Source organism: Mariniflexile sp. AS56, from assembly GCF_030552475.1.
GTDB lineage: Bacteria > Bacteroidota > Bacteroidia > Flavobacteriales > Flavobacteriaceae > Mariniflexile.
This window is the reverse complement of the sequence record NZ_JAUPED010000001.1, coordinates 403699-461369: the sequence shown is the minus strand read 5'-3', so window position 1 is coordinate 461369 and position 57671 is coordinate 403699. Positions and strand designations below refer to the sequence as shown.

Sequence of the window (57671 nt, the reverse complement as noted above, 5' to 3'; positions counted from 1 at the left end):
GTAGCAGACATTATTGAAGCTAATTTAGAAGAGTTTGCACTGGTAGAAACCTGTGATAATGGGAAGCCAATTAGAGAAACGCTTAACGCAGATATTCCTTTAGCAGTAGACCATTGGCGTTATTTTGCAGCTTGTATACGTTCCGAAGAAGGTGGCGCGACAGAGCTAGACCAGAATACGTTATCCATGAATATTAAAGAGCCTCTTGGTGTTGTTGGGCAAATTATACCTTGGAATTTCCCGTTGTTAATGCTTTCCTGGAAAATGCCACCTGCTTTAGTAACAGGTAATTGTGTGGTTTTAAAACCTGCCGAACAAACACCATCATCGGCCACCTTATTAATGGAAAAAATAGCAGATGTTTTTCCTCCTGGTGTTGTAAATATAATTCATGGTTTTGGACCAGAAGCGGGTAAACCTCTAGCTTCAAGTTCTCGTGTCGATAAAGTTGCCTTTACGGGGGAAACAACTACGGGACAATTAATTATGCAATACGCATCAAAAAACCTGAATCCAGTAACTATGGAGTTAGGTGGTAAATCGCCTAATGTGTTTTTTAACTCGGTTATGGATGAAGATGATGCCTATTTAGATAAAGCTATAGAAGGCGCCGTATTGTTCGCATTCAATCAAGGTGAAGTATGTACTTGTCCTTCTAGGTTACTAGTGCAGGAAGATATCTATGATGCCTTTATGGAGCGTGTTGTGGCCAGGACTAAGGCAATTATTCAAGATAATCCTTATGATGTGAATACCATGGTAGGTGCACAAGCGTCTAATGATCAATATGAAAAAATTCAATCTTATTTTAAAATAGGGAAAGAAGAAGGTGCTAAAGTATTAACAGGAGGTGCTGCTAATAAATTGAGTGGTGATTTAGCTAATGGGTTTTATATTCAACCAACCATTTTAGAAGGTCATAATAAAATGAGGGTTTTTCAGGAAGAAATTTTCGGACCTGTTTTATGCGTTACCAAATTTAAAGATGAAGCGGAAGCCATCGAAATCGCGAATGATACACTGTATGGTTTGGGAGCTGGTGTGTGGACTCGAGATGCGCATCAATTATATCAAATTCCAAGAGCTATAAAAGCAGGACGTGTTTGGGTGAATTGCTACCATGCTTACCCTGCACATGCGCCTTTTGGTGGTTATAAAAAATCTGGATTTGGTAGAGAAAACCATGTGATGATGTTAAACTATTACCGCCAAACTAAAAACATGTTAATTTCTTATGACAAAAATAAATTAGGATTCTTTTAATAGCAATTTAATACTAATGGAAGGCTGGATGGTTTAAAAGTCCAGCCTTTTTTTAAATAGAGAAGCAGATGAAACGAGTTGAAATTACAGAAGCAGCAGCCAAAATAGTAAGGCAATTGCAAGAGGCGCACGGCGAATTAATTTTTCATCAAAGCGGTGGGTGTTGCGATGGCTCTTCGCCCATGATTTTTCCTGAAGGTGAATTGTATTTAGATGAAAGCGATATTTTATTAGGCACTATTGGAGATGTGAACTTTTATATGAACAAAGACCAGTTTGAATATTGGAGACATACCCATTTAACCGTTGATATAACAGAAGGGAGAGGAGCAAGTTTTTCTTTGGAAATCCCTCTGGGGCTCCGGTTTATTATTCATTCCAGATTATTTACGGAAGCTGAGGGTAAGGCGTTTAATAAGTTGTGATGTGGTAGTGATCAAGAGCTTACATCAAACCTCCTCATACCTATAACACGCCATTTCATGGTCGTTAACCATACCTGTTGCTTGCATGAAAGCGTATATAACGGTACTACCAACAAATTTAAATCCGCGTTTTTTTAGGTCTTTGCTTAAAGCATCACTTATAGCGGTGGTTGGCGGTGCTTCTTTGTAAATTTTAACCTTATTTTTGATGGGTTTGCCATCAACAAAATTCCAGATGTAAGTGCTGAAACTGCCAAATTCTTCTTGTATTTTCATGAACAATTGGGCATTGGTAATAGCGGACTGTACTTTTAATTTATTTCGAACAATACCAGCGTCTTGAAGTAAGGCGTCTATTTTAGTTTGCTTATAAGTGGCTATTTTTTTGTAATTAAAATCATCAAAAGCCGCTCTGAAATTTTCACGTTTACGCAAAATGGTAATCCAGCTTAAACCTGCTTGAAATGTTTCTAAAATTAAAAATTCAAAAAGGGTGGCATCGTCATAAACAGGAACACCCCATTCCTGGTCGTGATATGCTTCATATAAGGTATCGCCAACACACCAACCGCATTTGTGCTTTTCAGACATTATGTTTTATTTGTAAGGTTTAAAGTAAAAGTATGACAATTATCATCTAATATAAAACAAGTAGGTACTAATTTTGTGTCTATTCAATTAAAGGTAACAGCATGAATTCAATAATAGGAAACAGTTTAAAAAACGGAATTACTTATACAGCATACAGAGACTTGGTTAAGCAATTGGCTGATCAAGACTCTACAACAGGGAACGAGAAAACGGAGGCTTTAGCGGGATATACCAAACTTAATAATAAGCGAATGAACCGTTGGGATAAAACCGTAAAAGTATCGGAGTCCTCCCAAGCACTATTAGCTGAATTTGAAACGAAAGTGACCTGGTTGGTTATTACCGAAAGCTGGTGTGGCGATGCAGCACATGTAATGCCTGTATTGAATAAAGTAGCGGAATTAAACAATCATATTACCATGAAAATTGTACTTCGTGATGAAAACCCAGAACTCATGGATGCTTTTTTAACCAACGGAAGTCGCTCGATACCTAAAATTATTATGATTGATGATAGCACAAAACGTGTTCTGAATAGTTATGGACCAAGACCGAGTGAGGCTACAAATCTTGTAAATAATTATAAAGCAGAGCATGGTGCTTTAACTCCTGAATTTAAAGAGGAATTACAGCATTGGTATAACAGTAATAAAGGCCAGAATATTATTGAGGATGTTACCCAGGTGCTTTGTGAATTACAGCCTAGTGTTTGCCAATAAAGGTAAAGGTTATTGAGCCTATTTGTGTCTTTTTAGAAGGATCGGCACTAAAGTGGGAACTTTTAGCATACTCTAAGGCGTGTTCAATTAAACAGGCGTTTTTAGAATTTGAAGCGTTGTTTACATAGGTGTCTATCACACTGCCATTAGCATTCACGGTAATGTTTATAACTATTTTGCCGTCTTCCTCGCATAAATAAACGGGTATAGGAATGTATACTTTTTTTCTGTTAACCAATGAAAAGCTAATGGTGCTTTTGGTGTTAACACCCGTGTTTTGTTGCTGTTTTAGTAAATCGTTTACTTTGCTGTAGGATGATAGTTCTTCTTTGTTTACAGCCGGTTTTATAGGCTTGTTTGCGCCAAAGCTATTCGATTCATCAGCTTCCCCATCGTTTTCCTCGCTAGAAGATGGTACATAATCTTCGGGCGGAGCAATTTGCTTGTAGGCCTGTGCAAAATGTTTGGTTTTATCGGTTTCGTTAAAAGCGCTATTGGTTTCAGCCTTACTGCTGTTTTGTTTCTCTAAGGCCTCGATGATTTTCTGTTCTTCTTCGGTGGGTGCTTTTTCAGGTTCTATTTCGTAGTAGCTTTCAGTAACTGCCTCCTCGATGTTTTTTAAGTTGATATTAAAAACGGTTAATAGCACCGTTCCTGAGATAAGAACAGTAATTAATAAGGCTTTATGTTGATCTGTTAGGCGCAAATAGATTGTTTTATGTGAAATACATAACTATATACGACAAAATAACACAAAAAGTTTAAAGTAACATGAATTCCAAGAAAATAGATACACTCGATAAGCCTTCTAAGGTTCTATAGCCAAAACGTTTTCGAGTAAAATCTAAACCGAAATGTAGGGAGTTGCTGTTCATAAACACCTCTTGAATTCCTACGCCTAGTTTATACATGTTTCCTTTTTCAAACGATTTTCCCATGCCTAGAAGTGTGCCGTAACCACCACGTACAAATACATTGGTATCATCTACTATGATATTATGTTGAAGGTGTAAATAGGTGGGGAAGAAATGAAGACCTTCTTGTGAGTGGTAGTTGTATTCAAAATTAAGCCCAATCATGGTGCGTTGGTCAAATTGATAACCAATAGTATTGTTAACAAACAAGGCGCTGGGGTTAATAAGTGGCCCAGAATCATCATCTTGGTCTAAAGTATATGCTTTGTTTATAGATAGCGTAGTCGCTAAAGACACTTTATAGTAAATACCGTGTGTTTTTTCGTTTTCAATTTGTGAAAATGAAACAAGAGACATGGAAAATACGATACCAAACAGGAGGTAAATACGCTTCATAAACATTCGTTTTTATGAAGAAACAAACATCAACAATTATTCCGAAGCAATGTTTTTAATAAAAGTTTCTACAGTAACACCATGATCTACATGAAAATCGCCAATTTTGGTGCGTCTTAAAGCTGATAAGTGTCCACCAGATTGTAAGGCTTTACCAAAATCATTAGCCAACGAACGTATGTAAGTACCTTTGCTGCAAACTACTCTAAAGTCAATATTAGAACCATCAATATGGGTGATTTCAAATTCTGAAATATGTACGGTTCTTGGTTTAATTTCTACCTCTTCACCAGCGCGCGCAAATTCATATAAACGCTTTCCATCTTTTTTTATAGCTGAAAAAACAGGTGGATATTGCTGAATTTCGCCCGTAAATTGTGCCGTAGTTTCTTTAATTAAAGCCTCGGTAATATGGCTGGTTGGAAAGGTTTCATTTATTTCGGTTTCTAAATCGAATGAAGGGGTAGTGCCTCCTAAAACAATAGTACCTATGTATTCTTTTATTTGTGCTTGAAATGAATCGATTTCTTTGGTCATTTTACCGGTACAAATAACTAACAAGCCTGTAGCCAACGGATCTAAAGTGCCTGCATGACCTACTTTTATTTTTTTTATTTTAAAAGCCTGTCTAATTTCCCAGCGTAATTTGTTAACCACTTGAAACGACGTCCAGTGTAGCGGTTTGTCAATTAATAGTACTTGGCCAGATAGATAATCTTCAACGTTTAGCATTAAACAATGGTTAATTTATAGATGAAAAAATGAATGAATAATAATGCGATACCAAGTATAATACGGTAATAACCAAAAACTTTAAAACCTTTTTTACTTAAATAATCTATAAACGATTTTATGGCAATTAAAGCCACAATAAAGGCTAACACATTTCCAATAATAAGGTAGTTTATTTGTTCGCTACTCAGGGTGAAGCCTGCTTTATAATAATCATATAGTTTTTTAGCGGTGGCACCAAACATGGTTGGAACGGCTAAGAAGAATGAAAATTCCGCGGCTGTTTTTCTGTTTAGTTTTTGTGTCATTCCACCCACAATACTAGCGCCACTGCGCGAAGTTCCAGGAATCATGGCAAGGCATTGAAAAAAACCAATTTTTAACGCCGTGGCGTAACTTATTTTTGTGTGAGCGTCTGGGTTTGCGTCGTCGTGAACTTCGTTGGCTTTAAACCAATCGTCCACTTTTAACAATAGAATACCTCCTAGAATTAAGGTGATGGCAACAACTATGGGGCTTTCTAATAAGCTATCTATCACATCATTTAGAAGCAATCCTAAAACAACGGCTGGAATAAAAGCGACTAAGAGTTTGAAATAAAAGTCTAAACTTTGAAAAAAGCGTTTCCAATATAAAACCACTACAGATAGAATAGCGCCTAATTGAATCACAATGGTGAAAAGTTTTGTAAAATCGTCTCCTGCTATTTTCATAAAGGACGATGCAATAATCATATGCCCTGTAGATGAAATAGGTAAGTATTCTGTAATGCCCTCTATGATGGCTAAAATGACAGCTTCAATATAATTCATGGGGGCAAATGTATTAAAATATAAGCTATTATAAATTAAATTTTTGTCATGAATCAGGTTAAATTTTAAAGCTAGAAGCTCTAATGATGAGGTTTGTTTTTATTTCAATGGTTTTGTTTATTAAAACAGTATTTGGGGCATTTATTTCATCGACTAGAAAACTTACGGCTGTTTGCCCTATTCTATAACCAGGTTGGTCTATGGTGGTGAGCTGAGGTTCTATAATTGTAGAGTTTACATTGTTGCTAAAACCAACTACAGCAATGTCTTCAGGTATGCTTATGTTAAATTTATTAAGCGTTTTTATAGCTCCAATAGCTGCCGTATCAGTAATAGCGAAAATGGCATCGGGTTTTTCTTTTAAGCTTAGAAGTATGTTTGTGAGTCGTTTACCTTGTTCCATATTAATGTCATCACAACTTAATATAATTTTTTCATCTACCGGAATGTTGTGCTCTTTTAAGGCTCTTAAATAACCTTTATAACGTTTTTCAGAATTATATGAGAATTCAGACTCCTTTATAATGGCGATTCTTTTTTTACCAACATTAATAAGGTGTTCAACCGCATTGTAGGCAGCTTCTTCATCATTAATTACCACTTGGGTACAAGGTATTTTACTTGATACTTTATCGAATAAAATAAGCGGAATGGTATCTAATATTTTAAGAACATGATCTATATCGCGGGTCATTTTAGATAGGGATAACAAAATACCATCTACACCAAATTGAATCATGGTATTTAGCATTTCGGTTTGTTTAGCAATATCATTATTAGATTCTGAAATAATAACCTTGTAGCCCTTGGAGGCCGCTTCCTCGAGAATACCCCGAACAATAATAGTGGTATAATGATGGGTGACATTTGAAACCACCACACCTATAATGTTTGTTTTATGCGCACGAAAGCCTTTAGCGAAGATATTTGGAACATAGTTTAAGTCAGCCGCAAGTTTCTTAACGCGTTCTTTGGTTGCGTCGCTTATATCATGATGATCGTTTAAAGCTCTTGAAATGGTTGAGGTTGAAAGCTTTAGTTCTTTGGCTAGTTTTTTTAGAGTTGTGACCTCTTTTTTCATTTCTAATTATATTTAATTTAAATTGCAATCGTTCCCGCAAACGTTTGCATACAAATATGGTGTTTTTCCGGGTGTTTTAATGAAGGGTTCTTAGTTATTTAGCAATAAAATTAACTAATTCTAAATATAATGAAAAAAATCATTTTTACTCTAGTGTGTTTGTTTAGTGTTTCTGCAATGCTTGCGCAAACCGAAATTACGGGTACTGTAAAAGACAATTCTGGGGTGCCAGTTCCAGGGGCTAATATTTTAATTATGGGCAGTACATCTGGTGCCACGACAGATTTTGATGGAAATTTCAGTTTTTCTTCTAATTTAAATGGTGCTCAAAAAATTCAAGTATCTTATTTGGGGTACAGTACCTTCCAAAAAGCAATAACACTTACTGGTACAAAAATTACCATGCAAATTGTGTTGCAAGAAGGTGGGAATACTTTAGATGAAGTGGTACTAACTGCAACTTCTTCGACGCGTTCTCAAAAAGAGACGCCACTTTCCATCACTTCGTTTGGTGCTAAGGAATTATCAAAAACAAATACAAGTAGTCAAGCCGATATTTTGGTAAGCGTACCTGGTATTACTGCCGAAGGTGGTGGTGGTGAGGTGGCTTCCAATATTTTTGTAAGAGGTTTGCCTTCTGGCGGACAGTACCAATTCAACCCGTTACAAATTGATGGGATGCCTGTTTTAAGTACGTTTGGTTTAAACTCATCTGCACATGATGTTTATTTTAGAAACGATTTAGGTATTAAAAGTTTAGAGTTTGTACGTGGTGGTTCTTCTATATTATATGGTGTAGGTTCTGTAGCAGGTATTATTAACTATACAAGTGTAACAGGAACTTCAAACCCAAAAAATATTATTAGAACAGAAGTGGGTTCTAATTCAAGATATAAAGGGGAGTTTTTAACAAGTGGTCCATTAGGTGGCGAAAATTCGAATACCTTTTATGCTTTATCTGGATTTTATAGATACGATGATGGCCCAATAAAAACAGGGTTACCAACCGAAGGTTTTCAGTTAAGAGGTAATATTAAACAAGTAACCAAAAATGGTTCTATCACGATGTCGGGTCAATTTATCGATGATAATGTGCAATTCTTTCTACCTTACCCATTACAAGGTGGTTCTAGAGAACGTCCAAACGGCAATGATGGTGAAACAATATATACCTTGCAAACAGCTGCTGCTGCCGATATATCTTATAAAACACCGAATGGTATTTACACGTCTCCTATTGAAGATGGTGTAGCAACTAAAGGTGGGTATTTTTTAACCAACTTTAAGCATGATTTCTCTGAAGATTTAAAATTAGATGCAAAATTGAGATACTCAAAATACAAGCATCAATTTAACTTGTTTTTAGATGGTAGTGGTGTTTCTGGAGCGAAGGCCGTAGAAACTCAAGCGGAATATTTAGCTGCTAGAGGTTTAACGTCAGGGACTTTTACATCTCTTAACGGGCAACCATTAGCTTCAGATGCTTTATTATTTGAGAATAGAATTTTAGACAGAAGCAGACCGTTACAAGAGTTGGTAGCCGATATTAAAATGACTAAAATTTCAGATATTCACACCTTCACATTCGGTACATACATGTCTAGATCTGAGGCTGGCGATTTTAATGTAATTACAAACTATTTAGGGGAGTATAACAATAATCCAGATTTAGTAGAGCTTTCAGGTTATTCTATCAATGGGGTTACAAACCGAGGAACGGGTTACACTAATAAAAATATTAGTAGTAATAAAGTGGCTTTCTTTTTTACAGATGAAATTAAACTAGACCGTTGGAATTTAGATTTCGGTGTGCGTTATGAAAGAGCTTCTGGAGATATAGAAAGCGAAGGGTCTGAGTCTTATTTAGTAGATGATACCGGTATTGCTAATTTAGATAATGTAAGATGGGGTAATGGTACATGGACTAGAGGTCACGTATCTGCCAACGATTTTGCAGTCGCACTTGCAGCACTTTATAAAGTAAATGATGATTTAAGTGCTTACGGAAACTTTTCTAGAGGTTACTTTTTTCCAGAACTTAGAAGTGTGAAGTTTGATGGTTTAGGAAACCCTAACGAATACAATAGTGAAAAAATAGTTCAAGGTGAATTAGGTGTTAAATACGGTCAAGGTAATTTCTCTGGTACGGCAGCGCTTTACGGTGTTACCCTGAACGATCGTAGAAATGTAACATTTGTGAATGCGCCCGGTGGTGGCTTTGTGGAAGAAGTAGATATTCAAAACACAAAAACGTTTGGTATTGAAACCACTTGGAAATGGAAATTTGCTGAAAACTATGCGTTTTCAGGATCTCTATCTGTTCAAGATCATGAAATCACGAAGTCGGATAGTAATCCGGATTTTGAAGGGAACAACCTAGGAAGACAGCCTAAAGTGTTAGGAACTTTTGGATTGGATTATGATAACGCCGCTTTCGACGGAAACTTTGTTTATAACTACACAGGAAAGAAATTCACAAACGATTCTAATAGTATCGAGTTAGATGCTATCGGTATTGCCAACTTAAACTTAGGGTATACATTCCCAGTGGGTGAAGATGGCGAATCGTTACGCTTAGGGGCTCAAGTATATAATTTATTTAATTCGGCTGGTGTAACTGAAGGGTCTCCTAGACTTAACAATAACCAAACCGAAGAAGAGTATTTTGTTGGGCGACCAATATTGCCAACACGCGTATTCTTAAACGCTACATTTAATTTTTAAGTTTATTTGATTGTTTAGTTTGTTAACGCATCGCTCACTTTTGAGAGTGTGAGTGATGCGTTATATTTAAAAATATATAAGATGAAAGATTTACAAAATAAAGCGATAGAAGTACTAAATAATAACTGGAAAGATGGTTTTAGTGTGCCTTGTGCCAATTTATATCCGTTCCAATGGTTCTGGGATTCTGGCTTTATAGCCATTGGTTTTGCGCATTTTGATATGCCAAAAGCTGAAAAAGAAATAGAAACCTTATTAGATTCCCAATGGGATAATGGGTTTTTACCTCACATTATATTTCATACAGATACCGATACGTATTTTCCAGGACCCGATTTTCATCGTTCAGATTTAAGTGCACAGGCTTCAAAAAAATACAAATCAACAGGGATGACGCAACCCCCTGTTACCGGTTTTGTGCTGCAAGATATGTATCGAATAAGCACCGATAAAAAAGCGACTTTAAAATTTATAGAAAGCGTTATCGATAAGGTTTATTTTAACCACGAATACTTCTATACTAATAGAGATCCAAAAAACGAAGGCTTGGTGTATATATACCATAACTGGGAATCTGGTACCGATAATTCACCTATTTGGGATGATATTTGGGAGACAATGAATCCGCCAGAATATACATTCGAACGTCGTGATACAACACATGTTGATGCGTCTCAACGTCCTTCAAAAAGGGAGTACGATCATTATTTATATATTATCGATATTGCCAAAGAACATAATTATAAGGATGAAAAAATAGCCGAATTATCACCGTTCTTGGTGCAAGATCCGCTTTTTAATTCCATGCTTATTAAATCGAATCAAAGTTTAATAGATTTATACCAACTTATTGGAGGTCATGACGCTAAAGTTAGTCAACTTCAAAAGTGGCAAGATAAAGCGGTTAAAAGTTTTAATGATAAATTATTTGATAGTGAATTAGGTGTTTATGTTCATTATGATTTAAGAAATGAGAAGCCGTTAAGGTTTATTTCATCTTCATCGTTTTCACCTTTATTTGCAAACATTCCTAGTAAAGAACAAGCCGCATCGTTGGTGAACGTTATGATGGAGAAATTTGGGAATGACAATCAATATTTATGTGCGTCTTTCGACCCTACAAGCGATCGCTTCAATCCTAAAAAATATTGGCGTGGTCCTGTTTGGGTAAACCTTAATTGGGCACTTTATTACGGATTGAAAAATTATGGTTATATGGATATTGCGAAACGTGTAAAGGCAGATACTGTTGAAATTATTGAGAAAGCTGGATTTTATGAGTATTTTGATTCCCGTAAAGAAGTCTATAAAGATGGCAATGCAGGTTACGGCGGAAATGATTTTTCATGGAGTGCAGCATTATTAATAGATATGTTGCAAGACAACTAACAAACTAAAACTCATAAATTATGAATTGGCTAGACTATAGTATTGTTATACTTTATATTGCTTTCTTTTTAGGAATGGGGTTCTTCTTTAAGGACAATAAAGACTCTAAAGATTATTTTCTAGGTGGTAAAAGCTTAGGGTGGTTTCCATTAAGTCTTTCAACTATGGCTACCCAATTATCGGCTATAAGTTTTATTTCGGCACCCGCTTTTGTGGGGCTAAAATTAGGTGGTGGTATGAAGTGGCTTACCTTCGAGTTTGCTGTGCCTCTTGCCATGATTTTTATTATGATAGTAATCATTCCGCCTTTGTTTAAATCGGGGGTGGTTAGTATTTATGAGTTTGTTGAAAAACGTTTTAGTGTATCAACACGATTAATTTTAAGCGTGGTGTTTCAAATAAGTAGGGCTCTAGCAACTGGGGTAATGGTATATACCATTGCCATTATTTTGCAAGCTGTTTTAGATGTCGATTTTGTATATACCATATTAATTATCTGTATTATTACCATTGTTTATTCATGGCAAGGTGGTATGAAAGCTGTTGTGTGGGGAGATGCCATACAAATGATTGTGCTTTTCTTTGGCTTAATTATTTGCTTGTATTACGGGTGGACACTTTTACAAGAACACGGTGGTTTGGCCCAAGGTTTTGACCCAGAACGTTTAAAAGTGATCGATTATAATTTAGGAATTGGTGAAGGTAACGAGTATGGTGTTTGGCCTATGTTAATGGGTGGTTTGTTTTTGTATGCCTCCTATTATGGTTGCGACCAAACACAAGCACAACGTTTGTTATCAGCTAAAAACGAAAAAACCATCCGACAATTATTATTAGCAAATGGATTACTTCGTTTTCCAGTGGTTTTAATTTATTGCCTTATGGGGCTTGTAATAGGTGGTTTGGTTACCATGGCGCCAGATTTTTTACAAGAAATAGCAGATACAACGCAAAAGTATTTCCCCGAAGAGTTTGCGAAAACAGGAATAAAGGTCGATTTAATGTTGCCCGTTTTTATTATTAAATATTTACCTCACGGTTTAATAGGTATTTTAATGGTTGGTATTTTATCGGCAGCTATGTCTTCATTAAGTTCTACGGTTAATTCGTTATCGGCTGTAACCGTTGAAGATTTTTTCAACCGCGGAAAAGTAAAACTATCAAACAAGAAATACATGGTTATTTCAAAAGCTTCAGTCGTATTTTGGGGCGTTGTTTGTATTGCCAGTGCGTTTCTTTTTGGAGGCAGCAAAAGTGCTGTAATCGAAATTATAAACGCTATTAGCTCGGTGTTTTACGGTCCGGTTTTAGTTACTTTTATATTAGCGTTTTTCTCTAAAAAAGTGAATCATATTGGTATGAATGCTGGTATTATTGTGGCTGTGGTGGTTAATTTAGTGCTATCTAAAACCATGCAGCAAATATTTAATATAGATTTAGGGATTCACATTTTCTGGATTTGGTTAAACTTTACGGGTGTTATTATTTCTTTAGTGGTCGCTTATGTGGTAAGTGCATTTACGAAACAGGTAGAGATTAAAAGGATTTCCAATTTCAATGTGGCTATCAAAAAAGAAGATTTCATGATAAAAGAGGTGTACATTCTAGTCGCATTCTTCATTGTTATTTTAGTGTTTAGCTACTTTATACCTGTTATTTTTGGATAATTTATATAATACCGTTTCATATGAAATTGATACTAGCTCCAGATAAATTTAAAGGTTCGTTAACTGGTTTGCAATTTTGTGCAGCTGTAGAAGAAGGTGTGAAAAGCATCATGCCAGCTACGGAATTCACGACATTACCACTAGCAGATGGTGGCGATGGTACCATCGAAATTTTGGAATACCATTTAAACGGAACACGTGTTAGTGTTAAAGTAAACGATCCGTTATTCAGACAAATTGAAGCGTCCTATTTGTACATGGAAACGATACAAACGGCATTTATTGAAATGGCTGAAGCTTCGGGTATGTACCTCCTGAAAAAAGAAGAACGAAATTGTTTTAACACCACCACATTGGGAACAGGTGAACTTATTCTAGATGCTATTAATAAAGGAGCCAAAACCATTATTTTGGGTATTGGTGGTAGCGCGACCAACGATTGTGGAATGGGAATGGCAACCGCTTTAGGTTATAAATTTGAAGATGACCAAGGCAAGGAACTAGAGCCTATCGGAAAAAATTTATCAAAGATTAGAGTTATTAATAGCAGTTACGTCCATGATGCTTTAAAGTCTATTGAGTTTAAAGTGGCCTGCGACGTAACTAATCCTTTGTATGGAGACAATGGGGCTGCTTATGTTTATGGACCTCAAAAAGGCGCTTCAGAAGCCGAAATTGAAGCACTCGATAGTGGGCTGAAAAATATAGCAGCTGTTTTTAAAAAGCAGTTTAATAGCGATGTTCAAAACATACAAGGCGCGGGTGCTGCAGGCGGTATGGGAGCGGGGACATCGGTTTTTTTAAATGCGGAACTAAAATCGGGTATCGATTTAGTTAAAGAGTTAGTGGGTTTTGATGCTAAAATAGAAGGCGCCGATTTTATTATTACGGGTGAAGGCCAATTGGACTCACAAACACTTTCAGGAAAAACAATTAACGGCGTTATTACATCTGCAAAAAAGCAAAACATTTCGGCAGTCGCTTTTTGCGGAAGTGTATCACTTTCTGAAGTTGAAGCTAATAATTTTGGTATTTCTTATACCGATGCCGTAATCAACAAAGCTAAAAATTTAGAAGATGCGATGCAAAATAGCTATGCATATCTTGTAGATATGGCGGCTAAGTTTGCTCAAAGTATTAAAAAGTAATTACTTCTTATCAGGGTTTAGCAGGATGGCATAAATTTGAATACCAAAGCCAACAAGTACTAACATAGGGGCCAAACGAATTCTACGAAAACTAAAAATCTCTGGGTTAAAAACATTAGGATCGTCACTACCACCACCAGACATTAAAATAAAACCTAAGGCGATGCAAGCTAAACCTATAAACATAAATTTATAGTTTTTCTTTCCAAAGATAAAAACTGGTTTTGTAGCTTCTTTTTGTTTTTGTTCTCCCATGATTGTTAAAAAGTATTGGTGCAAATTAACGGATTTATTTGAATATGAATTGTTAAGATTCTAATAATTTTGTTTTTCAATAGCAATTAACCTCCGTGTTTCTTGAGTTTATCAGGATTTTGCCTCGTATCGAAAATAGTGATAATCTCTATTTCTTTTAATTCGGTTGAAACGCGATAGTGAAAAGTAGTTTATTTAGTAACAAGACATTTGTAAAGCCCTTTTGATACAGATGATTTTGGGTAACTGCCTGATTGCTTTTACTAATTCGATTTTTGCAGATTGAATATCCATAACCTTTTATTCTTTAAACAAAAGATACAAAAAATGAGTTTTTTTTTAAAAGCAAGCTAACATGACGTTAACCCCTAATAATACAAAGCATCCGTTTTTAAATTTAAGAAGCGTTGTGTGGCAATATGAGTGCTTATCCAAGTAATAATAATACCTAAAGCAAATACAATAGCGAAAAGTAGAATTACCAAAATAGGGGTGTTAAGCAGGCCTAATTCCGGGAAGGTTCTATTGATGTAATAAAGCACAATTGCCATGCCAATTAAAGCGATTACGGCACCAACAATACCTAAACGAATGCTTCTCCAAACAAACGGGCGACGGATAAATGACTTCGTAGCTCCTACCATTTGCATGGTTTTAATTGTAAAACGTTTGGAGTAAACGGCTAGTCGTATCGAGCTGTTTATAAGTAAAACAGCAATAAGCGTAAAGATACCACTGATAACCAATACCCAAAAAGTTATTTTTTTAACGTTTTCGTTCATGAGGTTTACCAAATCGTTATCGTAGGTTACTTCGTCAACAAAGTTTTTTGAAGTTGCTTCTTCTGATATTTTTTCAAGATGTTCTGAGGTCACAAAATCGGCCTTTAAGTGCACGTCAATGGAGTTCTGCAAAGGGTTGTAGCCTACAAAATCCATAAAATCTTCACCGTTTTCAGCTTTTAAAAATTCAGCAGCTTCTTCTTTTGAAACGTATTCAATAGTTTTTACATAATCGGCCATCGCTAAACTCTTTTCAAGTTGTTTAATTTCAACTTCTTTAGCAGTATCTTTTAGGTAAATGGTAACCACTACTTGTTCTTTAAAATGGTCGGATACTTTTTTAGCATTCAAAACCAACATGCCTAATAAACCTAGTAAAAATAACACCAGTGCAATACTTAATACTACAGAAAAGTATGAAGAAATTAGTCGGCGTTTTTGGTCTTTTTCAAAAGATGAACTCATAAAGTATCGGATTAACGGTGTAAAAATAGTAAAGAATTCTATTGTACTTAGTATTACAACGTTTAAAGTTTCAACATTGTTTTATTTAAATTTATTATAGATCATTTTTTTTCTGGTATACTAATAATATATACACCAGCTGCTACAAGTAAACAACTTAATATTTTAACCAAATTAATATCTTGAGCATATTCACTTTGCATAAAAACAAAGGCGAGTATACTTACTAATAAAAAGCTTACTACGGGTTGTAAATAAATATAACTACTGGTTACAGAGGGCGCTAAGTGGTTAAGTGCATAAATATTAAATAGGTAAGCGAAAAAGGTGGTAAATAAAACCACATAGCCAATAGTTAAATAAGTGCTGGTGGTAAAGGCTTCAAAATCGGTATTTAAAAAGTCTGAAATACCAAAAGGAAACACATAAATAAAGCCAAATAGAAAAATCCAACTAATCACGGTTATGGCTTGGTATTTCTTCATTAACGTTTTTGCCAAAACAAGATACAAACCAAAACTACAGGCGTTCAATAAAACAAATAAGTTTCCTAAAAACGAACTGGTACCAACGGCTTTACTACCATAAAGTATTAAAAAGATAGCGCCAATACCACCCAGAGTAATCCCTAATACGCGATTTCTTGTAATACGTTCTTTTAAAATAAAGAAGCTAAAAATTAAAACTAAAACCGGTGTGGCTGTTTGAATGATGGACGCATCTATGGGTGATGTTAAGTTGATACCATGAAAAAACAGTAGTTGGTTGGCGGCAGCGCCAAAAAAACCACAAAGAGCTAGAACTAAAAAGTCTTTTTTTTCAACTTTCTCTTTAACAAATAAAAATTTCAGAGTCCAAAAAAGGAGTACGCAACAGGTAAGTCTTATAAAAACAAAAGCAGTCGGGCCAATTTTATTTGGCATAATGCCTTTTGCAATAATATAGTTGGCGCCGTATATTATATTGGCGCCTAATAATGCCAAATGGGCTTTGGTAGTATCTTTTATCAAACCAAAATAATGTTTAAGCGGCGAAATTACAAATTGCATTTCTAACAAAACCTTAAATAGCTGTTATATTTAGTGATATATAAAGCTAAAGGCTTTTAGTTTTCTTTAGAAAGCGTAAATTTGCGCTTTTAAAAGCAGAAATACAGACAGATGATATACAATTTCAACGATATAGAAGCCAAATGGCAAAAATATTGGGCAGAGAACCAAACGTTTAAAGCCGAGAATAATTCAGAAAAACCTAAATTTTATGTGCTAGATATGTTCCCGTATCCAAGTGGTGCAGGTTTACACGTAGGGCATCCGTTGGGTTATATCGCGTCTGATATTTATGCACGTTACAAACGCCATCAAGGGTTTAATGTATTGCACCCGCAAGGGTATGATAGTTTTGGTTTACCAGCAGAACAATATGCTATTCAAACAGGGCAGCATCCTGCTATTACTACGGAAACGAATATTGCAACCTACCGCCGTCAATTAGATCAAATTGGTTTTTCATTCGATTGGTCCCGTGAAGTGCGTACTTCAGACCCAAGTTATTATAAATGGACGCAGTGGATTTTCATTCAATTGTTCAATTCATGGTATAATAAAGATGCAGATAAAGCGGAAGCTATTTCAGCATTAGAAAACATTTTTACTTCAGAAGGAAATGCAAAAGTAAATGCTGTTTGTGATGATGCTATTGAAACGTTTTCTGCCGAAGATTGGAATGCTTTTGATTCAAAACAACAACAACAAATATTATTAAAATATAGATTAACCTATTTAGCAGAAACCGAAGTAAACTGGTGTCCTGCTTTAGGAACTGTGTTGGCAAACGATGAAATTGTAAACGGCGTGTCAGAACGTGGTGGCCACCCAGTAATGCGTAAAAAAATGACCCAATGGAGTATGCGTATTTCAGCGTATGCAGAACGTTTACTTCAAGGTTTGAATAAAATAGATTGGACCGATTCTTTAAAGGAAAGTCAACGTAACTGGATTGGGAAATCGGTAGGAGCAAGCGTGACATTTCCCGTCATTGCGAGCGAAGCGAAGCAATCGCACGTTATAGACGTTTTTACTACAAGACCCGATACCATTTTTGGTGTGTCTTTCATGACGCTAGCGCCAGAACACGAATTAGTATCTCAAATTACAACCCCAGAACAAAAGGAAGCGGTTGATGCTTATATTTTAGCAACCGCCAAACGTAGCGAACGCGATAGAATGGCCGATGTTAAAACCATTTCTGGAGCTTTTACAGGTGCCTATGCAGAACATCCGTTTACCAAAGAGCCTATTCCGGTTTGGATTGGCGATTATGTGTTAGCGGGCTACGGAACAGGTGCAGTGATGTCCGTTCCATGTGGTGACCAACGTGATTACGATTTTGCAAACCATTTCAATATTTCGATTCCGAATATTTTTGAAGGCGTTGATATTTCAGAAGAAGCCTATGCTTCAAAAGACAATGTTATTATTGGAAACAGCGACTTTCTAAATGGGTTGTCGTATAAAGAAGCCACTATAAAAGCGATTGAAGCTTTAGAAAAATTAGGCCAAGGTGAAGGAAAAACCAATTACCGTTTACGCGATGCTGTTTTTAGTCGTCAACGTTATTGGGGTGAGCCATTCCCGGTGTATTATGTGAATGGGATGCCGCAAATGATTGAAGCACAACATTTGCCAATTCGTTTGCCAGAAGTTGAAAAATATTTACCAACCGAAACCGGCGAGCCACCTTTAGGAAACGCCACTGTTTGGGCATGGGACCGTCTCAAAGCGGAAGTAGTCTCTAATGTCTTAATTGACCATATTAATGTATTTCCTTTAGAGTTGAATACCATGCCAGGATGGGCAGGAAGTTCTTGGTATTTTAACCGCTACATGGATTCTACAAACACTGAAGAATTTGCGAGTAAAGAAGCGATGAATTACTGGAAAGATGTCGATTTATACATTGGCGGAAGCGAGCATGCCACAGGGCATTTATTGTATTCTCGTTTTTGGCAAAAATTCTTGTTTGATAAAGGTGAAGTGCCTGTGGATGAGTTTGCTAAAAAACTGATTAACCAAGGAATGATTTTGGGGACTAGTGCTTTTGTGAAAAGGGTCGATATTGAAGATTATACAGGAAATCCAATATTTGTTTCATCAAATTATTCATTTAATTGGGATAAGGAAAGTAAAGAAAAAGAAATTTCAGAATATAATATAGAACGTTTGAAGTCTGTTTTTGAGGTGGTAGGTGACGAAAATGTAATAATTAATGGTATTTCAAATATCCACGCAGATGTTTCATTTGTAAACTCTTCTGATGAATTAGATATTGAAGCTTTCAAAAATTGGAGAGAAGAATACAAAAATGCTGAGTTTATTACTGAAGAAGATGGAACGTTTCAAGTGAAACGCGAAGTCGAAAAAATGTCCAAATCAAAATACAACGTAGTCAATCCAGACCAAATTTGTGTTGATTATGGTGCAGATAGTTTACGACTATACGAAATGTTTTTAGGCCCATTAGAACAATACAAACCTTGGAATACCGCAGGTATTACAGGAGTTCACGGGTTCCTTAAAAAACTATGGAAGTTGTATGTTGGAGAAGATGCCTTAAATGTAAATGATGCAGAACCTACTAAAGATAGCTTAAAAACACTTCATAAAACCATTAAAAAAGTACAAGAAGATATCGAGAATTTCTCGTTCAACACGTCGGTGTCTACTTTCATGATTGCGGTGAATGAATTAACAGCTCAAAAATGTACATCTAAAGAAATTTTAGAGCCTTTATTGGTGTTGTTGTCACCGTATGCACCACATATCGCAGAAGAGTTGTGGAGTCAATTAGGTAATAATACATCTATTTCAACAGCTTCATTCCCAGAGTTTGATGCAAGTCATTTAGTGGAAAGTAGTAAAAATTATCCAATTTCCTTCAACGGAAAAATGCGTTTTACTCTAGAATTGCCACTCGATATGAGTAAAGATGATATTGAAAAAACAGTGATGGCACACGAAAAAACACAAGAACAATTGGCAGGTAGAACCCCTAAAAAAGTGATTATCGTGCCTGGTAAAATTGTGAACATTGTAGGATAACATCATTTCGAGTAACAAAGCAATCTGTCAAAATTAAACTTTAATAAGAAGCATGTTGCTTTGTTCACTATAATGTTTATTCATTATAAGTTCAAAATAAAAATTTTAGTATTTCTGTTTTAAAAAGCAGATCCCAAATTACAGTGTCCCAAAATGAATTATACAGAAATTATTGGTTTCGCAGCGGCCACATTAACCACTGCAGCCTTTTTACCTCAAGTTTATAAAACTTGGAAAACCAAAGACGTTTCAGGGTTGTCTTTGCCCATGCTTGTTATGTTTTTTGTGGGCGTATTTTTATGGTTAATTTATGGTATTTATATTCAAAGTCCTTCAATGATTTCTGCAAATACCATAACCATTGTTTCTGCTTTTCTTTTAGTGTTTTTTAAAATGAAATACGAGAAAAAGTAAATTCCAATAGCGCTTCATTTATATTTTTATAAAAGTTTTATTTTCTTGCGTTATAGCCCCTATTAAATCGATGTAATTTATTTGATTCATAGCAAAACGTTAAATTTGCTGATAATTTTTCATGTAAAATGCTTGTTTTGGATTTTTTCTCAATCATTTGTTTTAATATTGCATATGTTTTCAGACTAACTTAAAATAATATATTTATGAAAATTGGTGTTCCTATAGAAATTAAAAATAATGAAAATAGAGTAGGTATGACGCCTTCTGGGGTGTTTGAGCTTACTAAAAGAGATCATGCAGTTTTTGTGCAAAAAAATGCTGGTTTTAATAGTGGTTTTTTAGATGAAGATTATGTAGGTGCTGGTGCAACTATTCTTGATACTATTGAGGAAGTTTACAGTATCGCCGAAATGATTGTGAAGGTGAAAGAACCTATTGAAGAAGAGTATGCTCTAATAAAAGAAGATCAAGTTGTTTTTACTTATTTTCATTTTGCATCAAGCGAAGCGCTTACCAATGCGATGATTAAAAGTAAATCTATTTGTATTGCTTATGAAACTGTTGAGGATGCCGATGGTACCTTGCCGTTATTAATCCCAATGTCTGAAGTTGCTGGTAGAATGTCTGTACAGCAAGGTGCAAAATATCTTGAAAAACCTATTATGGGTCGTGGTATTTTACTTGGTGGTGTTCCTGGAGTGCCTCCCGCTAAAGTGTTAATTTTAGGTGCTGGTGTTGTTGGATATCAAGCAGCAAAAATGGCAGCAGGTTTAGGAGCTAGCGTACATATTTTGGATATTAACATGAAAGCGCTACGTTACGTGAGTGATTCTATGCCAAATAACGTGGTTAGTGAATTTTCAAGTGAATATAATATTAGAAAGCATATTAAAGATTCCGATTTAATTATTGGTGGTGTTCTTATAAAAGGAGCAAAAGCCCCTAAATTAATTACAAGAGACATGCTTAAGGACATGCGTCCTGGAACCGTTATGGTTGATGTCGCTGTAGATCAAGGCGGTTGTTTTGAAACTACAAGACCAACAACACACCAAGACCCTACTTATATTATTGATGAAGTAGTGCATTACAGTGTTGCTAATATGCCAGGTGCAGTGCCTTATACGTCTACTATGGCGTTAACCAATGTGACCTTGCCGTATGTTGTGAAACTGGCAAATCAAGGTTGGGAGCAAGCGTGTGAAAATAGTCCGTCTTTAGCGAAGGGCTTAAATATTGTAAAAGGAGATATTGTTTATAAAGAAATAGCGGAAGCTTTTGATTTAGAATTTGCGGAAGCATAACAATACAATTTAAATACATAATAAAAGCCTCAAGAAATGTTCTTGGGGCTTTTTAGTTTTATAAATGAACTGACATAATATCACTTATACTAATTTGGCGTTATTTTTGTTATATTTAAGTAGTAATTTAAAATTTAAAACAATGATTGGATATTATATATTATTAGGAGCCATTGCACTTGTAAGTTGGTTGGTTAGTAGAACTTTGAAGAAGAAGTTTGAAAAGTACTCGAAAGTACAATTACGTAATGGAATGAGTGGTGCCGAAATTGCTGAAAAAATGTTGGCAGATCACGGTATTACCAATGTTGAGGTAATTTCAACACCTGGACAATTAACAGACCATTATAACCCGAAAAATAAAACGGTTAATTTAAGTGAGTCGGTTTATAACCAACGTAACGCAGCTGCGGCAGCGGTCGCTGCACACGAATGTGGACATGCCGTACAACATGCGCAGGCTTATGAATGGTTGAAAATGCGTTCAGCTTTGGTGCCTATTGTTAGTGTAACTTCAGGGATGTCACAATGGGTCGTTATTGGTGGTTTGATGCTTGGTGCTGCTGCAGGACTTGGTATTGGTTATTATGTAGCCGTTGCAGGTTTGGTGATGATGGGCTTTGCAACCTTATTTAGCTTTATCACATTACCTGTAGAATATGATGCGAGTAATCGTGCTTTGGCTTGGTTAAAAAATAAAAACATGGTCTCTCAACAAGAATATGCAGGTTCTGAGGATGCGCTTAAATGGGCAGCAAGAACCTATTTGGTTGCAGCTATTGGTGCATTAGCCTCATTAATTTATTGGGCGCTTCAAGTATTTGGTGGGTCTAGAGACTAAAAGTAATAGATTAATTTTAGAACCGAATTTTCAACTTTTATGTGGGAATTCGGTTCTTTTTTTTATCTTTAATTTAGAAACTTTTACTAATATGTATTTATGGAAAACATAGTTGAAAACAAGTTAATGGTAAGCCAACTTTCAGAAGTCGATAAAGTGGCTTTTTATAAAAAAACCTATTCGCATGTGGCGGGAGGTGTTTTGGTATTTATTCTTTTTGAATATTTATTGCTGCAAAGCGAAACTGTTGTGAGTTTCGCCATGTCGATGACGCAAGGGTGGCGTTGGTTAATTATGCTGGGTGGTTTTATGTTTATTACCAATTACGCTGAAAAAATGACGTTGAAAACACCCGATAAAAACAAACAATACTTAGCTTTTGGTGTTTATATTCTGGCGGAAGCCTTCATTTTTGTGCCGCTTATTTATATTGCTGCTTTTTATATGGATTCTGGTCCAGAAATATTAAATCAAGCAGCGATTGTAACTTTGGCATTATTCACGGGCTTATCTGCCATCGTTTTTGTGACTAAAAAAGACTTTTCCTTTTTAAAAGCAGGTTTAACCGTTGGGTTTTTTATAGCTATTGGGTTAATTTTAGCAGGATCTTTATTTGGTTTCAATTTAGGGCTTTGGTTCTCGGTAGGAATGTGTGTGTTGGCAGCAGGTGCAATTCTGTATCAAACTTCAAACTTGGTGAATAATTATTCAGACGATCAGTATATTCCAGCTGCATTGGGCTTATTTGCCTCTTTAATGCTGCTTTTTTGGTATGTGCTTAGTATTTTTATGTCTAGAGATTAAGACCTATTAAAATATAAAATAAAAGCTCTGACCTGTTTCAGGGCTTTTTTGTTTCTTTACTTTTTCAATATAAATTAATAATGAACAATCCGTTAGCATATTACGAAAAGCATTTAGAAATCTACAAAGTAGAAGCGCAGAAGTTGTATAAAAAAATGACTGCTCTAAGCGTGTACCGCTTGTTGGTTTTTGTGTTTACAGGCTTGGGTATCTATGCTTTATTTGATAATTGGCAATTGGCTGTGAGTATAGGTGTTTTTGGGGTGGTTGTTTTCTTGTATTTATTGTCAAAATACAACGATATTAAGGCTGATAGAAAGTTTAAAGAAGCCTTGGTTGCTATTAACGAAGATGAAATTAAAATAGCATCGGGCCATTTTCATGATCGTGATACAGGCATGCAATTTCAAGACGCGAACCATTTTTATAGTTTAGATATCGATTTATTCGGACGCGGTTCTTTTTATCAATTTATAAATAGAACCACCACCAAAGAAGGAGGGCGAGAGCTTGCTGATGCTTTGAAAGCTAATAATATTGATGCAATTGTTTTAAGACAAGAGGCTATAAACGAGTTAAACGAAAAACCTGAATGGCGCCAATTTTATTCGGCGACATCTAGTTTGGTTTCAGTAGAAACACCGGCTAAACAGATTATTAGTTGGTTGCAAAATTATCAGTTATTCTTACCAAAAGCGGCAAAATGGCTTCCTTTGGTGTTTACAATCATTTCAGTTCTTATTATAGGACTTGGTTTTTTTGGAGCGATATCGCCTAGTTTTATTGGGTATTGGTTGCTTATAGGTTTGGGTGTTTCGGGTGTGTATGTGAAGAAGGTAAACGTATTATCTTCAAATAGCGATAAGGTTAAAGAGACCTTCCGCCAATACGCTTCACTTTTAGATTTGATTGAGAAAGGGACCTTTTCTTCAGAACTATTAAAACAGAAGCAACATCAAATTCAGCAGGAAGGAAAAAAAGCCTCTGTGATTTTTAAAGACCTTTCTAAAACCTTAGATGCTTTAGATAATCGAAACAACTTAATAGGCGCTATTTTTGGAAACGGATTTTTTCTTTCTGATATAAAAAATAGCTACCACATCGAGCAATGGATCACACATCATGGCAACAAAGTAACCGATTGGTTTGAAGTCGTGTCGTTTTTTGATGCCTACAATTCTTTAGGGAATTTCGTATTTAATCATTCAGATTTTGTGTTTCCGAAGATTGAAAAACAAGGTGCTGTTATAAAAGCGGAAGGTTTAGGTCATCCCTTATTAAATAAAAGGAAGCGCGTAGACAGTGATTTAACTATAGAAAATGAACAATTTTTTATAGTAACAGGCGCGAATATGGCTGGGAAAAGTACGTTTTTAAGAACAGTGTCTTTACATATTGTTATGGCCAATGTGGGTTTACCAGTTTGTGCAAAGTTTAGTAGTTATACACCGGTAAAACTAATCACAAGTATGCGTACTACAGACTCGTTAACCGATGATAGTTCGTACTTCTTTTCAGAATTAACACGCTTAAAATATATTGTTGATGCGATTGTGGAGGAACCATATTTTATTATTTTAGATGAAATCTTAAAAGGAACCAATAGCACAGATAAAGCGATTGGCTCTAGAAAGTTTGTCGAAAAACTGGTTGCTTCAAACGCTACGGGTATTATTGCTACACACGATTTAAGTTTGTGTGAAATTGAAAAGGAACTAGACGACGTGAAAAACTATTATTTTGATGCTGAAATTATTAATGACGAGCTTCATTTTGATTATACTTTGAAACATGGTATTTGTAAAAATATGAATGCCTCTTTTTTATTGAAGAAGATGAATATTGTGTAATTTAGAAGACGGAAGGCCGTTGGCGGAAGCGCTTAATATTCAACTCTCAAAAAATAACACCTAACACAAATGCAACACCAATCTAAACTTCCAAACGTTGGGACTACCATTTTTTCGGTAATGAGTGCCTTGGCAACCAAGCACAAGGCTATTAATTTATCGCAGGGTTTTCCGAATTTTAAAAGTGATCAAAAACTAATTGATTTGGTAAGCAGTGCGATGAATTCGGGCTATAATCACTATGCGCCCATGCTCGGGAATTTAGAACTTCGTGAAGCTATTGCTAAAAAAATGGAGTCGCTGTACCATTCAAGTTACCATCCGGAAACTGAAATTACAGTAACAGCAGGAGCAACTCAGGCTATTTTCACCATCATTTCAACTTTTATAAAACACAACGACGAGGTTATTATTTTTAAACCAGCCTATGATAGTTATGAGCCGAGTGTAGAATTAAATGATGGAAAGGTAATCCCCGTTCAGTTAAAAGCTACTAATAATTTTAAAGTGAATTGGGCGGAAGTGAAGGCACTCATTAATAGTCAAACTAAAATGATTGTTATCAATTCACCACATAACCCAACAGGTTCGGTGTTTTCAAAAGGCGATATGCTTCAACTGGAAAATTTAACCAGAAATACCAATATCATCGTATTGAGTGATGAAGTTTATGAACATATGATTTTTGATGGCGAAACCCACGAAAGCGCTTGCTTGTTTCCCGATTTAAAATCCAGAAGTTTTGTGGTAGCTTCTTTTTGCAAAACTTTTCATAACACAGGTTGGCGGGTGGGCTATTGTTGTGCGCCCAAAGAATTAATGCAGGAATTTTTAAAAGTGCATCAATTTAACGTGTTTTGCATCCATCATCCTACCCAAAAAGGCATTGCAGATTATATGCAAGAACCTAAACACTATCTAGAATTATCAGATTTTTATCAAAAGAAACGGAATTTATTTTTAAATTTAATCAAAGATTCTAGGTTTAAATTTACACCATCAAAAGGCACTTATTTTCAGGTGTTAGATTATTCAGAAATAACACAAGAATACGATGTTGATTTTGCAAAACGCTTAACCACAGCCTTTGGCGTTGCTTCCATCCCGTTATCCGTATTTAATAGTGATAACCTAGATAATAAAGTGCTTCGTTTTTGTTTTGCCAAAACAGACGACACTTTAAAGCAAGCAGCCATTATTTTAAATAACATTTAAGTGACTTTTTTAGGGTTTAGTCGTCTAATTAATAAAGAACAGTTTAAATTAAACATTATGAAATTAGTAGCAGTATTAGTATTATTTTTAGGATTCGTAATAAGCACTCAAGCACAGGAAGTTAGCTTTAAAGGAGTTGCGTATAAAATAAAAGGAAAAACCATTTTACAAGATGGGGCAGATGTAACATCTACACTTTCCGTGGAAGAGCAATCGGGTGTATGGGAGGCTATGAATAAACAAAAAGCTTTAGATGACGAGCGTGAAGAGGCAGAAAAAGCTATAAAAAAAGCAGAGAACGAACAAAAAAAAGCGGAAAAGAAGCAGAAAAAAGCCGAAAAAGAGTTGAAAGCGAGAGAAAAGGCACAATCTAAATTTGAAGACGCGAATGATGATTATAAAGATGCTTTGTCAAAATATGAGAAGCTGAAAAATAAGGGTAAATTATCGCCTAACGATGAAGCTAAATGGTTGGAAAAGATCCAAGATTTAAAAGAAGATATTGCTAAAGCGAAACGAAAGCTTTAGAACCCCCTAAAAAAATAAATCATGAAATTTATAAAAGCATTAATTTTAGTATTGTTAGTAAGTGTTTCTGGATGTTCAAGTTCAGAAACCGTTATTAAAGACGGAAAAGTCTATACCATAAAAGGAGACAAAATTTTAAATAATGGCGTTGATATTTCTAAAACAATCACTTCTGAAGAGAAGAATGCCATAGAAAGTGTTTTGAAGCAAAGACAAGCGGCTAAAAAGGCTGCAGATGAAAAAGCGGAAGCCCTTGAAGCAAAACAAGAAGAATTAGAAAGAGTTCAAGAAAAAGCGGAAGCAGAGCAAAAGGTTTTAGAGAAACAGCAAGAAGCGCTACAAGATAAACTTGAAGCAAAGGAAAATGCAAGAGCCGACTTTTTAAAAGCAAATGAAAAGCTTAAAAAAGCTAAGGACGAATATAAAGAGCTTCATGAAAAAGGAGAACTTTCACCTCGAGATGAAGAAAAATGGGCTGAAAAGTTAAAAGAACTTCAAACTGAAAAAGATAAAACAGAACAACTATTTAATAAATTATAATTGCAAGACCAACTTAAAGTAGCCTTAGTACAGACTGATTTGGTTTGGGAAAACCCCAAAAAAAATCGTGAAAATTTTACGGAAAAAATTGCTAGCATTTTAAATGATGTGGATGTGATTGTGCTACCCGAAATGTTTGCAACAGCCTTTACAATGAATGCGGAAAAGGTTGCTGAAACTATGGAAGGTGAAACGGTTGGGTGGATGAAAACTCAGGCGGCAATATCTGGGGCCGCCATTGTTGGAAGTCTCATAATTTTAGACGCTGGTAAATATTATAATAGGTTGCTTTTTGTGGAACCTTCGGGTGTGATTACGGTTTACGATAAAAGACACACGTTTACCTTGGCGGGTGAAGATAAGGTGTTTGCTTCGGGTAATGAAAAAGTAATATTAACCTATAAAGGCTGGAAAATTTGCCCTTTAGTGTGTTATGATTTACGTTTTCCTGTTTGGGCAAGAAACGTAGAAGAATACGATGTGTTACTGTATGTGGCCAATTGGCCTAAACCTCGAGTTTTCGCGTGGGATGCTTTGCTTAAAGCGCGTGCTATAGAAAACATGTGTTATACCATTGGTGTGAATAGAGTAGGGCTAGATGGCCTTCAAAATGAATATTGTGGAAACTCGGCAGTGTATGATGTGTTGGGCAATACAATAAGTACTATAAAACCAAATAAAGAGCAGGTTGAAGTTGTCACACTAGACCGCAACCATATTAGTTATTACCGTAATAAGCTTAAGTTTCTAGACGATAAAGACGGGTTTAGTCTGACGTAAACTCCAACGTTTCTGGGTATCCCCAATCGGCACGCACTTCTATTTCTTTAAAATGACTAACGCGCTCGGGTTGTATTTTTTTAAGATAGCTACCAGTGTCATAGATTCCATTACTATTAGCATCATGGATCACTCTAATAAAATAGGTGCTCGGTTGTAAGTTTAAAAAGTCGACTATTTCGGGTTTGGTTATATATTTTTCTGCTTTTACTTCGCCTTTTTCAGTAGTGAGTTGAATAATTAGTGGGTAGTTGGCATTTACCAAGGTGAAACGTACAAAACCAAAATCGGAGGCTTTTCTGGTTGTTAAATTATATCTTAACGTGTCATTCTTACTGTCGAAAAAATCGGTGAAAGCTTCAGGTAAAACAAACATTTTGTAACTGTTTTCATCAGTCTTTTTAAAGTTGAATGCGTAGGTGTTGTTTATAGAATCAAATTCTGTAGTAAAATCAACTTTTACAGAATCTTTATCTATAAGATTAACCTTAGAAGCCTCAAAATGAACAAACGGAATATTAGCTGTAATTTTAAAAGGTTGTCCAGTACCAATAGTTCCAGACGGGTTTCCTTTAATAATTAACGAGTCTTTTTTCTGCTTTCTGAGTTTTACCGTATAATCTTTATCAAAATTGGTATGCGTTATGTTTAAAAGCAGTGAGTCGGCTTCAAATTTAGGCTTATACCAATAATAAAGAGTGTCTGTTTTTTCATCTTTGGTTATGCGGTAATCAAAATCTGCAGGAATTTCAGACTTCATATTCACCTTCATTTTTTTATAATCACCCTCAAAACCAATGGCTATTTTTTGTGTAGCAGCTATTTGTGGTCGGTTTGGTTTAAAATCAAGCGTTTCTTGAAATAATTTAAGGGTGTAAGTTGTGTCGGCTGGAACCGTGATAAAGCTTTTGTGAAAGGCTATTTGGTCGGTTTTTTGCTGAAACTTATTATCACCATTACCATCCTTCAAGGCCATAAGCATGTAGGTGCCGGCTTTAATGTTTTCAATAGAAAAAGTCGTCACACTATCCAGGGTGTTGGTAATGTATTTAGGTGCTTTTTTATAAATAATAGAATCTGTAAACGTAGAATCCACTTCGTAAAGTGCTACGTTTACAAAGGTTTCAGGTTTTCTTTTTAAGGCATCAAGAATGTTTCCTTTTACACTTAAAGAATCAATGTAGCTCCCTGTAGAAAATACATATCTGTAAAACGGATAGGGATTTCCTTCATTATTATCGGTAATACTGTTTCCAAAATTAAACGCGTAGGTTGTGTTTGGTTGTAGCGTATCAAAAATTTTAATGATAATTTGTTTGCTTGCACCACCAAGAGGAGTTATTTCTGGTTGGGTTGTCATGGGTGGCGAAATAATAAGTTGTTTTTGTATGTCTTTAATTTTTACATACTCATCAAAATATATTTTAATAACCTTCCCCTTAAAATTAGTGTTGTAATTTTCAGGAAGTTCGTTTAAAATCTTCGGAGGCATTTCGTCTTTTGGTCCACCGTCAGGTGTTCCTCTGTTGGCACAGTTTACAAAAACAAGGCCTAAAAAAATCATTAAAATAAAACTTGAAAGGGTTTTGTTCATCGCCAATTTAAATTTTGTACAAACCTACATAATTTTAAAGATATAACGGTTAACTCTTTAGGCTATTGCTATGGTGGCAATACTTATTTTTATGTTTTTTGCATGACTCAATACGCTTATGCAAGCTTCTAAAGTGGCGCCAGTTGTAATAATATCGTCGACTAGAAGGATGTGTTTGTTTTCAAGCGCCTCCAGGTTTTTTATTGCAAACAATTCGTTGGTGTTGTTCCAACGTGCCAATCTGTTTTTAATGGTTTGCGAACTGGTGTTGGTTACTTTTATCAACATGTCATCAGTATATGTGGCTTCCAAGCTCTTAGCAATTTGTTGCCCGAACTTCTCGACCTGATTATAACCACGTTTTGTTAACTTCTTTTTGTGTAAAGGCACAGGAATCACTACATCTACCGTTTTGTAACTATCAATGGTGTTTAATTCGCCACCAAGCCAATTTCCCAAGGAGTAGCCAATAGTTTCATAGCCTTTATACTTTAACCCATGAATAAGTTGCTGTACGAGTCCTTTTTTTTCAAACCTAAAAAGCGCGGTGGCATTTTCAATGGTTGCTCGCCCGTATAAAACTTTCTTAACGGCATCATCACCATCAAAATGAAAGTTGGTTACAGGTAAGTCATGCCTGCAACTCACACAAATAGTGTCTTCATTATCATGTAATAGATGAAGGCAGGCGTAGCAGACCTTAGGGAATAATAAATCGACCAAGGGTTTAAGCATAAATTCCAGTTCTAATAATTTGGGCGTTACCACAAGGGTCGGGCTTTCCGCACTCGCTTTCTTGCTCCTACCGTCGCAAAAAGAGCTCAAACAGATGCTTCAATCCCTAACGCACTTAAAAATAAGCAAATTCATATTTAATTTTTAATAAAGAACGCTTTTAGTTTGTTGCGGTTTTTTATTTTTGCACCATGGCAAATAACGAAGATCAATTTAAAAAAGTAATCTCTCATGCAAAGGAGTATGGTTACGTGTTTCAAAGTAGTGAAATCTACGATGGATTAAGTGCAGTTTACGACTACGCTCAAAACGGTGCAGAACTAAAGAAAAACATACGCGACTACTGGTGGAAAGCCATGGTGCAGATGAATGATAATATAGTAGGTATTGATGCAGCAATTTTTATGCATCCAACTACTTGGAAAGCTTCTGGGCACGTTGATGCGTTTAACGACCCGTTAATTGATAATAAAGATTCGAAAAAGCGTTACAGAGCCGATGTTTTAATTGAAGACTATTGTGCTAAAATTGAAGCTAAAATTGACAAAGAAGTTGATAAAGCAGCGAAACGTTTTGGAGATTCTTTCAATAAAGAAGAATTTGTAACTACAAACAAGCGTGTTGTAGATTATCAAGAAAAAATAAATGCAACGCTTTCGCGTATGGCAAAATCTTTAGAAAATGAAGATTTGGCTGATGTTAAAGCATTAATTGAAGAGTTGGAAATTGCCGACCCATTAACAGGAAGTAGAAACTGGACCGATGTGAAGCAGTTTAACTTAATGTTTGGAACCAAACTAGGTGCCTCAGCAGAGAGCGCGATGGATTTGTACTTACGTCCTGAAACAGCACAAGGTATTTTTGTTAACTTTTTAAATGTTCAAAAAACAGGACGTTTAAAAATTCCTTTCGGAATTGCACAAACCGGTAAAGCGTTTAGAAACGAAATTGTGGCGAGACAATTTATTTTTAGAATGCGTGAGTTTGAACAAATGGAAATGCAATTTTTTATCAAACCAGGTACTCAAAAGGAATGGTTTGAGCACTGGAAAGAAGCTAGAATGAAATGGCATTTATCATTAGGAATGGGAACGGATAATTACCGTTTTCATGACCATGAAAAATTAGCGCATTATGCAGATGCCGCGACTGATATTGAATTTAAATTCCCATTTGGATTTAAAGAGTTAGAAGGTATTCACTCACGTACCGATTTCGATTTATCTCAACATGAAAAATTCTCTGGTAAAAAACTTCAGTATTTTGATCATGAAGAGAATGCTAGCTACACGCCTTATGTTTTAGAAACATCTATTGGTTTAGATCGTATGTTTTTAGCTATTTTCTCTAATTCATTAGTAGAAGAAGCATTAGAAAACGGAACAACTAGAACTGTATTAAAATTACCGAGTGTATTATCGCCTATAAAAGCAGCGGTGTTGCCGTTGGTTAAGAAAGATGGTTTACCAGAAATAGCAAAACAAATTGTAAACGATTTGAAATGGGATTTCAATGTAGATTATGATGAAAAGGATGCTGTGGGTCGCCGTTACAGAAGGCAAGATGCCAACGGAACGCCATTTTGTATCACTGTAGATCATGACACTATAGAAAATAACACAGTAACCATTCGTCATAGAGATTCTATGGAGCAAGAACGTGTTAAAATTGAAGATTTAAGAGCTATTATTAAGCAAGAAGTCGATGTACGTACTTGGTTAATGAAAATGTAAAACTCCAGCCAAGGCCGGATTCTTAATTAAATAAAAAAAACCCAAACATAGCTGTTTGGGTTTTTTTATATAGGAAGGATGAGTTTTTAAAATCTAAAACCTAATGCAATACCGCCTCTTCCTGCAATTTCAATATCGCTTTGTTCCAGCATATCTCTACCAAGGCCTAAATATATTTCTGCAATAAAACCTCGTGCTGTAACAAACTTAGCGCCTGCGGAAATACCAATGGCTAAATCGGTGTATTTTTCATCGTAATAGGTGCTTGTATTGTAGTCATAATAGTCGTCTTTTCCTGAATGCAACATAGCAAATCCTTCAACAAAAAAACCTTGAGCATACTTTTTCGAAAAGAAATGTCTGTAATAAGGCGTTAGTGAGAATGTTCTATATTCATCTAAATCGTCATTATTATCTTTGTCTGAATTAAAACTGATTAAGGTGCCTATTCCAATTGAAGATTCTTCGTTTAAAATATATTCGTAGCCAACATCAAGCCATTTAAAAACAATAAGGTTTGTCATGTTTATTTTAACTTCATTACCAGGTTGTGTCGTGGCACTGTCACTTGATTCTTGTGAAAACATGGTTGATGATGTTAAGAAGCTAATAAGCAGAAATAATAAGGTGTTTTTCATGAAGTTTTTGGTTAGATACTAATTTGTCTGTCAATTTGCTGGTCTAAAGATATAAGGGATTCCGTTCTTAAAACGCCATTAATAGTTTGAATTTTATTATTAAGTAATTGCATTAAATGGGTATTGTCATGCGATAAAAGTTTGATAAACATATTATAAGTTCCAGTAGTGTAATGGCATTCTAAAACTTCAGGAATGCGTTTTAATGCTTTTACAACATCTTGATTATTTATGCCTTTATCTAAATAGATGCCTATAAATGCGAGGGTGGTATATCCCAATACTTTTGGGTTTAAAATGAATTTGGAACCATCCAAAAGTTTAGATTTCTCTAGTTTTTTTAAACGTTGATGAATAGCTGCGCCCGAAATACCTACGTTTCGAGCAATTTCTAAAATGGGTGTACGGGCATCTGTAGTGAGTGCGCGTAGTATTTTTTTATCGATACCGTCTATGGTAATCGTTTTGTTTTTGGATTTCATTAATTATGATTTCATTCTAAAACTTAAATGTAGTAATATGATTTTAATTTGAAACTATAATAATGTTAACTATTGTTCCGTAGTTTTAAAAAATCACGATTGTTTTAGTGTGTCCTGAAATTTTAATTATTTAAAGAATTATAACCTAAATAAGGCACTTCTTTCTCTTTAAATTGAATGCCAAAAGTTTCTAATTCCTTTAAAATAGGCGTGTAAACTTCTTTTGTTATAGGTATTTGTACTCCGGGCGTTTTTATTTTGCCGTTTAAAATGGCAAGGGTTGCTATAGCTACAGGCAAGCCAACGGTTTTTGCCATGGCAGTATAGGTTTGGTCGTCGCCAAGAACCACCATATTGCTGTCTATTTGGTATGTTTTTCCATCTTTTTCGTAGCCAAATTTATGATACATCACGATCATGTCTTTGTCTGTTTTATCGAGTGTCCAGCTATCCATAAGTATTTTTTGAAGTATTTGTGCTGGCGTTGCTTTTTTTAAGCCTACGGGTTTTTGGGCATTAAAAATATCGAGTTCAATAAGTTTTTCCCAAACAATATCATCTTGGTCAATTTTTAGTTGATATCTCAATTTGAGTTCTACGGAATCGGACGGACTGTAAGGTAAAAAGGCATTTACAAAATCGCGGTAGCTCATGTTTTCACTATCATCTATTGTGTAGCTGTCATCAGTCATACCTAAATTGACAAAAATATTCCAAGCACGAGAAAAGCCAACACGCCTAATAGTACCACGATATAATGTTCTTATAGAATCTAAACCATAAACACTTTGGTATTTTAAGGAATCTCTGTTCGCGTAAATTTCGAATTGTCCAAAAGCCTCAACCTCTAAAAATTCTGTACGCCTAAATAACCGGTGGTATGGAATGTATTTATAAGTACCTTCTTGAAGAAATTTGGCAGCGCCACCTTGACCTGCAATAACCACGTTTCTTGGGTTCCATGTAAATTTATAATTCCAGAGGTTGTTGTCGCTTTCTGGGGCTATTAAACCGCCTGTAAACGATTCAAACAAAATAACCTTACCGCCATCATCGCGAATTCGGTTTAAAACCTGCATAGCACTCATATGGTCGATGCCTGGGTCTACGCCAATTTCATTCATAAAAATAAGGTTTCTTGCTTTAGCCTCAGCATCTAACGCTTGCATTTCTGAGCTTATGTATGATGCTGTTACCATACTTTTTCCGAATAGAATACAATCTTTAGCAACTTGAATATGTAAACTAACAGGGAGCATCGAAATAACAATGTCTGCATTTTTTATAGCCTTTTTTCTATCAATTTCATTAAAAATATCCAGTATAATCGTTTCGGCATTTTCGTGGTTGCCAATAAGTTTTTTAGCGGTATCTGTATGTATATCGCCCACGGTGATGAATAGCTTCTCTGAAGCCGATTTGTCTAGTAAATATTTTAATAGGTAGGAGGTAGATTTTCCTGAACCAATAACCAAAATCTTTCGCATAGTAATATTTGTTAAGTAATTTTGTAATCTCTAATTTAATGAACTCTAATAGCACTTATCTTTAAATAACATTATATGAACAAGACAATATTAATCACCGCTTCTATTTTAGGAATAACAGGCATTGTTTTAGGTGCGTTTGGTGCCCATGGTTTAAAACAATTAATTTCTGTAGAAGCACAACAAACTTTTGAAACGGGTGTGCGTTACCAAATGTATCATGCTATTTTATTGTTGTTTGTAGGTAACACGGTGCTTATAAGGTATAAAAACAAAAAGAAAATTTATTACCTAACCTTATTAGGTGTCTTGTTGTTTTCGGGTTCTATTTATGCCTTAGCTACAAATGCTTTAACTACCTTCGATTTTAAATTAATTGGGATTATAACTCCTATTGGTGGTTTGCTATTGATCTTGTCTTGGATATTATTATTTATTAATTTCTTAAAAATGAAAGTCTAAAATAAGAAAAATTTAAAAATAATGTATTAATTTTGCATAATACATAATTTATATTTTTGATATGATAAACAGTGACCAGATTACGAAGACGATTTCGTTGGATAAATATGGAATTAAAAATGCAAAAGTTAACTATCAATTATCCCCAAAAAAACTTCATGATATTGCTATTGAAACGGGTCAAGGTGTCGAGTCATCTTCTGGCGCTTTAGCAGTCAATACAGGTGAATTTACAGGGCGCTCTCCAAAAGACCGATTTATTGTAGAAGACGCTATCACAAAAGATAAAGTTTGGTGGGGTGACATTAACATTCCGTTTGATGCCGCTAAGTTTGATGCTTTATATGATAAGGTGACTGCTTATTTATCGAACAAAGAAATTTTTGTTAGAGATTGTTATGCGTGCGCAGATGCCGATTATAAATTGAATATTCGGGTAGTAAATGAATATCCGTGGAGCAATCAGTTTGCTTATAATATGTTTTTACGTCCAACCGACGAGGAGTTGAAAACTTTTGAATCGGAATGGACCGTGGTTAATGCGCCAGGTTTTATGGCAGATCCAAAGGTTGATGGTACACGTCAACACAATTTCGCGATTTTAAATTTCACTAAAAAAATAGCACTTATTGGTGGTACTGGTTATACCGGTGAGATTAAAAAAGGTATTTTTTCTGCTTTGAATTTTATTCTTCCAGTTTATAAAAACACCTTGCCTATGCATTGCAGTGCCAATGTGGGGAAAGATGGTGATACTGCTATTTTCTTTGGTTTGTCAGGAACAGGAAAAACAACACTTTCTACAGACCCGAATAGAAGTTTAATAGGTGATGATGAGCATGGTTGGACAGCGGAAAATTCTGTGTTTAACTTTGAAGGAGGCTGTTATGCGAAAGTTATCAATCTTTCAAGAGATAATGAACCTGAAATTTATGATGCCATAAAAAAAGGAGCGATTCTTGAAAATGTGGTTTTAGATGAAAACGGTGCTGTTAAGTTTGAAGACACCTCTATTACACAAAATACACGAGTTAGTTACCCCATTAATCATATTGAAAATATACAAGTACCTTCAACAGGAAAGAATCCTAAAAATATTTTCTTTTTAACGGCAGATGCTTTTGGTGTGTTGCCTCCAATTTCTAAATTAACACCAAGTCAAGCCGCATATCATTTTATTTCAGGTTATACTGCTAAGGTGGCAGGAACGGAAGCTGGTGTTTTAGAACCAACGCCTAATTTTTCAGCCTGTTTTGGTGCGCCTTTTATGCCTTTACATCCTACTAAATATGCCGAAATGCTTAGTAAGAAAATGAAAGATTCTGGTGTAAATGTATGGTTAGTAAATACGGGATGGACCGGAGGACCTTACGGTGTGGGAACACGTATGAAATTAAAGTATACCCGTGCCATGATTAATGCCGTTTTAAATGGTGATTTAGGTTTGTATAATTATGATAACTACCACATACATTCGGTGTTTGGTGTGGCACAACCTAGAGAATGCCCTGGTGTACCAACCAGTGTTTTAAGTCCAAGGTCAACTTGGAATGATGACGAAGCTTATTATACAACCGCTTTTAAACTTACGAATGCCTTTCGTGAAAATTTTAAGAAGTTTGAAGCCTCTGCAAGTGAAGAGATTAGACGTGGCGGCCCGCAGCGGTACGCATTTTAATATTAAAACAAAAAGGGATGATTTTTTAAAATCATCCCTTTTTTATTAGATTGTAATAAAGTTTATTTCCCTTTATTAATTTTTTCAATATATTTATCTAGAGCCATCGTCATAGATGGTGTTTCTGGTGTTGGTGCAGCAATATCTACACGCAAACCTCTTTCTTCAACAGCTTTAATGGTGGTATTACCAAATACGGCAATACGAGTATCTTTTTGTTGAAAATCTGGAAAGTTATGAAATAACGAATCGATACCAGAAGGGCTAAAGAATACTAAAATATCATAAACAACATCTGCTAAATCAGAAAGGTCGCTAATAACTGTTTTGTAAAAAATAGCTTGTTTCCAATCTACACCTAATGCATTTAAAGTATCAGGCACTTCGTCTTTTACTTTATCAGTATTTGGTAGTAAAAACTTCTCGTCTTTATATTTCTTAATTAAAGGCATCAGTTCAGAAAAACTACGTTTTCCAACATAAATTTTTCGTTTTCTGTAAACTACATATTTTTGAAGGTAAAAAGCAACAGCTTCAGACTGGCAAAAATACTTCATAGAATCGGGCACTTTAAAGCGCATTTCTTCTGCAACTCTAAAGAAATGATCGATGGCATTTCTACTTGTTAAAATAATAGCAGTGTAATTGTTTAAGTCAACTTTTTGTTGTCTAATTTCTTTAGCAGAAACTCCTTCAACGTGAATGAATGGCCTAAAATCTATTTTTACTTTTTGTTTTTCAATTAAATCAAAATAAGGCGAGTTTTCTATTTTAGGTTCTGGTTGAGATACTAAAATTGTTTTCACTTTCATAGGCGCAAGTAGTTAATTCTTCTAATTCGAAATGATTACCTTGTACAATATGATACAGGGTGCGATTTCAAGTGCGCAAAGATATAAAATAAAATAAAAAAAGTTGTATTTTATTAAACTTTGATGTGCTTTAAAAGAAGTAAATAGCCCTATTAAGATCACAAAAAGCAATAATATAACAATTACGTAAAAAAAGGTTAATGTAGGTTGGAAACTAAACAGTAAAAAGGCGTTAATTGGTATGAGTACTAAGCCTAAATAATTTTTATAACTTATTTTTTGAAAAAGATACTGGTCTATCATGGTATCCATTTCAAAAAGGCTTCCAATAAGACGTTCAATAAACACTTTTATTAAAATAAATACGCAAGTCCCAAAAGAGATCCTAAACATAGTGTCTGGCGACAAGATATTGCTGTCTGTAAAAAATTTGTAGCTTATAAAAGCAAAAAGCGATACAGAAATGATGAGGTTTGTGAATAGTAACGCATCAAATTTGTCGAAAAATTTCTGTTCCCGTGCGTAAATTTTAAGATATTTTGAGTTTCCTAAAACCGTAATAAAATCGTTAAATCGTTTGGGAGCGGTTAATTTTGCTGTAGCAATAATGGCTAGCCCTATTACAAGCATGATGGTGTAAAAATCGTTTGATATTATATCCCTAAGCATACTGTAAAATTATTACAAATATTTTAGAAGATGGTTTAATTATTAAGGAATATTTAAAATAAATAAAGCGCTAATAATGTACATTTGCTAAAAATTAATTCATTTTCATTAAAATAAAAGAATGACTGATACAATTGTTATCATTCCTACATACAATGAAATAGAAAATATAGAGGCTATAATTAAAGCGGTATTTTCTCAATCGGAATCTATACATGTTCTTGTTGTTGATGATAACTCGCCAGATTTAACGGGTTTAAAGGTAACGGAACTCCAAAAAGAGTTTCCAAACCGGTTGTTTTTAGAGGTGAGAAAATTAAAATCTGGATTGGGTACGGCCTATATTCATGGATTTAAATGGTGCTTAAAAAAACAGTATCAATATATTTTTGAAATGGATGCCGATTTTTCGCATAATCCGAATGATTTAGTGAAGCTACATGAGGCATGCCATGTTCAGGGATCCGATTTAGCCATTGGGTCGCGTTATGTAACAGGTGTTAATGTGGTAAACTGGCCTATGAGTCGGGTACTTATGTCGTATTTTGCATCGCGATACGTGCGTGTAATTACGGGTATGAGAATACATGATACAACCGCTGGTTTTGTGTGTTATAAGCGTAAGGTGTTAGAAACTATAAATTTAGATAAGATTAAATTTATTGGTTATGCCTTTCAAATTGAAATGAAATTTAAAGCCTATTTAAAAGGTTTTGAAATTAAAGAAGTGCCTGTAATTTTTACAGATAGAACATTAGGACAATCAAAATTAAGTTCTGGAATAATCTCTGAAGCTATATTCGGAGTAATCTCCATGAAAATAAAGAGTTTTTTCAAGAAATAAATAGTGGCAAAAAAATAAACCAATGAAACCAAAGAAAATACTAATTAAGAACGCTCATATAGTTAATGATGGAGCTGTTTTTAATGGCGATATACTAATTGAAGGCGAGTTTATTAAAGAAATTAGCGATTCTATAAGTGCAAAATCTTCCGATGTGCATGTTATTGATGCAGAAGGAAAATATTTGTTACCAGGAGTTATTGATGACCAAGTGCATTTTAGAGAGCCTGGTTTAACCCAAAAAGCGACTATTGAAACCGAAAGTAGAGCAGCAATTGCTGGAGGAATTACGTCGTTTATTGAAATGCCAAATACAAACCCGCAAACTACAACTATCGAGAAATTAGAAGAAAAGTTTGAGATTGCTGCTAAAACATCTTCAGCCAACTACTCATTTATGTTTGGTGGAACAAACGATAATTTAGATGAAGTTTTAAAAGTAGATGCGAATAAGGTAGCGGGTTTAAAATTATTTTTAGGGTCTTCAACCGGAAATATGTTAGTTGATGACACAAAAGTGTTAGAGAAAATTTTTAAAAGCACCAAGTTGCTTATTTCTGTACACTGTGAAGATGAAGAGACTATAAGAAAGAATTTTCAAGAACATTTAGATACATATGGTGATGATATTCCTATGAAGTATCACCCCGTTATTAGAAGTGAGGAAGCTTGTTATTTGTCATCTTCAAGAGCTATTAAATTAGCTGAAAAAACTGGGGCAAGATTGCATGTATTTCATCTGTCAACAGGAAAAGAAACCAAGTTGTTTAGCAATAAAATCCCTTTAAAGGATAAGAAAATAACGGCTGAAGTTTGTATCCATCACTTATGGTTTTCAGATAAGGATTACGATAAAAAAGGAACCCTTATTAAATGGAACCCTGCTGTTAAAACAGAACAAGACCGCGAGCAATTGTGGGAAGCTTTGTTAGACGACCGTATTGATGTTATTGCAACAGACCATGCGCCACACACAGCACAAGAAAAAAATAATATTTACACGAAAGCACCATCGGGAGGACCTTTAGTACAGCACGCGCTGCCTGCTATGTTGGAAATGCACCATAGAGGTAAAATTTCAATAGAAAAAATAGTAGAAAAAATGTGTCACAATCCTGCTATTTTATTTCAGGTTGAAAAGCGTGGGTATATAAAGGAAGGTTATTTCGCCGATTTAGTTTTGGTAGATTTAAACAACCCATGGACCGTAAATAAAGATAATATTTTATACAAATGTGGCTGGTCCCCGTTTGAAGGTACTACCTTTAAATCAAGAATTACTCATACCTTTGTGAACGGTAGTTTGGTATATCAAAATTCTAAATTTAACGATGTAAAAGCTGCTAAAAGATTAACTTTTAATAGATGATTATAAAACGATTCATACCTTGTTTTTGCCTTGTTTTACTTGTTGTAGCATGTAATAGTTTTGGAGCGCCTAATAAGCCGAGTAATTTAATCTCCAAAAAAAACATGGTTAACATTTTGATAGATGCCAGACTATTGGGGTCTGCGACTTATTTTAATAAGCAAAAAATGCAAGCACGGGGTGTTGAATTGGATAAGTATGTTTTTGAAAAATATGGGATAGACAGTTTGCAATTTGCTTTAAGTAATGCCTATTATGCTTATCATATTAAAGAATACGAAGAGATTTATACATCTATAACAGATAGTTTAGAAAAACTGAAAGCAGTTTTAAAGGAGCAGAAATTAAAAGAAGAGGAGGAGAAAAAAATAACCGATTCTATAAATGCTTTAAAACCTAAAGACTCCCTAGATATTGTTATAAAAAAGGATACGTTGACAGACGTTTTTTTGAAAAAGAAAATTAAAAGAGAGCAGAAAGGTTTAATTAGTCCTGTTTCAGATATGAATCTCCAATCTGAAAAATTGAATGTTCAATAGCTGTAAAATTATAATTTAAAGCCGTTTTAACTTTCTCACTACTATAATAGGTCTTAGACATTAAAGAATTGGTGAGGTGTTTTGTTAACACCCTTCTTTTTCCAGTTAGTTTGTGCTTTAACCAATCTAACTTCCATCCTAAATTTAATAAAAAAGGACTCGCAAGTTTTTTTGGCGGCGCTGCTTTTACAGAAAGCGCTAAGGTTTCTAAAAATTGTTTGTACGTCCAGTTTTCAGCAACGAGTACAAAGCGTTCATTTGTAATATTACTATGCATTAACTGTGTCATTGCGGCAACTACGTCGTTAATGGCAACAAGCGCAATGGTACCTGCGGTGTAATATTTTAAGCCTTTATGTGCTTTTTTAAATAAATTACCTGTACCAAATCGCCAAATACCTGCGCCTAGAATTACACCAGGATTCACAATTACAGCATTTAAACCTTCTTGCGTACCGCGCCAAACTTCCATTTCGGCACCGTATTTAGTAATGGCATAAACATTATTATCATCTTCAGGGTTCCAAGTGGTTTCTTCAGTTATCGTTTCGTTATTAAGTGTATTCCCTAAGGTTGCGATAGAACTAACATGACAAAGCTTTTTTACGTGCGTAGAAATGCAAAGGTTTACAATATTGGCCGTACCTTCAATGTTTGTTTTTCTTAAAAGCTGGTATTTGTCTGGTTCAAAAGTTACAAATGCAGCACAATGGTACACGTGGGTAATGTCTTTGAATGCTTCAGATAAAGCAGGAATATCCAAAATATCAGCTTGTACCCATTCAATAGTTTCAAAAAGAGATGTGTAGTTGGGTGTGTAGGTAGCAAAAACATTTTTTACTTGCTCTAATTTACGTTCACTTCTATAAATAGCCCGAACTTTTTCGTTATTACTTACAAGCTTGTAAAGCAAATGCGAACCTACTAAACCGGTGCTTCCTGTTACTAAAATCATGCGACTAAAATAGTAAAAAATTAGTCGTAGTCTCAGTTTCCAGTCCCAGTTTTCATATGTAAATTTTAAAAAATGTCCTTGAACTTTGAAGTCATGTGTCTTTGTTGTCTTTTAACTTTAAAACTTTCAACTTTAAAACCATGGAATTGTACATTGATTTTTATCTTTGCCGTAGTTTATAAAAATTGAAAAAATAATGATTAAGAATTTTGTTGAAGAATTAACTTGGCGAGGAATGATACAGGATAGCATGCCAGGAACCGAAGAACACTTGATGGAAGCTATGCGTTTGGCGTATGTAGGTATTGACCCAACAGCGGATTCGTTGCATATTGGCCATTTAGTTGGTGTTATGGGGCTTAAACATTTTCAATTGGCAGGACATAAGCCTGTAGCTCTTGTAGGAGGTGCAACAGGAATGATTGGAGATCCTTCAGGGAAATCATCTGAAAGAAACTTGCTTGATGAAAAAACATTGAGGCATAACCAAGATGCGCTTAAAGAGCAATTATCCCGTTTTTTAGATTTTGATAGTGACGCTGATAATGCTGCTATTATTGTGAATAATTACGATTGGATGAAAAACTTTTCGTTTTTAGAGTTTATTCGTGATGTTGGTAAACATATTACGGTAAATTATATGATGGCTAAAGATTCGGTTAAAAAACGTTTGTCATCAGAATCTTCAGTAGGAATGAGTTTTACTGAATTTACATACCAATTAGTACAAGGTTATGATTTTTTACATCTTTACAGAGATAAGCAATGTACATTGCAAATGGGAGGAAGTGACCAGTGGGGTAACATCACCACGGGAACCGAATTAGTTCGTCGTATTGAATCTGGAAAAGGATATGCCCTAACATGGCCATTAATTACAAAAGCAGATGGTACCAAGTTTGGTAAAACTGAAGGAGGTAATATCTGGTTAGATACTGAAAGAACGTCTCCTTATAAATTTTACCAGTATTGGTTAAATACAAGTGATGTTGATGCTGAAAAATACATTAAAATATTTACCTTTCTGACTCGGGAAGAAATAGAAGGTTTAATTGTAGAGCATAACGTCGCGCCACATTTACGTGTATTACAAAAGCGTTTAGCAGAAGAAATAACCACAATGGTGCATTCTAAAGACGATTTAGATAATGCCATTAAAGCGAGTGAAATTCTTTTTGGAAATTCAACGGGCGATGATTTAAAGAAACTTAACGAGCAAACGTTCTTAGATGTTTTTGATGGTGTGCCTTTAACAGAAATAGCCCGTGCAGATATTGATTCTGGGTTGGATATTATTGCGGCTCTGGCAGAAAAGGGTGGTTTCTTAAAGTCGAATGGTGAAGCGCGCCGTGCGTTAAAAGAAAATTCGATTTCAGTAAATAAAGAAAAAGTGAAAGATGATTTTTCTATTACTTCTGCAGACTTAATTAATAATAAGTTTGTGCTATTGCAACGTGGTAAAAAGAATTATTTCATTTTAAGAATAGTATAAAAGCAAAAAAAAGCCTGATTTTTAAATCAGGCTTTTTTAGTTAACCAACTAAACTAAAAGTGTCATCTTTCTTTTTCATAGATAATACAGTAGTCGTCGTTCTGTTCTTTAACTTACATGGTTCGTGATTTATTTTTTAAATTTTATTTGTTCCCATTTAGCATCGGCCTGTTTTCTTAATTGTTCTGGGTTCTCCTCTTTCCATAATTTTAAGGTGTTTGTGCCCCAAGAATTATAAAACAAGTATAGTTTTCCGTTTTTCACCTCAAAAGTTTCAGGGTCTATGTTTACTTTAGAGCCTTTTGCTCCAACCGCATAGGCACAGTAACCACCGTATTGAGGAATGTATTTTTCAGGGTTTTTATTAAATGAATTTAAATTTTCTTTGGAGGCGAATTTATAGTTGACACCATCAAATTTTGAAACAAACTCTTTAGAACCTTCTAGTGCTTGGTTGTTAAAGTAGGCAACCACATCATAACCATCAACAGCAAAACCTTTTTTGGTGTTATAATCCATAGTTTGTGAGAAACATACAGAGGCGTAAAGTAGAAATACAGGAATAAGACTTTTCATAAAGTTATTTTTATAATAAGTCGGAAGGTTGTGAATTACTTACAACACCATAAGGTTGCATCCGCGTATATCAGAATTATCAAAGCGTCCAATAATTTCAAAAGATCCATTTTCATGTATTCTTCCTAAGTCTTGAGTCGCAATAAAGGAGCATGAGTTTATATTTGCTAAGTCTATCACATTAATACCTCCAGCTTTACCTTTGGGTTGAATGCTTAAAGCATCTTCCGTATCTCGGGTTAAAAGGCGCATCCAATTTGGGGTGTTAAAAACACCATGACCTTTGGAGTAAGCTTGACTTAACAGCTCCGTCATGCCATATTCGCTATGAATCGCGTCTACACCAAAACCGTCTTTTAGTTGTTGGTGAAGTTCTTCTCGAATCAATTCTTTTCTTCGGCCTTTCATACCACCAGTTTCCATGATAATGGTGTGTTTTAGCTTAAAAGTGTAGGTCTCAACCAGATCAAGCAAGGCGAAAGAAACGCCAATTAGTAATACTTTTTTTCCTTCAGCATCTAATCGTATTAATTTATCTTTTAATTCAGAAAGGTTGTTTAAGTAGAAGCCACTATCTGGGTGTTTTGATTGTTTAATAAAAGCATCGGCCATATAAATCAAAGAAGATCCTTCACGCTCTAAATAAGACGGTAACAAGGCTAAAACCACATAATCTTCAATAGAACCATAGAAATAGTTAAACCCTTTATCAAAGCTGTCTTCATACACTTCTAAATTGGTGACTTGGTGTTTACTGGTGATGCTTCCGGTTGTCCCAGAACTGGTAAATGTGGTTTGAATAGGGGCTTTTGAACTTAAAACATCGTGTGTTTTAAAAAATTGAATGGGTAAAAAAGGAATGTCTTGAATTGTTTTTACATCACTTGGGTGTTTGTACAATAAGTCGCAAAACGATCTATAAACACGGTTGTTTTCAAACTGATGTTTAAAGATCTTTAATGCTAAAGCATTAAATTCTTCTTCCGTTTGTATATTGAAAATGGCGTTCGTGTTTATCATACAGCAAAAGTATATAAAATAAAAAAGCGCTACCAAATGGTAACGCTTTAAAATTTATAAATTGTGTGATATTATTTAATCACTAATTTTCGAGTCTCTTTGTAATTGCCTTCTGTAATTCTTAGTACATAAACGCCCTTGCTTAAGTCTGAGATGTTTAGCTCTTTTCCGGTTAAAACCGTACTAAAAACTAATTTTCCTAAAACATCATAAAAATCAATTTTCTTGTTTAAATTAAGTTTAGATGTAATATATATGAATGTTTTACCGTTACTAACAGGGTTAGGGTAAATGGAAAGGTCTTCTATATTTTGTTGTATAGAACTGACGTTAGCAGTGCTTTGGCTAAACCCCAGTTGGGTTCCAAAGAAGGCTAAAGCGAAAAATAAAGTTAAAATGTAGTTTTTTCTCATAGGTTAAGTTGCATATAGTAAAGGTACTAAATTACTACAAAATTGATGCCAAAAAAGTGTTAAAGATATGTGTGTTTTAACGAAAGTTTAAATTACTGTAACCTCTTTGTTACCTTAATGTTATTAATGATACATTACCTATAAAGTCTTGTTATTAGTTTTATCTTTACTTCAAGAAACAGTTTTTATTTGTTTTAAAAATGAAAAAGAAAGACATTAAAATATTATTAGTAGATGATGAACCAGATATTTTAGAAATAGTTGGTTATAATTTATCAAATGAAGGGTATCAAGTTATTACTGCTGAAAATGGTAGTGAAGGCGTTAAAAAAGCTAAAAAGGAGCTCCCTAATTTAATTATTTTAGATGTGATGATGCCTGAAATGGACGGTATTGAAGCATGTGAACTTATCAGAAAAAACCCAGATTTACAAAATACACTTATTGTGTTTTTAACGGCGAGAGGTGAAGATTACTCTCAAGTAGCTGGTTTTGATGCTGGAGCCGATGATTATATTACAAAACCAATAAAACCCAAAGTGTTGGTGAGTAAGGTAAAAGCTTTGCTAAGGCGCTTTAAAGAAGAGGAGGTCGCCGATTCATTTAAAGTAGGAAGTTTAGAAATAAATAGAGACGAATATAAAATCACTTCCAATGGCAAAGAAATTATTTTGCCAAGAAAAGAATTTGAATTACTATCTTTATTGGCATCAAAGCCAGGTAAAGTTTTTAAACGCGATGAAATTCTTGATAACGTTTGGGGTAACGAAGTGGTAGTTGGTGGGCGAACCATTGATGTGCACATTCGTAAGCTACGAGAAAAGATAGGAGATGAAAGCTTTAAAACCATTAAAGGCGTTGGCTATAAGTTTGTAGATTAATGCAATCAAAATTTAAAAAATCATATAAGTTTGCGGTAAAAACAGCGCTCTATATAACTGTGTATGTAACACTCTTAACGGGTGTTTTTTTATATTCATTCTACACGTTTAATATTTGGTATATACTGTTTTTGGCGGCTAGTACCTACTTGTTTTCATTTGTAGTGACCCAATATAGAGTGGAGCGGTTTATATATAAACGTGTAAAGAAAATATACGACGATTTAACACTTCTAGAATCTACAAGTATTACAAAAGGGACAATCACTACAGATATGCTTACGCTTACGCAAGAGATTGATAAATTTGCTCGCGATAAAAAAATTGAAATAGAATCACTTAAAGTAAGAGAACAATACCGAAAAGAATTTTTGGGAAATGTATCGCATGAATTAAAAACACCATTATTTACCGTTCAAGGCTATATTTTAACATTACTAGATGGCGCTATGGAAGATAAAGCCCTGCGTGAAAAATACTTAGAAAGAGCAAGTAAAGGGGTCGAGCGATTGGGTTATATCGTGAAAGATTTGGATATGATTACCAAACTAGAAGTGGGTGATTTAAGTTTAAATCCAGAAGTTTTTAATGTTGTAGAATTAGTAGAAAGTGTTTTTGAAATGTTGGAGATGAAGGCTTCTAAAAAAAGAATCACACTAACCTTCGATACAGATTATGTAACGCCTATTTTAGTAAATGCAGATAAAGAACGTATCCAACAAGTATTAGCTAATTTAATAGTGAATTCTATTAAATACGGAAGAGAAAAAGGTACCACGGAAATAAGTATTGAAAACCTGATTAAAAACAAAGTAATTGTTAGGGTTACCGATAATGGAGAAGGTATCGCGAAAAGAGACTTGTCGCGTATATTCGAGCGTTTTTATAGGGTTGATAAAAGTGGGTCTAGAAAAGAAGGTGGCTCTGGTTTAGGTCTTTCCATAGTAAAACATATTATTGAAGCTCACGAAGAACGAATTTATGTTGAAAGTGAATTTGACGTAGGTAGCGAGTTTTCATTTACACTAGAAAAGGCTAAATAGGGCTTCAAAATCGGTTTCGAAATGAAGTGATTTTAGTCCTTCAAAATTTTCTATCTCTTGTAACTTATCTATAGTAAATATTTGTTGGCTGCAGCTAGGTACAAGGTTTAATTCAGTAAGACGAGCTGCTAAATATTCTTGTTCAAATTGCCCCGGAGTAGGCACAAAAAAGGCTTTCTTATTAAGTTTAGCCAAATCCATAACTGTTGTGTAGCCAGATCGCGCTATGATTAAAGCGCTTTCGTTAATTGTTTTTTCTAATAACTTAGAGGTCATGAAATTGTAAAGGGTGATGTTGCCAATTATCTGAATGGTTTGTTCCTTTTCCATAATCCCTTTCACGAAAATCACTCTACCCTCATAGTTTCTTAATTCAATAAGAAGTTTGTTTTCAAGTAAGGTGCGTTGTGGTTCTGGTCCAGAAAGCAAAACCATAATATCATTTACAATCGTTCCGTAGCGTTTATTAAAACGGCTTAAAGGACCTATGTAGGTGGTTGGTATTTCAAAAGTAGTTGGGTGCCCCAGCATACCGCTTAAATTTATGCCAGTTTCTACATCTGGAACCCAGCAAACATTAAATTTTTTAATGAAGTTCTCATGCACTTTCGTGCTAAACCAGGTGGTATTACCACTTAAAACTTTCAATTGGTGCGTAATAAAAACGGAAGGTACTTTTTTGCTATAAACACCCAATCTATTATCAGAAATAATACCCGATATATTATTGTTTTCAATAATGTTTTTAGTCGCTTTTTTTTCTGCTTTAATGGCTTTTAGAAGTTTAGGCGAATCGGTAAGGAGTTTTAATTTTAGAAACTTACCATTTTTGGCGTACGTAATATTGTAAGAAGGCAGTTCAACCGATGAGAGTCTGGGGAACTCCTTTTGCAGCAGCGTAAGTGCTACGCCATCACTCGCAATAATAGGCTCAAAACCAAGTGCGATCAATGCGTTTATTATGGGAATGCAACGGGCGGCGTGCCCTAAACCCCAATTTAATGGCGCAACTAAAATACGTTTTTTCATAATTTTAATTATGGCGTTACCACAAGGGTCGGGCTTTTCGCTGTATCTTTTTAGCGAAGCGACTCCTACTGTTTTCAGTGGCTTAACAAACAAAACACTAGGTTTTCAATAGTTTATGTTTGTTTGCTAAAGCTTCACTAAAAAGGATGCCGCTGCAATCCCTAACGCAGATTTAAAGTAAAATCAAAGATAAGCATATATACACTACGGTATATTTCCGTAATTTTACCAAAAATAAAGTAATAACAAGAAATAGTTAAAAAACTTTGGGAAGTAAAAATAAACTAAGGAGATTTAGAGAAAACGAAACGTTTGGCAATGTGCATCAACCAACGCGAGAGGATTTGGTTAACAGCGAATTCCCTCTAAAAGGTAACTGGAATAAAACGGTTTTTAATAATAGCAACCCATTGGTTTTAGAACTAGGTTGTGGTAAAGGTGAATACTCGGTAGCATTGGCAAAAAAATATCCAAATAAAAATTTTATTGGTATTGATATAAAAGGGGCTCGTTTTTGGAGAGGTGCTAAAACAGCGGTAGAAGATAATATTTCAAACGTTGCTTTTTTACGCACACAAATTGAACTTATAGATCATGCTTTTGGAGCAAATGAAGTGGATGAAATTTGGATAACCTTCCCAGACCCGCAAATAAAATACAAACGTACGAAGCACCGCATGACGAATGCTGAGTTTTTAGAGCGTTATAAAACCATTCTAAAAGAAGATGGTGTTGTAAACCTTAAAACTGATAGTGAGTTTATGCATGGCTATACACTTGGCTTATTGCATGGTGCTGGACATGAAGTGTTATACGCCAACCATAATGTGTACAAACAAGAAGGAAGTCCTGAAGAAGTGACAAGTATTCAAACCTTTTACGAATCGCAATATTTAGAACAAAACAAACCAATTACGTATATTAGGTTTAAAATTAAATAGTTGTGAATATAACCATTATCTTTTTTTTAGGTTTAATTATAGCCTTGGTTGGGGTGATTCCACCGGGTTTGTTGAACATGACGGCCGCTAAAATCAGCCTAAAAGAAGGGCACACTAGAGGGGTTGTGTTTTCTATTGGTGTCTGTGCCATTGTGCTAATACAAACCTATGTAGCTGCTATTTTTGCAAGGTATTTAATTTACCATTCAGAGATTGTAGACATTCTCCAACGGGTGGCCTTTGTTATTTTCGTTCTTATTACTATTTACTTTTTATTCATTTCAAAAAAAGAGCCTAAAGAACTAGCAGAACCAGAAGTGCGTAGTAAAAAGAGTCGTTTTTTTCAAGGTGTTTTTATGTCGGGAATTAATGTGTTCCCCATTCCGTATCAGGCCTATATGACTATTACAATGGCCTCTTTTGGTTGGTTAGATTTTAGTCAAATTAGCATCATTTCTTATATCGCAGGTGCCGCTATGGGTACTTTTGTGATGCTATATGTGTATATGTTCTTTTTTGATAAAATAAAGAATAGGTCAATTACCTCGCAAAAAAGCATGAATTATCTTATTGGTACGGTTACGGGAGTAATTTCCATTATTACCTTAATCAATATTATCAAAGAAATGTAGCTGCCATATGCAACCAAAAACGTTAAACTTTTTTGAGAAAGTGTATGAGGTAGCTAAACAAATACCTTATGGTAAAGTAACTAGTTATGGCGCTATTGCAACTTTTTTAGGTGCCGCTAGAAGTGCACGTATGGTTGGCTATGCGATGAATGGCTCGGTGGCTAAAGATGTGCCAGCACACCGTGTGGTAAATAGAAAAGGCTTGCTAACAGGTAAACATCACTTCGATGGTACCAACTTAATGCAACAACTTTTAGAAAGTGAAGGCGTTAAAGTGCTAGAAAACCAAATTCAAGATTTTGATAAAGTATTTTGGGATCCTTCCAAGGAATTGTAATACCAATTACCAAGATTCAAATGTTCTTGTAATTATTTGCTAATTCTTCAAATAATTACAATTAATCTACTTTATAAGCAAACCAAATATAGGCATCAATCATTTCAATTCAATAGCTTTAAATTTTAAATAATTCACAGTATCTTTGTGACTTAGAATAAATCTAAATAGTGGAATGAAGCTGAATAAACAAGATATACTTAAAGCATTAGAATCTATTACAGTCGTTGGCGAAGGACAAAACATGGTTGAAAGCGGAGCTGTAACCAATGTTGTAACTTTTGGTGATGAGGTTATTGTAGATATTACTATAAAAAATCCAAGCCTACAGGCTAAAAAACGTACCGAAGTCGATATTTTAAAAACAATACACGAGCAGGTTTACGAAAAAGCTAAAATTACCATTAACGTTAAGGTAGATGCGCCAGCAAAACCAAAAGTGAATGTTATTAAAGGGAATCCAATTCCTGGTATTAAAAATATCGTTGCGGTTGCTTCAGGTAAAGGTGGTGTTGGAAAATCGACAGTTACAGCAAATTTGGCGGTAACTTTAGCTAAAATGGGTTTTAAAGTAGGGGTGTTGGATGCCGATATTTACGGACCATCCATTCCAATTATGTTTGATGTAGAAGCTGAAAAACCATTAGCAGTTAATATAGACGGGAAATCTAAAATGAAACCTGTTGAAAATTACGGTGTAAAAGTACTATCAATTGGCTTTTTTACGCAACCAAACCAAGCGGTAGTTTGGAGAGGGCCCATGGCGGCAAAAGCATTAAATCAAATGATTTTTGATGCACATTGGGGTGAATTAGATTTCATGTTAATAGATTTACCACCAGGAACTGGCGATATTCATTTAAGCATCATGCAATCACTTCCTATAACAGGAGCGGTTGTAGTAAGTACTCCACAAAATGTGGCATTGGCCGATGCTAAAAAAGGCGTTGCCATGTTTCAACAAGAAAGTATCGATGTACCTGTATTAGGAATAATAGAAAATATGGCATACTTTACACCTGCGGAATTGCCAGACAATAAATATTATATTTTCGGAAAAGAAGGTGCTAAAAATTTAGCCGAAGATTTGCAAGTACCATTTTTAGGTGAGTTACCATTGGTACAAAGCATTCGTGAAGCAGGAGATATTGGGAGGCCAGCAGCATTGCAAACGGCAACCGAATTAGAACAAGCCTTTGAGAAAATAACACAAAATGTAGTGCAAGAAGTCGTGAAACGTAACGATAGTTTGCCACCTACCGAAGCTATAAAAATAACAACTATGGCGGGGTGTTCAACAGTTAAAAAGAAATAAATGACGTCAGAAGAACTTAGATTAAATATCGAGAAAGCATTGGATGAAATTCGTCCGTTTTTGCAAAGTGATGGCGGTGATATTGCATTGTTGTCTATTGAAGATAACGATACCTTAGTAAAGGTGCAATTACAAGGTGCTTGTGTAGGGTGCAGCGTAAACCAAATGACGCTTAAATCGGGTGTGGAAATGACAATTAAGAAATATGCACCACAAATCGAGCAGGTTCTTAATGTTCAAGCTTAATAAATCCTTTTAAATTCTATTAAAATACACAAATAACATTATTTTTGCCGCGTGATGTGTCAGCATTATATAGCGGCATGTTGTGTTATTAAATTACAATTATGGATCAAGATATTACTATAAAAATTACAGATAGAGACGGGGTTACACACGAAGTAGTAGCGCCAACAGATATGGCAATGAATTTAATGGAAGTAGTTCGTAGTTACGAGTTAGCTCCAGAGGGTACTATTGGTATCTGTGGTGGTATGGCTATGTGTGCTTCTTGCCAATGTTATGTGTTAAGTGATACGACGTTGCCAGAAATGACCGATGACGAAGAAGCGATGCTTTCTGAGGCTTTTGATGTAAAGGATAATAGCCGTTTAGGATGTCAAATTCAAATGACTCCAGATATGAACGGACTTGAAGTAGAATTGGCTCCAGAGAGTTAATTAATTCTTGCAACTGCAAGAATGGCATCATCACCATTTTTTTATAACAATTTGGGCGTTACCACAAGGGTCGGGCTATACGTTGCAAGTCCTCGCTCGTGCCTCGCTGTGGGCTTTCCACTGCTATCCCTAACGCGCTAAATCAACTATGTTTTAAACTAGTTACAAGCTTTATTGGTTATTTATAAGGCCTATCTTTTCATTCACCTTATCCATAAAGGGGTGTAAATAACTTGGTACATTGGCTTTCATTTGGTCAATTCTCCAGCTTTTAATAGTTCCGTTTTTAGAATATTCTATGTAAAGTCCGCCACCATCAGCACAATCTGGGCAGCCTAAAATAAGGTCTTTCTCAGATAGTAGTTTTGTTGGGAAATAATCAACCAAATTTTTAACGGCTTCAAATTTGTCCGTGTCTAAAATTTCAAATTTAAAAGGTTCGTTGGCATAATTATCGTTCGAGTCTTCATATAATTTATCCTTAGTCAGTTTGAAAATTTCTACACAACTTTCACCACTACAAAATCCGTAAAAATGACCAAATATTAAATAATCATCTTCATAAAGTTCAATATCATCCTTAGAATTACAACCATAACTAAAAATAAATACTATAATTAGTACTAAAGCCTTTTTCATCTGTATATGTATTTCTTATTAGATATAAAAAGTAGTATTTGGTTGCGTGAATGTTTAAGAATTTGTTTTATAGTCAATTAATTTCTTCGGGCCTTCAAGTAATACTCTTACTATTTGCAGTACGCCATCGTCATTCGTGTCGATGTGCCATTTAATAAGTGAAATTTCGCCGTTTTCAATCTCCATTCCTGTAATACTTCTGGGGTGTACACAACTTCCATCATTAAAAAAAGCAATATCTCCAGGTTCTGGGAAGCGTGGGCGGTGGGTGTGGCCAACAATCGTTATTAAATTAAGGTTTTCAATTATCCATTTTTTGGTGCGGCGTTCTACTTTTATAAGTTCGCTGTAATTTTTTGCAGGACTCGTAGGGTCGGCAATTCCCATAACATTCAATGGTTTCCAGAGTATTCTAACCATAAATCGACTCCATTTCCAAAATAAATAGTTCCACCAATCGGCTTGGTGCCCATGTGTTAAAAATAGGTCTTGCTTGGTTTCGGTGTGCCTTAAAATAATGCCTTCATGGTATTCTATCCCTGGGAATAAGTCTACATCGATGCCTAGTTTTTTGTCAAAATAAGTAGATAGATGCTTTTTTACATAATTTGGATTTCTGTAAACCATGTCGTGGTTTCCCCAAATCATGTGTAGGCTGTTTTCTTTATGAAATTGCTTCAAGAGCATATATACATTTTTATGCGCTTCAAAAATGGGTTCGAAGGATAGGTTTTCCCAAAGTTCGTCGCCATCACCAAGTTCGCAATATTGAAAACCCTCAGTATAATAGTGTTTTAGAGCGTGAAAATAAACGTTTCTGTTGTTGGCGAAATCATCAGCAAAACTATTATCGCCACGGTGGCAATCGCTGAATAATATAAACTTACTAGAATCATCAAAGGGGATGATTTTAGCATTTTTATAAGCGGTGTCTAATCTAGATTTTGATGACATTCAAAAAAGTTTTAACTAAAGTAATGAACTTAGTTTAACTTTTCAATAGATACAGGGAGCAAACGTTCTACAAATTTGGTGTAGGCCAATTGGGAAGGGTGCAATCCGTCTGAAGCTACTAAATCGGGGTCGTTTAAACCTTCGCGTGTAATATCAGTAATGTTAATAAAAGTTACGTTCCGGTTGGATGCATGATTTTGGGCAAAGGCATTATAAGTATCCAATTCACTGGAAATAGTTGAAGGGTTCGATCGTGATTGTCCAAAGGGTGTATAAGCATAATCTGGAATGGAAATAACAATAACCTGGTTTAGATTCCCTTTTGCTAATGAAATTGCTTTGTTTAAAAGTTCTGGAAACTCGGTTTCATAATTACTAAAAGCCTTGCCTTGATATTGGTTGTTAACACCTATTAATAAGGTTACTAAATCGTAATTACTCGATGGGTTATTGTTGCTAATCGCCTCTTTAAGATTGGTTGTGGTCCATCCTGTTTGAGCAATAATATCTAAAGTGATTTCGCTATTTTCAATGTTGTTTTTTAAACTATCCTTTAATTGTACAGGAAACCTGCAAGTGGAGCAAACACTCTGCCCAATTGTATAACTGTCACCTAAAGCTAAAATTTTAAATTGCTTTGTTTGGTTGCTTGCCTCTGGATTAGGGGTGTTTTGTGCTTGAGGAACTTGTGGTTCAGGGGTTTCCTCAAGTTGTTGTGCAATAACCATGTCGTCTTTCGAACAACTAAAAATAACTACGAAACATAATAAAACACGAATTTTGAACATAATTTGGCTTTTATAAAACCTACGAAAAAAAGGTTCGAAGGGTTTTATAAAAGTTGTTTTATTGTGAGTTAAAATGGTTTCTAAATAATAAAAAAAAAAGCGCCTCTTTGGGAAAGCGCTTTTTATAAGTTTTAAACTCATTAATGAAAGGCGTATTGCATTCCGAAAGTGAGGTTGTAATTTTGTTTTAATTGAATGCCATTCAAATCTTGGTATATTGGTAAAGCACATTCGGTAGCAAAGCGTAACCCTTTAAAACTGCCGTTTATTACGGAATAATTTAAACCAAAGCCTGTATTAATATGGGTGCCTCCCGAATTTTGGGTATCTGCGGTTGTAACCATCATGGGGTTTAATAAAGGGCTTTGTCCTTTTATTTTATCAACTAAAACGCCTTCCAATCGTACGGAAACACTTAAATTATTACCTGCTTTGGCAGCAAACCAATTGTTTAAGTTGTAACGGTTTCCTAAGATATAATCTTGATTGTTATCATTCAAATAGATCAACGCGTTTATTTGATGTCCCCATGAAAATGCATCTGCTTGTCCTAAATACGTAAGCCCCAATTTTGTGCCAAACGAACCGCTTCCTGTTTGCATGGCGTACGGCAATTGTGTTGCTGTGCCCATAGACATGGGAGTCGCACCTTTCTTTTCAATACTACCTGTTGGAATTAAAATACTTAGTTGAGTATGCATGGCCTGTCTGTTTTTGTTGAAAATGCTATACAAAGCACCTACGGAAACATCTCCATAACCATTTGAATTCGTGCTAAAATCTGTGCCAGTACGCATGGTTAAGCCCATAACATTTTCTATGTAATTAGCCATTATCATAAGCGTTAACTTATCCGAAGGGGCGTACATGCCACCAAGCATATGCATTTGCATGGTCATGTTTTGTGGTGCTACCATGTAGTTGGCAAAGGCATCGGTATTTGTAGCATCACTATTTCCTTCTTGCAAATATCTCATATCCATAGTCATGTAGCGGTACGAGAACATGAATTCGTCTTTATGGTGTACATGGTCTGCCATGACCGATATAGGTGCGTGTCCATCAGGTCTACTAGATGTCCATAAGTTTGACGTTTCTTTTTCTTGTGAAAAAGTGAGTGACGACGCTATACAAAGCATCGCAATAAAAATATGTTTCATTGTTAAATATTAAAATTAGGTGAATTATTTAGCCGGAAATACATCCGAGGTATTAAAAAATCACGCCAATTTTGGTGGAGGAAACACTTGTTTGTAATACCTGAATTGATACAGTTTAGAATAAAGAAAGCAATGTTTTATATTGGTAGTAATGCTTTTATCAAGCTGTAAAACCATAATATCTACAAATCCAATGGGATAGTTTTCTAATAAAATTCTTAATGAAACGGGTTCATTTTTTTGTTGCTTTTTAACCTGTTTTAGTAAATAACAACTTCCTTGACATTGGAGTTCGGGTTTGTCTGTGTTAACACAAAGAAATTCTGCAATATATTCTTGATTTAGAGCATATTCAATATAGGGCTGAAATGGCCGTAACATGGCAACCAAGTACAGAAATAGAAAAAAGTAAACACTTGATTTTAACAAGATTCTAAAGTTTCGGCAAATATATCATTTGATACGATATTGCACGAAACTCTAAAAGTTAAAATTTTGTTTTCTTTTGAATTAAAAAGGTGTTTCTAGATCTATTATAATTACTTAAAAGCATTTAAGCCCGTAACGTCCAAACCGGTAATAAGTAAGTGAATGTCGTGTGTGCCTTCATAGGTGATTACACTTTCAAGATTCATGGAGTGGCGCATAATCGAGTATTCGCCTGTTATTCCCATGCCTCCAAGCATTTGGCGGGCTTCTCTGGCGATAGTAATGGCCATGTCTACATTGTTACGTTTAGCCATAGATATTTGGGCAGTGGTAGCTTTATTTTCGTTACGTAATACACCAAGGCGCCAAGTTAAAAGTTGTGCTTTAGTAATTTCTGTAATCATTTCGGCCAATTTTTTTTGTTGCAGTTGAAATTGGCCAATAGGTTTTCCAAACTGTATGCGTTCTTTACTGTAGCGTAAAGCGGTATCGTAGCAATCCATGGCGGCACCAATGGCGCCCCAGGCAATGCCGTATCGAGCGGAATCTAAGCAACCAAGAGGCGCTCCGAGTCCTGATTTATTAGGTAATAAATTTTCTTTAGGTATTTTGACGTTGTCAAAAATAAGCTCGCCTGTGGATGATGCGCGCAGCGACCATTTATTGTGTGTTTCGGGCGTGGTGAAACCTTCCATGCCGCGTTCCACCAGTAAACCATGTATTCTTCCATTTTCATCTTTCGCCCAAACTACCGCTACTTGTGCAAAAGGCGCATTACTTATCCACATTTTAGCACCGTTTAATAGGTAGTGGTCTCCCATATCTTTAAAATTGGTGACCATGCCACTTGGGTTACTACCGTGGTCGGGTTCGGTTAAACCAAAACAACCCATCCACTCACCACTTGCTAATTTTGGTAAATATTTTTTACGTTGTTCCTCGTTGCCATATTTCCAGATAGGATACATTACTAAGCTAGATTGCACAGATGAGGTACTTCGAACGCCCGAGTCGCCACGTTCTATTTCTTGCATGATTAAGCCATAACTAATTTGATCTAATCCAGCTCCACCATATTCTACAGGAATATACGGTCCAAACGCACCAATTTCGGCCAATCCTTTAATGATTTGCTTCGGAAATTCTGCTTTTTGAGCGTAGTCTTCAATAATAGGTGATACCTCACGTTTTACCCAAGCTCTGGCGGCATTTCGAACTAATTTATGCTCTTCGGAAAGTAACTCGTCAAGATTGTAATAATCGGGTGCTTCAAATAAATCTGGCTTCATTAATTTTGAGTTTCAAGACTATTTCAAAAGAAAATAATTAGTAAAAGCATTATTTTTTTATGAATTTGTCATTATATGGACTCAAATTTAATTAATTCCATTGGTATTATTACATTTTTAAATAAAAATCTTTTGTCAAATTTATGTAGTCTTCAGTGTATTCATGACGCCCAGTTTCAATAATAAGCGTTTCTTTTTTTATAGCGCTTTCGCGGAAAGAAAATGCGATAAGGCTTCTTTTGATTTCTGAAGTTGAATTTCCTTGTACATGCAAAATACGGTTTGGAAATAATTTGCTAGCCGCAGCTAGTTTT

The 57671-nt window shown here is 35.1% G+C and carries 60 protein-coding genes (2 of these 60 only partly in view); 32 read left to right on the top strand and 28 right to left on the bottom strand.

The annotated features are described in order from the left end of the window. Both Q5N74_RS02135 and Q5N74_RS02130 read left to right on the top strand, forming a co-directional pair. A protein-coding gene (locus Q5N74_RS02135; protein ID WP_304387043.1) for an aldehyde dehydrogenase family protein crosses the window boundary here: on the top strand, window positions 1-1263 show its 3' portion. Its footprint begins 237 nt before the window's first position; the window shows 1263 of its 1500 coding nt (coding positions 238-1500); its start codon lies off the left edge, out of view; it ends in the stop codon at window positions 1261-1263. Window positions 1264-1331: 68 nt separating this feature from the next. Next, the gene (locus Q5N74_RS02130; RefSeq protein ID WP_304387042.1) at window positions 1332-1688 is read left to right on the top strand and encodes a DUF779 domain-containing protein; all 357 of its coding nucleotides are present in this window, start codon (window positions 1332-1334) and stop codon (window positions 1686-1688) included. A gap of 24 nt (window positions 1689-1712) precedes the next feature. Here the strand turns inward: Q5N74_RS02130 and Q5N74_RS02125 are convergent, their stop codons facing one another. Further along, window positions 1713-2279 carry a DNA-3-methyladenine glycosylase I gene (locus Q5N74_RS02125; protein ID WP_304387041.1) on the bottom strand — a complete coding sequence of 189 codons (567 nt, stop codon included), beginning with the start codon at window positions 2277-2279 and terminating at the stop codon, window positions 1713-1715. A 101-nt stretch (window positions 2280-2380) separates the two neighbouring features. On the opposite strand from Q5N74_RS02125, the gene Q5N74_RS02120 reads away from it, so the two are divergent. Then, on the top strand, window positions 2381-2998 hold the full coding sequence (locus tag Q5N74_RS02120; RefSeq protein WP_304387040.1) for a thioredoxin family protein: 618 nt from the start codon (window positions 2381-2383) through the stop codon (window positions 2996-2998). Here Q5N74_RS02120 and Q5N74_RS02115 read toward each other — a convergent pair. The 5 genes from Q5N74_RS02115 to Q5N74_RS02095 are packed head-to-tail and all read right to left on the bottom strand — an operon-like array spanning window position 2982 to window position 6933. Further along, a complete protein-coding gene (locus Q5N74_RS02115) occupies window positions 2982-3704 on the bottom strand; it encodes a hypothetical protein (RefSeq protein WP_304387039.1) in 723 nt (240 codons plus the stop codon). The two genes, Q5N74_RS02120 and Q5N74_RS02115, sit on opposite strands and share 17 nt — an antisense overlap. 55 nt (window positions 3705-3759) lie before the next feature. Next, window positions 3760-4308 (bottom strand): hypothetical protein, encoded by a 549-nt coding sequence (locus Q5N74_RS02110; protein ID WP_304387038.1) that lies wholly within the window; start codon window positions 4306-4308, stop codon window positions 3760-3762. 36 nt (window positions 4309-4344) lie between these two features. Beyond that, a complete protein-coding gene (gene truB, locus Q5N74_RS02105) occupies window positions 4345-5040 on the bottom strand; it encodes a tRNA pseudouridine(55) synthase TruB (protein ID WP_304387037.1) in 696 nt (231 codons plus the stop codon). After that, complete coding sequence (locus Q5N74_RS02100; protein ID WP_304387036.1) at window positions 5040-5852, bottom strand: undecaprenyl-diphosphate phosphatase; 813 nt, start codon at window positions 5850-5852, stop codon at window positions 5040-5042. The genes truB and Q5N74_RS02100 overlap by 1 nt, the downstream gene beginning before the upstream one ends. A gap of 58 nt (window positions 5853-5910) precedes the next feature. Then, window positions 5911-6933, bottom strand: coding sequence for a LacI family DNA-binding transcriptional regulator (locus Q5N74_RS02095; RefSeq protein WP_304387035.1), 1023 nt, complete (start codon window positions 6931-6933; stop codon window positions 5911-5913). Between the two features lie 129 nt (window positions 6934-7062). Here Q5N74_RS02095 and Q5N74_RS02090 point away from each other — a divergent pair, with 129 nt between their 5' ends. From Q5N74_RS02090 to Q5N74_RS02075, 4 genes are all read left to right on the top strand, one after another. Further along, entirely contained in the window at window positions 7063-9657 is a 2595-nt protein-coding gene (locus Q5N74_RS02090) for a TonB-dependent receptor (RefSeq protein WP_304387034.1), read from the top strand. Window positions 9658-9738: 81 nt separating this feature from the next. Beyond that, complete coding sequence (locus tag Q5N74_RS02085) at window positions 9739-11046, top strand: trehalase family glycosidase (protein ID WP_304387033.1); 1308 nt, start codon at window positions 9739-9741, stop codon at window positions 11044-11046. A gap of 20 nt (window positions 11047-11066) precedes the next feature. After that, on the top strand, window positions 11067-12713 hold the full coding sequence (locus Q5N74_RS02080; protein WP_304387032.1) for a sodium/solute symporter: 1647 nt from the start codon (window positions 11067-11069) through the stop codon (window positions 12711-12713). A gap of 20 nt (window positions 12714-12733) precedes the next feature. Beyond that, window positions 12734-13861 carry a glycerate kinase gene (locus tag Q5N74_RS02075; protein ID WP_304387031.1) on the top strand — a complete coding sequence of 376 codons (1128 nt, stop codon included), beginning with the start codon at window positions 12734-12736 and terminating at the stop codon, window positions 13859-13861. Here the strand turns inward: Q5N74_RS02075 and Q5N74_RS02070 are convergent, their stop codons facing one another. The 3 genes from Q5N74_RS02070 to Q5N74_RS02060 form a co-directional block, all read right to left on the bottom strand. Beyond that, window positions 13862-14116 carry a DUF3098 domain-containing protein gene (locus Q5N74_RS02070; RefSeq protein WP_304387030.1) on the bottom strand — a complete coding sequence of 85 codons (255 nt, stop codon included), beginning with the start codon at window positions 14114-14116 and terminating at the stop codon, window positions 13862-13864. Between the two features lie 368 nt (window positions 14117-14484). After that, window positions 14485-15363, bottom strand: coding sequence for an ABC transporter permease (locus tag Q5N74_RS02065; RefSeq protein WP_304387029.1), 879 nt, complete (start codon window positions 15361-15363; stop codon window positions 14485-14487). A gap of 101 nt (window positions 15364-15464) precedes the next feature. Beyond that, on the bottom strand, window positions 15465-16412 hold the full coding sequence (locus tag Q5N74_RS02060; RefSeq protein WP_304387028.1) for a DMT family transporter: 948 nt from the start codon (window positions 16410-16412) through the stop codon (window positions 15465-15467). Between the two features lie 111 nt (window positions 16413-16523). Between Q5N74_RS02060 and Q5N74_RS02055 the strand changes: the two genes are divergently transcribed. The 10 genes from Q5N74_RS02055 (at window position 16524) to Q5N74_RS02010 (ending at window position 27742) form a co-directional block, all read left to right on the top strand. Beyond that, window positions 16524-19463 (top strand): leucine--tRNA ligase, encoded by a 2940-nt coding sequence (locus tag Q5N74_RS02055; protein WP_304387027.1) that lies wholly within the window; start codon window positions 16524-16526, stop codon window positions 19461-19463. Window positions 19464-19616: 153 nt separating this feature from the next. After that, the gene (locus tag Q5N74_RS02050; protein ID WP_304387026.1) at window positions 19617-19877 is read left to right on the top strand and encodes a SemiSWEET family sugar transporter; all 261 of its coding nucleotides are present in this window, start codon (window positions 19617-19619) and stop codon (window positions 19875-19877) included. 206 nt (window positions 19878-20083) lie between these two features. Further along, window positions 20084-21184: an alanine dehydrogenase gene (ald, locus tag Q5N74_RS02045; protein ID WP_304387025.1), complete on the top strand. Its 1101-nt coding sequence runs from the start codon at window positions 20084-20086 to the stop codon at window positions 21182-21184. A 142-nt stretch (window positions 21185-21326) separates the two neighbouring features. Beyond that, the gene (locus Q5N74_RS02040; protein ID WP_304387024.1) at window positions 21327-22025 is read left to right on the top strand and encodes a zinc metallopeptidase; all 699 of its coding nucleotides are present in this window, start codon (window positions 21327-21329) and stop codon (window positions 22023-22025) included. 99 nt (window positions 22026-22124) lie between these two features. Continuing rightward, window positions 22125-22829 carry a Bax inhibitor-1 family protein gene (locus Q5N74_RS02035; protein WP_304387023.1) on the top strand — a complete coding sequence of 235 codons (705 nt, stop codon included), beginning with the start codon at window positions 22125-22127 and terminating at the stop codon, window positions 22827-22829. 80 nt (window positions 22830-22909) lie between these two features. Further along, on the top strand, window positions 22910-24679 hold the full coding sequence (locus Q5N74_RS02030) for a DNA mismatch repair protein MutS (RefSeq protein WP_304387022.1): 1770 nt from the start codon (window positions 22910-22912) through the stop codon (window positions 24677-24679). A 69-nt stretch (window positions 24680-24748) separates the two neighbouring features. Next, entirely contained in the window at window positions 24749-25894 is a 1146-nt protein-coding gene (locus tag Q5N74_RS02025; RefSeq protein ID WP_304387021.1) for a methionine aminotransferase, read from the top strand. A gap of 57 nt (window positions 25895-25951) precedes the next feature. Further along, window positions 25952-26422, top strand: a complete 471-nt coding sequence (locus Q5N74_RS02020; protein WP_304387020.1) for a hypothetical protein — start codon at window positions 25952-25954, stop codon at window positions 26420-26422. Between the two features lie 21 nt (window positions 26423-26443). Continuing rightward, window positions 26444-26962 (top strand): hypothetical protein, encoded by a 519-nt coding sequence (locus Q5N74_RS02015; RefSeq protein WP_304387019.1) that lies wholly within the window; start codon window positions 26444-26446, stop codon window positions 26960-26962. Then, window positions 26963-27742 carry an amidohydrolase gene (locus Q5N74_RS02010; RefSeq protein ID WP_304387018.1) on the top strand — a complete coding sequence of 260 codons (780 nt, stop codon included), beginning with the start codon at window positions 26963-26965 and terminating at the stop codon, window positions 27740-27742. Here the strand turns inward: Q5N74_RS02010 and Q5N74_RS02005 are convergent. Further along, complete coding sequence (locus Q5N74_RS02005; protein ID WP_304387017.1) at window positions 27729-29336, bottom strand: Ig-like domain-containing domain; 1608 nt, start codon at window positions 29334-29336, stop codon at window positions 27729-27731. The two genes, Q5N74_RS02010 and Q5N74_RS02005, sit on opposite strands and share 14 nt — an antisense overlap. A gap of 57 nt (window positions 29337-29393) precedes the next feature. After that, on the bottom strand, window positions 29394-30071 hold the full coding sequence (locus tag Q5N74_RS02000; protein ID WP_304387016.1) for a ComF family protein: 678 nt from the start codon (window positions 30069-30071) through the stop codon (window positions 29394-29396). Window positions 30072-30262: 191 nt separating this feature from the next. Between Q5N74_RS02000 and Q5N74_RS01995 the strand changes: the two genes are divergently transcribed. Beyond that, window positions 30263-31804: a glycine--tRNA ligase gene (locus Q5N74_RS01995; RefSeq protein ID WP_304387015.1), complete on the top strand. Its 1542-nt coding sequence runs from the start codon at window positions 30263-30265 to the stop codon at window positions 31802-31804. An 86-nt stretch (window positions 31805-31890) separates the two neighbouring features. Here Q5N74_RS01995 and Q5N74_RS01990 read toward each other — a convergent pair whose 3' ends face one another. The 3 genes from Q5N74_RS01990 to Q5N74_RS01980 form a co-directional block, all read right to left on the bottom strand. Next, a complete protein-coding gene (locus Q5N74_RS01990) occupies window positions 31891-32442 on the bottom strand; it encodes a DUF3575 domain-containing protein (RefSeq protein ID WP_304387014.1) in 552 nt (183 codons plus the stop codon). Between the two features lie 11 nt (window positions 32443-32453). Next, window positions 32454-32924, bottom strand: coding sequence for an Lrp/AsnC ligand binding domain-containing protein (locus Q5N74_RS01985; RefSeq protein WP_304387013.1), 471 nt, complete (start codon window positions 32922-32924; stop codon window positions 32454-32456). A gap of 122 nt (window positions 32925-33046) precedes the next feature. Next, window positions 33047-34411, bottom strand: a complete 1365-nt coding sequence (locus Q5N74_RS01980; RefSeq protein ID WP_304387012.1) for a saccharopine dehydrogenase family protein — start codon at window positions 34409-34411, stop codon at window positions 33047-33049. A 75-nt stretch (window positions 34412-34486) separates the two neighbouring features. Between Q5N74_RS01980 and Q5N74_RS01975 the strand changes: the two genes are divergently transcribed. Together Q5N74_RS01975 and pckA are read left to right on the top strand one after the other, a co-directional pair. Beyond that, on the top strand, window positions 34487-34873 hold the full coding sequence (locus Q5N74_RS01975; RefSeq protein WP_304387011.1) for a DUF423 domain-containing protein: 387 nt from the start codon (window positions 34487-34489) through the stop codon (window positions 34871-34873). 61 nt (window positions 34874-34934) lie between these two features. Further along, window positions 34935-36551, top strand: coding sequence for a phosphoenolpyruvate carboxykinase (ATP) (pckA, locus tag Q5N74_RS01970; protein ID WP_304387010.1), 1617 nt, complete (start codon window positions 34935-34937; stop codon window positions 36549-36551). Window positions 36552-36613: 62 nt separating this feature from the next. Here the strand turns inward: pckA and Q5N74_RS01965 are convergent, their stop codons facing one another. After that, window positions 36614-37363 carry a uroporphyrinogen-III synthase gene (locus Q5N74_RS01965; RefSeq protein ID WP_304387009.1) on the bottom strand — a complete coding sequence of 250 codons (750 nt, stop codon included), beginning with the start codon at window positions 37361-37363 and terminating at the stop codon, window positions 36614-36616. 21 nt (window positions 37364-37384) lie between these two features. Further along, a complete protein-coding gene (locus Q5N74_RS01960) occupies window positions 37385-38032 on the bottom strand; it encodes a DUF4271 domain-containing protein (protein WP_304387008.1) in 648 nt (215 codons plus the stop codon). A gap of 121 nt (window positions 38033-38153) precedes the next feature. Between Q5N74_RS01960 and Q5N74_RS01955 the strand changes: the two genes are divergently transcribed. Genes Q5N74_RS01955 through Q5N74_RS01945 form a run of 3 tightly spaced genes read left to right on the top strand, consistent with a single transcriptional unit; the run spans window position 38154 to window position 40784 of the window. Beyond that, window positions 38154-38876, top strand: coding sequence for a polyprenol monophosphomannose synthase (locus Q5N74_RS01955; RefSeq protein WP_304387007.1), 723 nt, complete (start codon window positions 38154-38156; stop codon window positions 38874-38876). Between the two features lie 22 nt (window positions 38877-38898). Next, window positions 38899-40245 carry a dihydroorotase gene (locus tag Q5N74_RS01950; RefSeq protein ID WP_304387006.1) on the top strand — a complete coding sequence of 449 codons (1347 nt, stop codon included), beginning with the start codon at window positions 38899-38901 and terminating at the stop codon, window positions 40243-40245. Further along, on the top strand, window positions 40242-40784 hold the full coding sequence (locus Q5N74_RS01945; RefSeq protein WP_304387005.1) for a DUF4296 domain-containing protein: 543 nt from the start codon (window positions 40242-40244) through the stop codon (window positions 40782-40784). The genes Q5N74_RS01950 and Q5N74_RS01945 overlap by 4 nt, the downstream gene beginning before the upstream one ends. Here the strand turns inward: Q5N74_RS01945 and Q5N74_RS01940 are convergent. Further along, window positions 40732-41739, bottom strand: coding sequence for an NAD-dependent epimerase/dehydratase family protein (locus Q5N74_RS01940; RefSeq protein ID WP_304387004.1), 1008 nt, complete (start codon window positions 41737-41739; stop codon window positions 40732-40734). The genes Q5N74_RS01945 and Q5N74_RS01940 overlap by 53 nt on opposite strands. Before the next feature lie 196 nt (window positions 41740-41935). Between Q5N74_RS01940 and tyrS the strand changes: the two genes are divergently transcribed. Continuing rightward, window positions 41936-43231 carry a tyrosine--tRNA ligase gene (gene tyrS, locus Q5N74_RS01935; protein WP_304387003.1) on the top strand — a complete coding sequence of 432 codons (1296 nt, stop codon included), beginning with the start codon at window positions 41936-41938 and terminating at the stop codon, window positions 43229-43231. 129 nt (window positions 43232-43360) lie between these two features. On the opposite strand, the gene Q5N74_RS01930 is transcribed toward tyrS, so the two are convergent. From Q5N74_RS01930 to Q5N74_RS01920, 3 genes are all read right to left on the bottom strand, one after another. Next, window positions 43361-43807: a YHS domain-containing (seleno)protein gene (locus Q5N74_RS01930; protein ID WP_304387002.1), complete on the bottom strand. Its 447-nt coding sequence runs from the start codon at window positions 43805-43807 to the stop codon at window positions 43361-43363. 39 nt (window positions 43808-43846) lie between these two features. Continuing rightward, window positions 43847-44827: an acyl transferase gene (locus tag Q5N74_RS01925; protein WP_304387001.1), complete on the bottom strand. Its 981-nt coding sequence runs from the start codon at window positions 44825-44827 to the stop codon at window positions 43847-43849. Between the two features lie 71 nt (window positions 44828-44898). Beyond that, window positions 44899-45240: a T9SS type A sorting domain-containing protein gene (locus Q5N74_RS01920; RefSeq protein ID WP_304387000.1), complete on the bottom strand. Its 342-nt coding sequence runs from the start codon at window positions 45238-45240 to the stop codon at window positions 44899-44901. Between the two features lie 200 nt (window positions 45241-45440). Between Q5N74_RS01920 and Q5N74_RS01915 the strand changes: the two genes are divergently transcribed. After that, entirely contained in the window at window positions 45441-46121 is a 681-nt protein-coding gene (locus Q5N74_RS01915) for a response regulator transcription factor (protein WP_304386999.1), read from the top strand. Beyond that, entirely contained in the window at window positions 46121-47164 is a 1044-nt protein-coding gene (locus tag Q5N74_RS01910; protein ID WP_304386998.1) for a cell wall metabolism sensor histidine kinase WalK, read from the top strand. Before Q5N74_RS01915 ends, Q5N74_RS01910 begins: the two co-directional genes overlap by 1 nt. Here the strand turns inward: Q5N74_RS01910 and Q5N74_RS01905 are convergent. After that, the gene (locus tag Q5N74_RS01905; RefSeq protein WP_304386997.1) at window positions 47147-48193 is read right to left on the bottom strand and encodes a glycosyltransferase; all 1047 of its coding nucleotides are present in this window, start codon (window positions 48191-48193) and stop codon (window positions 47147-47149) included. The two genes, Q5N74_RS01910 and Q5N74_RS01905, sit on opposite strands and share 18 nt — an antisense overlap. 266 nt (window positions 48194-48459) lie before the next feature. Between Q5N74_RS01905 and trmB the strand changes: the two genes are divergently transcribed. The 6 genes from trmB to Q5N74_RS01875 all read left to right on the top strand — a co-directional run bounded on the left by trmB (window position 48460) and on the right by Q5N74_RS01875 (window position 52098). Then, on the top strand, window positions 48460-49134 hold the full coding sequence (gene trmB, locus Q5N74_RS01900; RefSeq protein ID WP_304386996.1) for a tRNA (guanosine(46)-N7)-methyltransferase TrmB: 675 nt from the start codon (window positions 48460-48462) through the stop codon (window positions 49132-49134). Between the two features lie 2 nt (window positions 49135-49136). Beyond that, the gene (locus Q5N74_RS01895; RefSeq protein ID WP_304386995.1) at window positions 49137-49766 is read left to right on the top strand and encodes a LysE family translocator; all 630 of its coding nucleotides are present in this window, start codon (window positions 49137-49139) and stop codon (window positions 49764-49766) included. Between the two features lie 7 nt (window positions 49767-49773). After that, entirely contained in the window at window positions 49774-50103 is a 330-nt protein-coding gene (locus tag Q5N74_RS01890; protein WP_304386994.1) for an MGMT family protein, read from the top strand. A 175-nt stretch (window positions 50104-50278) separates the two neighbouring features. Continuing rightward, complete coding sequence (locus Q5N74_RS01885; RefSeq protein ID WP_304386993.1) at window positions 50279-51418, top strand: Mrp/NBP35 family ATP-binding protein; 1140 nt, start codon at window positions 50279-50281, stop codon at window positions 51416-51418. Beyond that, window positions 51419-51664 (top strand): NifU family protein, encoded by a 246-nt coding sequence (locus tag Q5N74_RS01880; RefSeq protein WP_304386992.1) that lies wholly within the window; start codon window positions 51419-51421, stop codon window positions 51662-51664. Window positions 51665-51765: 101 nt separating this feature from the next. Continuing rightward, complete coding sequence (locus tag Q5N74_RS01875; RefSeq protein WP_304386991.1) at window positions 51766-52098, top strand: 2Fe-2S iron-sulfur cluster-binding protein; 333 nt, start codon at window positions 51766-51768, stop codon at window positions 52096-52098. A 171-nt stretch (window positions 52099-52269) separates the two neighbouring features. Here Q5N74_RS01875 and Q5N74_RS01870 read toward each other — a convergent pair whose 3' ends face one another. The 7 genes from Q5N74_RS01870 to Q5N74_RS01840 all read right to left on the bottom strand — a co-directional run. Next, window positions 52270-52737 carry a hypothetical protein gene (locus Q5N74_RS01870; protein ID WP_304386990.1) on the bottom strand — a complete coding sequence of 156 codons (468 nt, stop codon included), beginning with the start codon at window positions 52735-52737 and terminating at the stop codon, window positions 52270-52272. A gap of 54 nt (window positions 52738-52791) precedes the next feature. Further along, complete coding sequence (locus Q5N74_RS01865; RefSeq protein WP_304386989.1) at window positions 52792-53691, bottom strand: serine/threonine protein phosphatase; 900 nt, start codon at window positions 53689-53691, stop codon at window positions 52792-52794. Between the two features lie 29 nt (window positions 53692-53720). Beyond that, the gene (locus Q5N74_RS01860) at window positions 53721-54479 is read right to left on the bottom strand and encodes an SGNH/GDSL hydrolase family protein (protein ID WP_304386988.1); all 759 of its coding nucleotides are present in this window, start codon (window positions 54477-54479) and stop codon (window positions 53721-53723) included. 140 nt (window positions 54480-54619) lie between these two features. After that, complete coding sequence (locus tag Q5N74_RS01855; protein ID WP_304386987.1) at window positions 54620-55639, bottom strand: transporter; 1020 nt, start codon at window positions 55637-55639, stop codon at window positions 54620-54622. A gap of 60 nt (window positions 55640-55699) precedes the next feature. Beyond that, window positions 55700-56020: a hypothetical protein gene (locus Q5N74_RS01850; protein ID WP_304386986.1), complete on the bottom strand. Its 321-nt coding sequence runs from the start codon at window positions 56018-56020 to the stop codon at window positions 55700-55702. Window positions 56021-56178: 158 nt separating this feature from the next. Beyond that, complete coding sequence (locus tag Q5N74_RS01845; RefSeq protein ID WP_304386985.1) at window positions 56179-57357, bottom strand: acyl-CoA dehydrogenase family protein; 1179 nt, start codon at window positions 57355-57357, stop codon at window positions 56179-56181. A gap of 109 nt (window positions 57358-57466) precedes the next feature. Continuing rightward, window positions 57467-57671, bottom strand: partial view of a tRNA1(Val) (adenine(37)-N6)-methyltransferase gene (locus tag Q5N74_RS01840; protein ID WP_304386984.1) — the final stretch only. It continues 512 nt past the right edge of the window; the window shows 205 of its 717 coding nt (coding positions 513-717); its start codon lies beyond the right edge, outside the window — the gene reads right to left on this strand; it ends in the stop codon at window positions 57467-57469.

Bases quoted from the DNA above. Each gene is read 5' to 3' on its own strand.
- Q5N74_RS02130 (WP_304387042.1), top strand. From the start codon at position 1,332: ATGAAACGAGTTGAAATTACAGAAGCAGCAGCCAAAATAGTAAGGCAA.
- Q5N74_RS02125 (WP_304387041.1), bottom strand. From the start codon at position 2,279: ATGTCTGAAAAGCACAAATGCGGTTGGTGTGTTGGCGATACCTTATAT.
- Q5N74_RS02120 (WP_304387040.1), top strand. From the start codon at position 2,381: ATGAATTCAATAATAGGAAACAGTTTAAAAAACGGAATTACTTATACA.
- Q5N74_RS02110 (WP_304387038.1), bottom strand. From the start codon at position 4,308: ATGAAGCGTATTTACCTCCTGTTTGGTATCGTATTTTCCATGTCTCTT.
- truB (WP_304387037.1), bottom strand. From the start codon at position 5,040: ATGCTAAACGTTGAAGATTATCTATCTGGCCAAGTACTATTAATTGAC.
- Q5N74_RS02100 (WP_304387036.1), bottom strand. From the start codon at position 5,852: ATGAATTATATTGAAGCTGTCATTTTAGCCATCATAGAGGGCATTACA.
- Q5N74_RS02095 (WP_304387035.1), bottom strand. From the start codon at position 6,933: ATGAAAAAAGAGGTCACAACTCTAAAAAAACTAGCCAAAGAACTAAAG.
- Q5N74_RS02090 (WP_304387034.1), top strand. From the start codon at position 7,063: ATGAAAAAAATCATTTTTACTCTAGTGTGTTTGTTTAGTGTTTCTGCA.
- Q5N74_RS02085 (WP_304387033.1), top strand. From the start codon at position 9,739: ATGAAAGATTTACAAAATAAAGCGATAGAAGTACTAAATAATAACTGG.
- Q5N74_RS02080 (WP_304387032.1), top strand. From the start codon at position 11,067: ATGAATTGGCTAGACTATAGTATTGTTATACTTTATATTGCTTTCTTT.
- Q5N74_RS02075 (WP_304387031.1), top strand. From the start codon at position 12,734: ATGAAATTGATACTAGCTCCAGATAAATTTAAAGGTTCGTTAACTGGT.
- Q5N74_RS02070 (WP_304387030.1), bottom strand. From the start codon at position 14,116: ATGGGAGAACAAAAACAAAAAGAAGCTACAAAACCAGTTTTTATCTTT.
- Q5N74_RS02065 (WP_304387029.1), bottom strand. From the start codon at position 15,363: ATGAGTTCATCTTTTGAAAAAGACCAAAAACGCCGACTAATTTCTTCA.
- Q5N74_RS02060 (WP_304387028.1), bottom strand. From the start codon at position 16,412: ATGCAATTTGTAATTTCGCCGCTTAAACATTATTTTGGTTTGATAAAA.
- Q5N74_RS02055 (WP_304387027.1), top strand. From the start codon at position 16,524: ATGATATACAATTTCAACGATATAGAAGCCAAATGGCAAAAATATTGG.
- Q5N74_RS02050 (WP_304387026.1), top strand. From the start codon at position 19,617: ATGAATTATACAGAAATTATTGGTTTCGCAGCGGCCACATTAACCACT.
- ald (WP_304387025.1), top strand. From the start codon at position 20,084: ATGAAAATTGGTGTTCCTATAGAAATTAAAAATAATGAAAATAGAGTA.
- Q5N74_RS02040 (WP_304387024.1), top strand. From the start codon at position 21,327: ATGATTGGATATTATATATTATTAGGAGCCATTGCACTTGTAAGTTGG.
- Q5N74_RS02035 (WP_304387023.1), top strand. From the start codon at position 22,125: ATGGAAAACATAGTTGAAAACAAGTTAATGGTAAGCCAACTTTCAGAA.
- Q5N74_RS02030 (WP_304387022.1), top strand. From the start codon at position 22,910: ATGAACAATCCGTTAGCATATTACGAAAAGCATTTAGAAATCTACAAA.
- Q5N74_RS02025 (WP_304387021.1), top strand. From the start codon at position 24,749: ATGCAACACCAATCTAAACTTCCAAACGTTGGGACTACCATTTTTTCG.
- Q5N74_RS02020 (WP_304387020.1), top strand. From the start codon at position 25,952: ATGAAATTAGTAGCAGTATTAGTATTATTTTTAGGATTCGTAATAAGC.
- Q5N74_RS02015 (WP_304387019.1), top strand. From the start codon at position 26,444: ATGAAATTTATAAAAGCATTAATTTTAGTATTGTTAGTAAGTGTTTCT.
- Q5N74_RS02005 (WP_304387017.1), bottom strand. From the start codon at position 29,336: ATGAACAAAACCCTTTCAAGTTTTATTTTAATGATTTTTTTAGGCCTT.
- Q5N74_RS02000 (WP_304387016.1), bottom strand. From the start codon at position 30,071: ATGCTTAAACCCTTGGTCGATTTATTATTCCCTAAGGTCTGCTACGCC.
- Q5N74_RS01995 (WP_304387015.1), top strand. From the start codon at position 30,263: ATGGCAAATAACGAAGATCAATTTAAAAAAGTAATCTCTCATGCAAAG.
- Q5N74_RS01990 (WP_304387014.1), bottom strand. From the start codon at position 32,442: ATGAAAAACACCTTATTATTTCTGCTTATTAGCTTCTTAACATCATCA.
- Q5N74_RS01985 (WP_304387013.1), bottom strand. From the start codon at position 32,924: ATGAAATCCAAAAACAAAACGATTACCATAGACGGTATCGATAAAAAA.
- Q5N74_RS01980 (WP_304387012.1), bottom strand. From the start codon at position 34,411: ATGCGAAAGATTTTGGTTATTGGTTCAGGAAAATCTACCTCCTACCTA.
- Q5N74_RS01975 (WP_304387011.1), top strand. From the start codon at position 34,487: ATGAACAAGACAATATTAATCACCGCTTCTATTTTAGGAATAACAGGC.
- pckA (WP_304387010.1), top strand. From the start codon at position 34,935: ATGATAAACAGTGACCAGATTACGAAGACGATTTCGTTGGATAAATAT.
- Q5N74_RS01965 (WP_304387009.1), bottom strand. From the start codon at position 37,363: ATGAAAGTGAAAACAATTTTAGTATCTCAACCAGAACCTAAAATAGAA.
- Q5N74_RS01960 (WP_304387008.1), bottom strand. From the start codon at position 38,032: ATGCTTAGGGATATAATATCAAACGATTTTTACACCATCATGCTTGTA.
- Q5N74_RS01955 (WP_304387007.1), top strand. From the start codon at position 38,154: ATGACTGATACAATTGTTATCATTCCTACATACAATGAAATAGAAAAT.
- Q5N74_RS01950 (WP_304387006.1), top strand. From the start codon at position 38,899: ATGAAACCAAAGAAAATACTAATTAAGAACGCTCATATAGTTAATGAT.
- Q5N74_RS01945 (WP_304387005.1), top strand. From the start codon at position 40,242: ATGATTATAAAACGATTCATACCTTGTTTTTGCCTTGTTTTACTTGTT.
- Q5N74_RS01940 (WP_304387004.1), bottom strand. From the start codon at position 41,739: ATGATTTTAGTAACAGGAAGCACCGGTTTAGTAGGTTCGCATTTGCTT.
- tyrS (WP_304387003.1), top strand. From the start codon at position 41,936: ATGATTAAGAATTTTGTTGAAGAATTAACTTGGCGAGGAATGATACAG.
- Q5N74_RS01930 (WP_304387002.1), bottom strand. From the start codon at position 43,807: ATGAAAAGTCTTATTCCTGTATTTCTACTTTACGCCTCTGTATGTTTC.
- Q5N74_RS01925 (WP_304387001.1), bottom strand. From the start codon at position 44,827: ATGATAAACACGAACGCCATTTTCAATATACAAACGGAAGAAGAATTT.
- Q5N74_RS01920 (WP_304387000.1), bottom strand. From the start codon at position 45,240: ATGAGAAAAAACTACATTTTAACTTTATTTTTCGCTTTAGCCTTCTTT.
- Q5N74_RS01915 (WP_304386999.1), top strand. From the start codon at position 45,441: ATGAAAAAGAAAGACATTAAAATATTATTAGTAGATGATGAACCAGAT.
- Q5N74_RS01910 (WP_304386998.1), top strand. From the start codon at position 46,121: ATGCAATCAAAATTTAAAAAATCATATAAGTTTGCGGTAAAAACAGCG.
- Q5N74_RS01905 (WP_304386997.1), bottom strand. From the start codon at position 48,193: ATGAAAAAACGTATTTTAGTTGCGCCATTAAATTGGGGTTTAGGGCAC.
- Q5N74_RS01890 (WP_304386994.1), top strand. From the start codon at position 49,774: ATGCAACCAAAAACGTTAAACTTTTTTGAGAAAGTGTATGAGGTAGCT.
- Q5N74_RS01885 (WP_304386993.1), top strand. From the start codon at position 50,279: ATGAAGCTGAATAAACAAGATATACTTAAAGCATTAGAATCTATTACA.
- Q5N74_RS01880 (WP_304386992.1), top strand. From the start codon at position 51,419: ATGACGTCAGAAGAACTTAGATTAAATATCGAGAAAGCATTGGATGAA.
- Q5N74_RS01875 (WP_304386991.1), top strand. From the start codon at position 51,766: ATGGATCAAGATATTACTATAAAAATTACAGATAGAGACGGGGTTACA.
- Q5N74_RS01870 (WP_304386990.1), bottom strand. From the start codon at position 52,737: ATGAAAAAGGCTTTAGTACTAATTATAGTATTTATTTTTAGTTATGGT.
- Q5N74_RS01865 (WP_304386989.1), bottom strand. From the start codon at position 53,691: ATGTCATCAAAATCTAGATTAGACACCGCTTATAAAAATGCTAAAATC.
- Q5N74_RS01860 (WP_304386988.1), bottom strand. From the start codon at position 54,479: ATGTTCAAAATTCGTGTTTTATTATGTTTCGTAGTTATTTTTAGTTGT.
- Q5N74_RS01855 (WP_304386987.1), bottom strand. From the start codon at position 55,639: ATGAAACATATTTTTATTGCGATGCTTTGTATAGCGTCGTCACTCACT.
- Q5N74_RS01850 (WP_304386986.1), bottom strand. From the start codon at position 56,020: ATGTTACGGCCATTTCAGCCCTATATTGAATATGCTCTAAATCAAGAA.
- Q5N74_RS01845 (WP_304386985.1), bottom strand. From the start codon at position 57,357: ATGAAGCCAGATTTATTTGAAGCACCCGATTATTACAATCTTGACGAG.